The sequence below is a fragment of the Paraburkholderia gardini genome (assembly GCF_907164545.1).
Taxonomy (GTDB): domain Bacteria; phylum Pseudomonadota; class Gammaproteobacteria; order Burkholderiales; family Burkholderiaceae; genus Paraburkholderia; species Paraburkholderia gardini.
Genome location: NZ_CAJQZB010000002.1, coordinates 56,979 through 112,635, shown reverse-complemented (window position 1 = coordinate 112,635; position 55,657 = coordinate 56,979). Strand labels below are relative to the sequence as shown.

Sequence of the window (55,657 nt, the reverse complement as noted above, 5' to 3'; positions counted from 1 at the left end):
GGGCCACGCGCGTTCGCATCGAATTCGATCGAAATCATGCGGCCCATGTCGACCTGCGTATTCTTCGCCTCGCGCTCCGTTGCATCGCGCTGCACGAGGTTGTTGATGCCCGTAACCTGACAGATCGCGCGATACATCGGTACCAGCGCGAACCCGAAGCCGAACATCATCAGCGCGACGACGAACAGCTTGATCAGCATCGAACGGTTAAAAGAGCGGTCGGCCTCGGCCGGCGGGTGCTTCGACATCGAACTTCCTCAATCACGCTGCCTGGGCAGGGTCAGACAGCGCGGTCAGCTAAACCACACCTGCTTGATCACCGCGGCCGCAAAAAACGCAATCACCACGACGAGCAGAATCAAACCCAGCCGCTTGTTGCCCGCGCGAATCTGCTCGGGAGTACGTCTTTGCTGTGAATTCCGGATCATGCTCAATTTCTGGGTACTTTACTGAACGGGCGGCTACGCTGCCACCACCCGTCTCGCATCCCGGTTCAAACGGCTTCTGGCCGAACCGGGATGCATTGACCGAAGCATCTTATTCGACGGTCGGCGGGTTTTCGAACGTATGGAACGGAGCCGGGCTCGGCACGGTCCATTCGAGACCCGTTGCACCGTCCCACGGCTTGTCCGATGCTTTCTCGAGTTCGCCACCGCCGCGATAGGTCGGCAGTGCAACCGCGAACAGGAAATAGACCTGTGCCAGACCGAAGCCGAAGGCGCCGATCGAGATGACCTGGTTCCAGTCGGTGAACTGCGCCGGGTAGTCGGCGTAACGACGCGGCATGCCGGCGAGACCCACGAAGTGCATCGGCAGGAACGCGAGGTTGAAGAAGATCATCGACGCCCAGAAGTGGATCTTGCCGCGCGTCTCGTTGTACATCCAGCCGGTCCACTTCGGCGACCAGTAGTACCAGCCGGAGAAGAGACCGAACAGCGAACCTGCCACCAGCACATAGTGGAAGTGGGCGACCACGAAATACGTACCGTGATACTGGATGTCGAGCGGCGCCATCGCGAGCATCAGGCCTGTCAGGCCACCGAACGTGAACACGAACAGGAAGCCCACCGCGAACAGCATCGGCGTTTCGAAGGAGAGCGAACCGCGCCACATCGTGGCAACCCAGTTGAACACCTTCACGCCCGTCGGCACGGCGATCAGCATCGTCGCATACATGAAGAACAGCTGGCCCGTCACCGGCATGCCGGTTGCGAACATGTGGTGCGCCCAGACCATGAACGACAGGATCGCGATCGAAGCCGTCGCGTACACCATCGAGCTATAGCCGAACAGCGGCTTGCGCGAGAACGCCGGGATCACCTGCGAAACGATCCCGAACGCCGGCAGGATCATGATGTACACCTCGGGGTGACCGAAGAACCAGAAGATGTGCTGGTACATCACCGGGTCGCCGCCGCCAGCCGCGCTGAAGAACGACGTGCCGAAGTGACGGTCGAACAGCACCATCGTGATCGCGCCTGCCAGAACCGGCATCACGGCGATCAGCAGGTAGGCGGTGATGAGCCACGTCCACGCGAACATCGGCATTTTCATCAGCGTCATGCCCGGGGCGCGCATGTTCAGGATCGTCACGACAATGTTGATACCGCCCATGATCGACGAGGCGCCCATCAAATGGAGCGCGAAAATCGCGAAGTCCATGCCCGGGCCCATCTGGGTGGACAGCGGTGCATACAGCGTCCAGCCCGCGGCGGTCGCGCCGCCCGGTGCGAAGAACGAACTGACCAGCAGCACGGCAGCCACCGGCAGGAGCCAGAAGCTGAAGTTGTTCATCCGCGCGAAGGCCATATCGGATGCGCCGATCTGCAGCGGCACCATCCAGTTCGCGAAGCCGACGAATGCCGGCATGATCGCGCCGAACACCATGATCAGGCCGTGCATGGTGGTCAGCTGGTTGAAGAACTCGGGACGCATGATCTGCAGACCCGGCTCGAACAGTTCGGTACGGATCGCCAGCGCCATCACGCCCCCGGACAGGAACATGACGAACGAGAAGATCAGGTACAGCGTACCGATATCCTTGTGGTTGGTGGCGTGCAGCCAGCGACGCCAGCCGTGCGGCAACTCATGGGCGTGGCCGTCGTGCTCGTGACCAGCGGCTACATCGTGTCCGATGCTAGACATGACAATCTCCTAAAACGAATACTGCAATGCTGACCGTGACACGTCAGGCCGCTGCGCTGATCTCGACACGCCGGGCTTCTTTCGCGTCAGCACCGCCCGTGATCGTTTCCGGCTTCTTCAAAATGATGTGGTCTTCGGCGATGCCCGCGGCCTTCAGCGCGTCACGCACGGCTTCCGCGCGGGTCTTCGCGAGCTTCGCGTTGACGCTGGCCGAACCCGTCTTGTCGGTGAAACCCGACAGCGTGAACTTCGCGTCAGGATGCGCCTTCGCGTACGCAGCCGCCGCGTCCACCGCCGCTTTCGCGTCGGCCGGCAGCGCGCTCTTGCCCGTCTCGAAGTAGACGCTGGCAGGCAGGCCTGCCTGCGGAGCCGAAGCCGCGCTGTCCGAGCCCGCTGCGCCAGCCGATGCCGGTGCCTCGCCCGAAGCCGCCTCGGCGCCGCTCGCCGCGGCTGCGTCGCTCGCACCTGCTGCGGCACCTGCGCCTGCGTCAGCCAGATGGTTGCCGCCTTCCGGCAGCTTGCCGTTACGGGCGTCGGCGACCTGCTTCGGCTGCAGGATGTCGCCGGTGTGATTGCCCCACGAGTTACGTTCGTACGTGATAACCGAAGCGATCTCGACGTCGTTCAACGTCGGTGCCCACGAAGGCATTGCATTCTTGCCCTTCAGCACGAGGCTGACGTGTTGCGCGATCGGACCGTTGGCGATCTTGCTGCCGTCGAGTGCCGGGAATGCGCCCGCGCCCTTGCCGTTCGGCTGGTGGCAGACCGCGCAGTTCGCCGCGTAGACCTTGCTGCCGCGCTCCGTCAGTTCAGCGAGCGTGTACGTCTTGTTCGGATCGTCGGCGCCGGCGGCCATCTTCTTCTTTTCGCCGTCGACCCACGCCGCGTAATCCTCAGCCGACAGGACCTTCACGACGACCGGCATGAACGCGTGTTCCTTGCCGCAAAGTTCGGTGCAGAAACCACGGAAGGTGCCCGTTTTGTCGGCCTTGAACCATGTGTCGCGCACGAAGCCCGGAATCGCATCCTGCTTCACGCCGAAGGCCGGCACGTACCAGGAGTGAACGACGTCGTTCGCGGTGGTGATGATGCGGATCTTCTTGTCGACCGGCACGACCAGCGGATTGTCGACCTCCTGCAGATACGTATCGGAAATTGGCTGGCTGCCGTCCGTTTCAGCACGCGGCGTAGCCAGCGTGGAAAGGAAGCTGATGCCTTCGCCCGGGCCCTTCACGTAGTCGTAGCCCCACTTCCACTGATAGCCGGTGACCTTGACGGTGAGATCGGCGTTGGTCGTGTCCTTCATCGCTACGACGGTTTTGGTGGCGGGCAGCGCCATCAGAATGACGATGATGAACGGCACGATCGTCCAGATGATTTCGACGGTGGTGCTTTCGTGGAAATTGGAGGCTTTGTGGCCCTTCGATTTGCGGTGGGCAAAGATCGAATAGAACATCACGCCGAACACGGCGATGAAGATCACCGTGCAGAGAATCAGCATGAACGTGTGGAGGTTGTAGAGCTCCTCAGCGATTTTTGTAGCAGGCGGCTGGAGATTGATCTCGTTGACGGCTGGGCCGCCCGGACTGTTACCGACTGCCATGGCCGCACCGGCGAAGAACATCCCGCTAAACGCCAGCACGCCCATGAGGGCTCGCTTGATTGTTTTCATAGCTTCCTTACCCAAAATTTCCATTCAAACCCTCGACCCCGCTGGAAGGCTTTCCGCGCTTTTAACCGCGCATTTTCCGCTCTGTCCGGGAACGGCATACGGCTCGGTGCATCTAATCGCAACGTCCAAGCCACACTCGCAATTCGCCAGCGAACTGGGCACGCCGGTACTGCGCGAGATGCTGCCCGATCATCACCGCCTGACCACGCGACACCAGCGTGATCCGGTCACGCGGCGTTGCTCCGGTTTCGACCCGCACCCAGCGCGGATTGAATTCGAATTGCGTGATCTGCTCCGCACTCACCTGCTCAATCACCAGCCGGTTCGGATAAAGCCGGATGCGCTCGTAATCCACAGCGTGACGCGCATAGATGGCAAACGCGACACCTACCGTCAGCAGCTCGATACCCGTGAACGGCAACACCAGCCACGCGCCGCACAGCAAAAGCATGAAAGCGATCGCCGACGAGACCAGCGCAAGCGACACATAGAAGCCAACGAACTGCCGCGGTGAAACCGAACAGTTACGCTTCATGGTCCAGTCTTTCAGGACCGGTTCTGAATCCGCCAGCAGACCGGACGCTTGCATCGCTGCCTCCCTGCACCCTGTAACGTCCCTGACACCGCTACTTTCGACGCTTTCGGCCTGATTCCTGTCTATTCCCGCCTTGATCTGCCGCACCAAATGCGGGAACGCCGGGCGACAAACTGACGCATTATAGGCGCGTTCAATGGCATCCACAAGCAATGCACTATCGGCTTGCAAGCCAGTAGCGACAAGCTTCTGCGCCGTTTTGACGCACCTCGTTGACGTCTTTTGCAGTGGTAATTTCAGACATAACAGATGTCATCTTTACCGCATCACCGATTCTTCGATGAACCTCGTCCGATGTCCTCGATCCGCACGATGCCATGGCCCTCGGCCGTGGTCCGCGGCACTGCTTTCCACGCGTGTCCGTAGATGACTTCGAAGGTGAGCGCGATCGTGCCGTCGGGCCGCCGGCGGGCTTCGAGCGCCGACAGTAACGCCTTGTGCAGACGCCTTGACGTGCCCGGCGAAGCGGTTTCGCGCTCAAACGGGTAGGCGCCCCAGCGGCGCACATCCTCGAGCAGCGACTCCGGCGACTTGTAGGTGATGGTAAGCACTTCCTGATCCATGACCGGGATCTCGAATCCGCTCTCGACGAGCATGTCGCCGAGATCGTGCATGTCGACGAAGTCGATTACATGCGCGCGCGAACTCACGCCGTGCGACGCCTCGACTTCGGCCCACGCACCCCGCAATTCCTTGAGCGTGTCGGGACCGACCGTGCTGAACATCAGCAGACCGTTCACCTTCAGCACACGTTGCCACTCGGGAAAGACGAGGTCGGGACGCGAATGCCAGTGCAGGGCGAGGTTGGACCAGACGAATTCGAACGCGCCATGCGCGAACGGCAACGCCGAGAAATCGGCCTGCGCGAAACGCGGACCGCGCGCGCCGAGCGCCTTGCTGATCGATGCCGGCAGAAAGCGTCGCCAGGTGGTGTCGCCGGCGTCGTGATGCAACGCGCGGCGCAGCATCGCGTGCGACAGGTCGGTACCGAATACCGGCGCTTCGGGGAACCGCTCGCGCAGCAGGGGAAGGTCGTCGCCCGCGCCGCAGCCTGCATCGAGCACGCTCGCCGGACTCATCTTGATGAAATCGAGACGCTCGCGCATGCGTTGCGCGATTTCGCGCGGCAGGAACGCGACTTCGTCGAAAGTCGCGGCGCGGCGATCGAAAATCCGTCGCAAGCGCCGCGAATCGTAGGCCGGACGGCTGGTTTTGGCGGAAGTTGGGGGCATGGCGGTCGAACGGACGAAGAGTGCGAAGTATACTCGCTCGCTCCCTTTGCTTCAGTGCAGGAGGCCTTTGCGGGCACATTCAGCCATGCCGGTCACGTTCGTTTCCCCGTCGTCGCGAGACCGTTTCGCGATCGTCTCGCGTCAGGTCCGCTCCCTCTGCCAGCAGGTGGCTGCGTTCGCGTTGCCGACACTTTGCGGGCTATGCGGCAATTTGTCGCAGCGAACGTTATGCGATGGCTGCGACGCGGCGTACTGGAACGAAGCGCGTCTGCGCTGCACGGTCTGCGCGATTCCGCTCGCGGCGTCGGTGCGGCGGAGCAGCCAGAAGCGCGACCGGTATCGCTGCGGCGATTGCGTTACCGCGCCGCCCGCATTCGACGCGACCTTCGCGCTCGCCGATTATCGTGCGCCGCTCGATTCGCTGGTGCTTGGGCTGAAGTTTCGCGCGGGGCTCATGCTGGCTCGCGAGTTCGGCGAACGGCTCGCGCACCTCGCACAAGATTCGCTCGACGCCGGCTCGCGCCCCGAGGTGATCGCGCCCGTCCCGCTCGCACGCCGCCGGCTGGTCGCGCGTGGATACAACCAGGCGTGGGAAATCGCAAAGCCGCTCGCAGATGCACTGGAAATACGGCGCGATGCGACGCTGATCCGGCGCATCATCGATACCGCGCCGCAGTCGCGGCTCGATCTCGACGCGCGGCGCGGCAACGTCGGGCACGCGTTTGCCGTGGCAAAACCCGTGGAAGGATTGCATGTCGGAATTGTCGACGACGTGATGACCTCGGGCGCCACGCTGGAAGCCGTCGCGCGTACGCTCAGGCAGGCAGGCGCACGACGCGTCACGTGCTTCACCGCGCTGCGCACACCGAAAAACTAGTTTCCAACCTGTTCAAACCATGTTCAACGTCGTTCTCGTCGAGCCCGAAATTCCGCCGAATACCGGCAACGTGATCCGCCTGTGCGCGAACACCGGCGCGCGGCTGCATCTGATCGAACCGCTCGGTTTTCCGCTCGACGACGCGAAGATGCGCCGCGCCGGCCTCGACTATCACGAGTACGCGCAGATGCATGTGCACGCCAGTTGGGACGCGTTCATCACCGCCGAATCGCCCGATGCCGCGCGCATGTTCGCGTTCACGACGCGCGGCTCGGGGCGCTTTCACGATCATGCGTTTCTGCCGGGCGACTGGTTCGTGTTCGGCGCCGAGACACGCGGGCTGTCCGATCATGTGTTGTCGCAATTCGCCGGCGAACAGCGTGTGCGTTTGCCGATGCGTCCTGACAACCGCAGCCTGAACCTGTCGAATACCGTCGCTGTGGTCGTGTTCGAAGCGTGGCGTCAGGCAGGTTTCGAAGGCGGCGCCTGACGATCGTTGTCCAGTTCGGTTTCGTATAGCCGGAACATCGCATCGTCGAAGCAGGCGAACGTCACGTGTCGGATCGAGCCGGGCGTTTGCCGCAAGGATTCGATCACCGTGCTCACGGCAATCCGTACCGCCTGCTGCGCAGGGAAGCGATAAACACCACAACTGATGGCGGGAAACGCGATGCTCGCGCAATGCGTGTCTTGAGCGAGTTCCATCGAACATCGATAGCAGGAGGCAAGCAGTTCCGCCTCGCCGTGGCCGCCACCGCCCCATACCGGGCCCACTGCGTGAATCACCCGTTTCGCTGGAAGTCCGTAGCCAGCGGTGATCTTCGCATTGCCCGTGGCGCAGCCGCCGAGCGTCTCGCATTCGCGTAAAAGTTCGCGCCCCGCCGCACGATGGATCGCACCATCGACGCCGCCTCCGCCCAGCAATGACGTGTTCGCCGCGTTGACGATCGCATCGACGGCGAGCGTCGTGATATCGACGACCCGCGCTTCGAGCCTGCATTGACCGATCGAGAGCATGGCAACCTCCGTATCCGGACGCCTGTCTTCATGTGGACAACGCGGTAACGCAGCGGTTCGGAACCGCGCCTGGGAATGGAGAGAAAGAAGCGAATGTCCAGCGTCGGAAACGCGACGCCGGACGCCGAAACTATTCGGCCTTCGAATCGCGGCGTAAAAGCGCGCTGACCGCATCGCGTGGCGCGATACCGTCGAACAGCACGGCGCAAACCGCCTGCGTGATCGGCATGTCGATGGCATGCGCGCGGGCGATGGCCAGCACCGCCTGCGCGCATCGCACGCCTTCGGCCACATGACCGAGGCCACCGAGAATATCGTCGAGCGGGCGACCCGAGGCGAGTTGCACGCCCACTGTCCGATTGCGGGACAGATCGCCTGTTGCGGTAAGAATCAGGTCGCCCAGACCCGTGAGACCCGTGAACGTTTCCGCCCGGCCGCCAAGCGTCACGCCGAGCCGCGACATTTCCGCGAGCCCACGCGTGATCAGCGCCGCACGTGCGTTGAGACCGAGGCCGAGGCCATCCGAAATGCCCGTTGCGATGGCGAGCACGTTCTTGACCGCGCCGCCGACTTCGACACCGACGAGGTCGTCGCCGGTATAAATGCGCATCGCGCCGTGATGAAACGCCGCGACCGTGCGCTCGCGGCACGCGGCCGCGCCGCTCGCCACCGTCAACGCAACCGGCAGCCCCTGCCCGACTTCACGCGCGAAGCTCGGCCCGGACAACACACCGTTGCTCGTGTGTCCCGCCAGTTCCGCCGCGACCACCTGATGCGGCAACAACTGCGTATCCGCCTCGAAACCCTTGCACAGCCATACGACGTGCGCGGGCACGCTGCCCGCATCGCGCATCGCGCGAAACAGCCCGCGCAATCCGGCGACCGGTGTCGCGACAACGCACAACGCATCGTCTGCCGCGCAATGCGCGAGCGCTGCCTGAAGATCCGCTTCGTAGCGAAGCGCGGACGGTAACGAAACGCCCGCCAGATAGCGGGCGTTTCGTTGCGTCGAGGAAAGGTCGGCAATGAGCGCGCTGTCACGCGCCCAGAGCACCGTATCGTGCCGCGCGGCCAGATGGCCCGCGAGCGCGGTGCCCCATGCGCCCGCGCCGAGAACGGCGACCTTCATGCCCGGCACTGGACGCGTCCCTTAATGGGTCTGGGTCGCGTTGCCGTTGGGCACGCCGTCCTGGCCGCCGAGCTGCGCGAGGCGTTGCTCGTAGAGCGCCTGGAAGTTGATTTCGGCGAGGTGGATCGGCGGGAAGCCCGCGCGCGTGATCGCGTCGGCGATGTTCGAGCGCAGGTACGGGAACAGGATCGTCGGGCATGCGATGCCGACGAGCGGATCGATCTGTTCCGCCGGGATGTTGCGGATGTCGAAAATACCTGCCTGCTTGGCTTCGATCAGGAACGCGACCTTGTCCTTGACCTTGGCGGTGACCGTGCCGGTCACGAGGATTTCAAAGACCGTGTCGGCGAGGCGCTCAGCCTTCACGTCGACTTCGACTTCGACCGACGGCATGTCCTGTTCCAGGAAAATGGCCGGCGAGTTCGGCTGCTCGAGCGACATGTCCTTCAGGTAAATGCGCTGGATGTTGAAGAACGGCTGGTTGTTCTCGTCAGACATGATTGAATGGTTCCTGGATAAATTCATGACGGCGGGCCATCGCCGATGGTCCGCCGGATTTTTGGGTAAGCCGCGTCAAAGTGCCGTGACTCGCCGGTCAAAGCGATGCGAGCTGCTACGTTACGCGACCGCTTCGAGCAGCGGCGCCAGACCGCCCGCGCGATCGAGCGCGGAAAGATCGTCGTAACCGCCAACATGCGTCTCGCCGATGTACACCTGCGGCACTGTCCGCCGCCCGGTGCGCGTCATCATTTCCTGACGGCGGGCCGGGTCTTTGTCGATGAGCACTTTTTCAACGTGCTCGACGCCGCGCGACTTTAAAAGACGTTCGGCCATCTGGCAATACGGACACACCTGCGTGCTGTACATGATCACTTTGTTCACTTCGCAACTCCTTGTTTCACGACCGGCATGCCGGCCTGCTGCCAGGCGTTGAGCCCGCCCTGCAACACATGGACTTCGGCGTAACCCGCATCCTGAACGACGCGCACCGCCTTGTTCGACTGCTGGCCGGTCTGGCACACCAGCAGCACCGGGTTGCTCTTGTTCTTCACGAGCGGGCCGATTTTCGCCTGCAAGCCTGCGAACTCGATGTGACGCGCCGACGGAAGATGACCTTTATTGAAATCCTCGGTGGAACGAAGGTCGATGACCACGGCATTGCGCCGGTTGATCAGTTGCGTGGCTTCGGCAGCGGAAAGGCCGCCGCGGCCGCGCCGGATGATCGCCGGCCACAGGAGCAACGCCCCGGAGATGAGGGCAATCGCGATGAGTACAAGGTTTGTGTAATCGGTGAAAAACTTCACGGAAAATCCGCCGAAAAAGAGAGAAATCGGAAAGGGCAATCTTCCCATTATAAAATAACCGCCTGACGCGATGGCGGCGACCCGTCCGGCCCCCTGCGAATGACCCGCCAGCGTGCTTTACCGCTTCCTTACTACCGACCGGCACCATGTACAAACTCGTTCTCATCCGCCACGGCGAATCGACGTGGAACAAGGAAAACCGATTCACCGGCTGGGTCGACGTCGACCTGACCGAACAGGGTAACCGCGAAGCGCAGCAGGCGGGCGTGCTGCTGAAGGAATCAGGCTACACGTTCGACATCGCGTACACGTCGGTGCTCAAGCGCGCCGTGCGCACGCTGTGGCACGTACAGGACCAGATGGACCTGATGTACCTGCCGGTCGTCCATTCGTGGCGGCTGAACGAGCGTCACTACGGTGCGCTGTCGGGCCTCAACAAGGCCGAAACGGCGGCGAAATACGGCGACGAACAGGTGCTGGTCTGGCGCCGCAGCTATGACACGCCACCGCCCGCGCTCGATCCGTCCGACGACCGCACGGCCTACAACGACCCGCGCTACGCAAAGGTTCCGCGTGATCAGTTGCCGCTCACCGAGTGCCTGAAAGACACCGTCGCGCGCGTGCTGCCGGTGTGGAACGAGTCGATTGCACCCGCCATCAAGTCGGGCCGCAAGGTGCTGATCGCCGCGCACGGCAATTCGATCCGCGCGCTCGTGAAGTATCTCGACGGCATCTCGGATGCCGACATCGTCGGGCTGAACATTCCGAACGGCGTGCCGCTCGTGTATGAACTCGACGAGAACCTGAAGCCGGTCAGGCACTACTACCTCGGCGATGCCGACGCGATCGCGGCAGCACAGGCCGCTGTTGCGAAGCAGGGCAAGGCGGGCTGAACACCACCTGGCCGGCAATGCCGGGAGACAGACGGCGCGTGCCCCGGCAAGAACTACCGGGCACGCGCCGTTCAGCAATCGAGGTGGGCCAGCTGGCATCCGGGCAGGCCGCCTGGCCGGTTGACTGTTACCGCACATTACTTCGCGATCCGGGCATCGTTGTGACGAACCTGCTGCATCTGCCGCTGTCGAATTCCCGAAAGCCGATTATCTGCCCCATACACTTGCGCACTTGCTGCACGGGTGTGCAGTTATACTTGTCCGTCCCATCTCTTTGACGCTGCCACGCGCATCCGACCGCACCAGACTCTATGCGAAAGAACCTGAAAAATATCGGCCTGATCGCCGCGGGCCTTGCTACTGGCGTTTTTGCCACCCTGCAGCTTTCCGCTTCGGCCCAGCAAACCGCGACCACGCCACTGCCACTTGACCAGCTCCGGCTCTTCGCCGAAGTCTTCGGGCAGATCAAGCATGAGTATGTCGAGCCCGTCGACGACAAAAAGCTGCTCACCGCTGCCATCAAGGGCATGGTGTCGAGCCTCGACCCGCACTCGTCGTATCTCGACAAGACCGATTACGAGGAACTGCAGGAACAGACCAAGGGCCGCTTCGCCGGTCTTGGCATCGAGATTTCCTCGGAAGATGGTTTGATCAAGGTGATCTCGCCGATCGAGGACACGCCTGCGTTCCGCGCCGGCATCCGTCCAGGCGACCTGATCACACGCATCAACGACAAGCCGGTGCGCGGCATGACGCTCGATAAAGCCGTCAAGCAGATGCGCGGCGAGCCGGGCACGAAGGTCACCCTCACGATCTTCCGCAAGACCGACGACCGCACGTTCCCGCTCACCGTCACGCGCGCCGTGATCCGCGTGCAGAGCGTGAAGATGAAGATTCTCGCGCCGGGTTATGCATACATTCGCATTACGAGCTTCCAGGAACGCACCACGCCTGATCTCGCCGCGAAACTGCAGGACATCGCGCGCCAGCAGCCGAACCTGAAGGGCTTCGTCCTCGATCTGCGCAACAACGGCGGCGGTCTGCTGCAGAGCGCGGTCGGCGTTGCCGGCGCGTTCCTGCCGCCGGATTCGGTCGTGGTGTCGACCAACGGCCAGATTCCGGATTCGAAGCAGGTCTACCGGGATACCTACGATAACTACCGTCTGCCTTCGTTCGACGGCGATCCGCTGAAGAACCTGCCGCCAATCTTCAAGACGGTGCCGATGATCGTGCTGACGAACGCGTATTCGGCGTCGGCGTCGGAAATCGTCGCGGGTGCGCTGCAGGATCAGCATCGCGCGCTGATCGTCGGCAAGACGACGTTCGGCAAGGGTTCGGTGCAAACGGTGCGTCCGATGACCGCCGATACCGCGCTGCGCCTCACCACGGCGTACTACTACACGCCGAGCGGCCGTTCGATCCAGAACAAGGGCATCCGCCCGGACATCGCGGTCGATCAATACGCCGAAGGCGATCCGGACGACGCACTCGTGACGCGTGAAGTGGATTACTCGAACCACCTCGCGAACACGCAGGATCCGAACGAGAAGAAGGAACAGGAACAGCGCGAAAACGAGCGCATGGACCAGTTGCGTCAGCTCGAGGAACAGAACGACAAGAAGACGCCGGAACAGCGTCAGAAGGATCGCGATCGCAAGCCGGTCGAGTTCGGTTCCGCCGACGACTTCATGTTGCAACAAGGCCTGAACAAGCTGGAAGGCAAGCCGGTTCAGGAATCGAAGTCGGTGACCGAGCGCCGTCTCGCGCAGAACAAGCCGCCTGCATCGGCTTCGGCGCCCGTCGCCGTGAAGCCGGCTCAAGCCGTTACGCCGGGGGCGTCGAGCCCGGCACCGGCTTCCGCACCGGCGCCCGCTTCGCAAAGCAACTAACGTTTCATGTCTCATCGGCCTTCGCAGCTTCGGCTGCGAAGGCCGTCTCTCTCGTCAGTGCGCCCGCGCGATTAAAATAACCACAACTACGACGCGCCCCGCCATGAACGACGACCAGCTCCTCCGCTATTCCCGCCACATTCTTGTCGATGAACTCGGTATCGAGGCGCAGCAGCGCTTTCTCGACGCGCACGCGATCGTCATTGGCGCGGGCGGCCTTGGGTCGCCCGCGGCGATGTATCTGGCGGCGGCAGGTGTCGGCACGCTAACGCTCGTCGATGCCGATACGGTCGATCTCACGAACCTGCAGCGGCAGATCCTGCACGTCACGGCTTCGGTGGGTCGCCCGAAAGTCGAATCGGGCCGCGACGCCATCGCGCAACTGAATCCCGACGTGAAGGTGAACGCGGTCGCCGCACGCGCCGACGACGCCTGGCTCGACGGGCACGTGTCGCTCGCGACGGTCGTGCTCGACTGCACCGACAACTTCGCGACGCGCCATGCGATCAACCGGGCATGCGTGCGGCATCGCGTGCCGCTCGTGTCCGGCGCGGCGCTGCGCTTCGACGGTCAGATCAGCACGTTCGATTTTCGCGACGAAGCGTCGCCCTGCTACGCGTGCGTGTTCCCCGAAGACCAGCCGTTCGAGGAAGTCGCATGTTCGACGATGGGGGTTTTTTCGCCGACGGTCGGCATCATCGGCGCGATGCAGGCCGCCGAGGCGTTGCGCGTGATCGCCGGCATCGGCACGCCGCTCGTCGGGCGTCTGATGATGCTCGACTCAATGCGCATGGAGTGGAACACGATGCGCATCGCGCGTCAGCCGGATTGCCCCGTCTGCGGCGACACGCATCGCGAATAACATCGCGCGGCCCGCCTGGGCCGCTTATTAACCGCTCAGGCCGCGGCGACACGCCTGAGTGCTGCCTGAACTTCCTCCGGCTCGAACGAAGCGAGCACATCCGCAACGGGCTTTTCGAGCGTCTTGAGGTTCGAGCGCAATACTTCCTGTTTGACGACCAGCAGCTGGCTCGGATGCATCGAGAACTCGGTGAGCCCCATGCCGAGCAAAAGACGCGTCAGCGTCGGATCGCCCGCCATTTCACCGCAGACCGACACCGGCACACCCGCGCGTTTCGCCTCGCGCAGCGTGAGCGCGATCAGATGCAGCACGGCCGGATGCAGCGGGTCGTACAGGTGCGCCACCGCGTTGTCCGCCCGATCGATGGCAAGCGTGTACTGGATCAGATCGTTCGTGCCGATCGACAGGAAGTCGAGTCGCTTCAGGAACAGCGGCAACGCAATTGCCGCAGCCGGAATCTCGATCATCGCGCCGACACGGACGTTCGGATCGTAGACAAGGCCCGCGTCGTCAAGCTGACGTTTGGCTTCGCGGATCAGATCGAGCGTCTGGTCGATTTCCTGCGCGTGCGCGAGCATTGGAATCAGGATCTTCACCTGACCGAACGCCGACGCGCGCAGGATCGCGCGCAGCTGCGTGAGGAACATCTGCGGCTCGGAAAGGCTCCAGCGGATCGCACGCAGCCCCAGCGCCGGGTTCGCGGCCGTTTCGTAGCCGTCGCCACCGCCCATCGAATCGAGCGGCTTGTCGGCGCCTACGTCGATCGTGCGGATCGTCACCGGCAGGCCGTTCATGCCTTCCACCGCGCGACGATAAGCGTCGAACTGCTCTTCTTCCTGCGGCAGGTGCTGCTTGTGGTTCATGAACAGGAATTCGGTGCGGAACAGACCGACGCCTGTCGCGCCCGCCTCGAGCGCGGCGTGCGCGTCGTCAGGCAATTCGATATTCGCGCAAAGTTCGATTTTCGTGCCGCACAGCGTTTGCGTCGGCGAAAACTTCAGACGTTGCAGCTTGCGTTGTTCCAGCGCCTTTTCGCTCTGACGGTACGAATATTCTTCCAGCACGATCGGCGCCGGATCGACGATCACGATGCCATGGTCGCCATCGACAATGATCAGGTCGTCCTGCCGGATCAGCGCACTCGCCTGCTGCACGCCGACGGTCGCCGGAATGCCGAGACTGCGCGCGACGATCGCCGTGTGCGACGTACGGCCGCCCAGATCGGTGACGAAACCCTGGAACGTCTGCGTCTTGAACTGCAGCATGTCGGCGGGCGCGATGTCATGCGCGACGACGATCATTTCATTGCACGCTCCGTGCACGGCGTCGCCGAGCGTCGAGGTCGACGCGCCCGCGAGCGCCTTCAGCACGCGCTCCACCACCTGCTCGATGTCGGCTTTGCGCTCGCGCAGATATTCGTCTTCGATGTCGTCGAAATGGCGTGAAAGGCGTTCGAGCTGCTCAGTGAGCGCCCATTCGATGTTGTAGCGGCGCGTGCGGACGAGGTCGATGGTTTCCTGCACGAGCATTGCGTCGTTCAGGATCATCGAGTGGACGTTGATGAATGCACCCATTTCGCTGGGTGCGTCGGCGGCAAGGTCGGCACGCAATGCGTCGAGCTCGGTATGGACGAGTTGCTGGGCCGTGCGAAAGCGCTCGATCTCGCCCTCGATCTGGGCGTGCTCGATCAGATAGTGGTCGACGTCGAGTGCAGCCGGGGCGATCAGATAGGCCCGCCCGATGGCGATACCGCGTGACACGGGAATTCCATGCAGCGTGAACGACACGCGCACCTCCTCTAGTTGTGTGATGCCGCGGCAAACCGCTGCAATGCTCTCAGACCCCGAGGTTCATTATAAATTCCGCACCCTCAGATGACTGCGTGCAGTGCAGCAATACTGAATCTTCGTAAACGATCTGACGCGCGTCTTTCTGAAAACCGGCAGGGCAGGCTGATCGTGCCACACATCGGCGATATTCGTGATGTCACGAGGCGATGGCCGATTGTGGCGGGCCAAAAAAAAGCCGCGTCAAAACGCGGCGTTTTCCTGTAGCTGTCCGGTCAATGCCAGCAAATCGCGCGGATTATTGACCTTCGCCGAACTTGTCCGCGATCAGTTTCAGCAATGCATCCATTGCCTCGGTTTCGTCTGAACCTTCGGTTTCGATCGTCACCGTGCTGCCGATGCCCGCTGCGAGCATCATCACGCCCATGATGCTCTTCGCGTTGATCCGGCGACCGTTGCGGCTCATCCAGATCTCCGCCTGAAAATTACCCGCCAGTTGCGTCAGTTTCGCCGACGCGCGCGCGTGCAGGCCAAGCTTGTTCACGATTGTCGTTTCTTTTTGCAGCATCTGGTCTTCCGGAGCGCGGGTTGAAAGTGAGGGAATGAAGCGGGTGTGACGAGGTCAGACGGGATCTGCTCCGGGCACCTGCACGGGCAGACAAACCGGATCGACCTTCGCCGCGGCCGGTATCGGCGTACCCGGAACAATCGTATGAATACCTTTTGTCGCGCCGGCGATTGCCTTGTCGACCAGCGTGTCGAGAGGCGTCGCACGATAGCAGACGGCGCGCACCAGCATCGGCAGATTGACGCCCGCCAGCACGCGCACATCCGGCAGCGTGGCCAGACGCGCGGCGATGTTGGCCGGTGTCGCGCCGAATACGTCGGTCAACACAAGCGCACCGTTGTCTTCCCTTAGCCGCTCGATCTCGGCGTACGCGAACGCGATGACTTCGGGAGGATCGCAGTCGGGCATGACGTCGATCACGCCGATGCGGGCGGGCAAGCCGCCATATATGTGGGCAATACACTCCCGCAGCGCGGTGGCGAGCGGAGCATGCGCAACAATCAGAATGCCAGCCATGTCAGTGTTACAGCAAAAAACGGCTTGAGAACGGGAGAACGGGATTGTAACAGCACCATTTTCCCGCTTTCGGCGCCTCCGTGCAGGCGACGCGCCGGTCCTTCCGCCGCCCGCCTGCCGGGTCTGTCGCGCCCGTCCCGCGCGCCGTTCAGCCGGCGGCGCGCTCCAGCGCATCGATGAACATGCCGGCGACATCGAAGCCTGTCTGCTCCATGATCTCGCGAAAGCACGTCGGGCTCGTAACGTTCACTTCAGTCAGCCAGTCGCCGATCGCGTCGAGTCCGACCAGCAACAATCCGCGGGCGGCGAGTACCGGGCCGAGCGCACCGGCGATTTCGGAATCGCGCGCGGTCAACGGCTGCGCGACGCCCAGCCCGCCAGCCGCCAGATTGCCGCGCACCTCGTTGCCCTGAGGAATCCGCGCCAGCGAATACGGCACCGGCTGGCCGCCGATCAGCAGAATGCGTTTGTCGCCCGTCTTGATCTCGGGGATGAACTTCTGCGCCATCACCGAGCGTGCGCCATCGTGGCTCAACATTTCGATAATCGAGCCGAGGTTCATGCCGTCCGCCTTCACGCGGAACACGCCCATGCCGCCCATGCCGTCGAGCGGCTTCAGGATCACGTCGCCATGTGTGTCGTGAAATGCGCGCAGACGTGCCGGATCGCGCGTGACCAGGGTGGGCGCGACGAATTGTGGAAATTCGCCGATCGCGAGTTTTTCCGAGTGATCGCGGATCGACTGCGGCTTGTTGAAGATCCGCGCGCCGCCGCGTTCCGCCAGTTCCAGCAGCCACGTCGACGTGACGTATTCCATGTCGAACGGCGGGTCCTTGCGCATGATCACGGCGCCAAAACTCTTGAGCGAACGTGCCGCGGCCGGATCGGCGGCGTACCACGTGTCGCGCTTCAGATCCGCACCGTCGCCGACAATCGCAAAGCGCCGCGCATTCGCCTCGACATCGCCGCCCGTCCACGCCAGATGCTGCGGCTCGCACGCATGCAGCGTGTGCCCGCGCCGCGCGGCTTCGGCCATCATCGCGTAGGTCGAATCCTTGTAGATCCTGAAGCGGTCGAGCGGGTCGGCGATAAAGAGAATGTCCATGAAGGTCCTGGTGCGCCCGTGCGGGCGTTGCGTTGATCAGGTCGATCAAGTTGATCGTTCAAAGCGCGCGGACGACGCTTGCCGCGCCGCGCGCCTGCATGTGGAAAGCCTAGACCTGGATCGCTTCCGGATCCGTCTTTTCGAGTTCCACCGATGCGGCCAGCAGCCCGAGCCGCGCGACCACGCCGTACATATAGAAGCGGTTCGGCGGCGCCGCGCCCGGCTTGGCGTGCGCGTCGGGCAGCGCCGTGTGTTCGAAACCGAGCGGCACGAAGTGCATGCCGGGCGCGTTCAGGTTCTGGTCGCGCTCACGGCTACCGTGCACACGATAGAAACCGCCGACCACGTACCGGTCGATCATGTACACGACCGGCTCCGCGACTTCCTCGCCGATGCGCTCGAACGTGTACACCCCTTCCTGAACGATCACGTCGTGCACTTCGAGGCCGTCTTTCGTGGTCGCCATCTTCGCGCGCTCGCGCTTGGTGAGCGCCGCGACTTCCGATGCGTCGTGCACGGTCATCACGCCCATGCCATAGGTGCCGGCGTCCGATTTGATGACGACATACGGCCGTTCGGTGATGCCGTACTCGCGATACTTCTTCGCGATTTTCTTCAGCACGCCGTCGATCGCATCGGCCAGCGCTTCCTCACCGGTGCGCGCCTGAAAATCGACGCCTTCGACGTGCGCGAAGTACGGGTTGATCATCCATGGATCGATCTCGACCAGCTTCGCAAACTTCTTCGCCACGTCGTCATAACACGAGAAATGCGTCGATTTGCGACGTACGGCCCACGCGGCGTGCAGCGGCGGCAGCAGATACTGTTCGTGAAGATTTTCCAGCACAGGCGGGATGCCGCCTGACATGTCATTGTTCAGCAGAATCGAACAGGGATCGAAATTCTTCAGTCCGAGGCGACGCTGCGAGCGTTCGAGCGGTTCGATCACGAGCTTCTGTCCGTCGGACAACGCGATCGTCACCGGTCCGGCAACGTTTTCATCGAGCGTGCCGAAGCGCACGTTCAGGCCGGCCTGACGCATGATCGTCGCGAGCCGCGCCACATTCTCCAGATAAAACGCGTTGCGCGTATGACGCTCGGGAATCACGAGCAGGTTCTTCGCGTCCGGACAGATCTTTTCGATCGATGCCATCGCGGCCTGCACGGCGAGCGGCAGCGTTTCCTGCGGAAGATTGTTGAAGGCGCCGGGAAACAGGTTCGTATCGACCGGCGCGAGCTTGAAACCCGCGTTACGCAGATCGACCGAACAATAGAACGGCGGCGTATGTTCCTGCCATTCGAGGCGGAACCAGCGTTCGATGGCGGGCGTCGCGTCGAGGATCTTCCGCTCGAGGTCGAGCAGCGGGCCGTTTAACGCCGTAACTAGGTGCGGAACCATTGATCACTCGCAGACTGGAGAAAAAAGATTGTAGAGCAAATGCCCAGCCCATTTGGGGATGGTTTCTCCAATCGCAAGTTTCGCTGCGGATGCATTCCGGCTATCGCATCGATAGCCAGCAGTCTGTGCTGTTTTCGGGATGAAACGGAAATGGTCTGATAAAGAAAAAAGCCCGCCGTGAGGCGGGCCAAAAGTCGCTGTTGCCTGTTCCTTGCGGAATAACCTCTCGCGTTATTCCACGTGTTCGCCATGCAGTACCACGTCGAGGCCTTCGCGTTCTTCTTCTTCCGTCACGCGCAGACCGATGACCATATCGATGATCTTCAGCAGGATGTAGCTCATCACGCCACTGTAGATCAGCGTCGTCAGAACGCCCTTGGCTTGCAGAATAACGCTGCCGTCCGCGCCGCCGATGTCCTTGACCGCGAACACACCCGTCAGCAGCGCACCCACGATACCGCCGACGCAGTGCACGCCGAACGCGTCGAGCGAGTCGTCGTAGCCGAGCTTGTGCTTGAGCCATGTTGCCGACCAGAAACAGACCACGCCAGCCACCAGACCGATCACGAGCGAACCCGTCACGCCGACGAAGCCCGATGCCGGCGTAATGGCCACGAGACCCGCCACGGCACCCGACACGATACCGAGCACCGAAGGCTTGCCCTTCGCGATCCATTCAGCAAACATCCAGCTGAGCGCAGCCATGGCCGTTGCGACCTGCGTCGTCAGCATCGCGAAGCCGGCACGACCGTCAGCCGCCACTGCCGAACCTGCGTTGAAGCCGAACCAGCCCACCCACAGCATGGCGCCACCGATCAGCGTGAGCGTCAGGTTGTGCGGCGCCATGGCTTCCTTGCCGTAGCCCACGCGCTTGCCGAGCACCAGACAGCACACCAGACCCGCGATACCGGCGTTGATGTGAACCACCGTGCCGCCTGCGAAGTCAAGGATGCCGGCGCTAGCCAGCCAGCCCGTCGGTTCCCAGACCATGTGCGCGATCGGCGAATAGACGAGGATCGACCACAGCGTCATGAACACGAGCATCGCCGAGAACTTCATACGGTCTGCGAAGGCGCCCGTGATCAGTGCCGGCGTGATGATCGCGAACGTCATCTGATAGACGAAATAGACCGTTTCGGGGATCGTCGGCGCCAGATGGCTGACTGTCAGCGTCGTGGCCTTGTCGCCCTTGATGTAGTTCATGCCCGTGAGAAACACGCGCGAGAAACCACCCAGGAACGAGCCGCCCGGCGTGAACGCGAGGCTGTAGCCGACGACGGTCCAGACGATCGTCACGACGCAGGTGATCGCGAAGCTTTGCATCAGCGTCGCGAGCACGTTCTTCTTGCGGACCATGCCGCCGTAGAACAGCGCCAGGCCCGGGATCGTCATGAACAGCACGAGCGCGGTGGAGGTCAGCATCCAGGCGGTATCGCCCGAGTTGATCTTCGACGAATCGACCGAGAACGGTGCGCTCGGTGCTGCCGGAGCAGCGTCAGAAGCGGCGGCCGGCGCCGGTGCGGCGGAAGCATCGGCTGCGGGTGCGGCGGAAGCATCGGCTGCGGGTGCGGCGGATGCTTCTGCTGCGGGCGCGGCCGAAGCGTCCGGAGCCGGCGCGGCGGCCGTCGTATCCGAAGCGACAGCCGATGCTGCTGCGGGCGCGGACGCATCGTCCGCGAGGGCGGCCCCGATTCCACCCGCCATCAGCGAGCCGGCCACCAGCAAGGACATCAATAATTTGCGCATCTCTATTTCCTCTTGTCGCTGTTTTTTTGTTACAGGGCGTCCGCGCCGGTCTCCCCGGTACGAATCCGGATCACCTGTTCGATCGGCGTGACAAAAATCTTGCCGTCACCAATCTTGCCGGTGCGCGCGGCACGTTCGAGGGCCTCGATCGCCTGATCGACGATGTCGTCCGAGACGGCTGCCTCGATCTTCACCTTCGGCAGGAAATCGACGACGTACTCTGCGCCGCGATACAGTTCGGTATGACCCTTCTGACGCCCGAAGCCTTTCACTTCGGTCACCGTGATGCCTGAGACGCCGATGGCCGACAAGGCTTCGCGCGCCTCATCGAGCTTGAACGGCTTGATGATTGCGGTAATGAGTTTCATGAAATCCTCGCTGTGGTTGCTAAACCTTGTGTGCGTATGTCGTTGCGTCGACTAGCGGGCACTCCCGAAACCGCGTCGATGCGCCACCGGCAAATCTGCCCGGCAGAGCGCGCGGGGCAGTAAGAGCAACTCGCATGCCATGTTGAAATGCGGAGAACAGCGTGGCCGCGCGCAGAACGTTTGCGCGCCGCTTCCCTGGCCGGACAGCCAACGTTGTGGGGCCACGGTGGCGCGAGCGGTAGATCGTTGCTAGAGTGTCCGCAGGCTCTACGGACCGGACCGCACCAAAGGCGCACATCCAGTCAGGAGGCGAGACTGCACATGCACCACATTCGACCATCAGTCATCGCAGGGCACAGACGTAACGACTCATGCACATTTTTTGTGCAACCAAGGGGAACACATATGAAACAACCGAACGACGTCTTCAACGATTTCCAGGCGCGAATGAGCGACCTGCTGAAGAACTCGCCGGCGAAGGACGTTGAAAGGAACGTGAAGGCGATGCTGTCGCAAGGCTTTTCGAAGCTGGATCTCGTCACGCGCGAAGAATTCGACACGCAAACCCAGGTGCTGGTACGCACGCGCGCCCGCCTGGAAGAGCTGGAGCGCCGCGTGGCCGAGCTCGAACAGAAGCTGCCGGTCACACAGACACCGTGAACATGGCGTGAACTGAACTGGATTGAGCATCACCGGCAAGCGCGCCGCGTCGTCTCACCAGCATTAGCGTTTTAGCGTTTCAGATGGCGGATGCGCGCAAGGCGCGCCGCCTGACGGGGAGAAAACATGTCGCTTGCCGTGGTGCGCAGTCGCGCGCCGGCCTCTGGCCGCGCGCCCGAAGTAACAGTCGAGGTTCACCTCGCCAACGGATTACCCTCATTTTCCATCGTCGGCCTGCCCGACCTCGAAGTGCGCGAAAGCCGCGAACGCGTGCGCGCCGCGCTGCAGAACTGCAACTTCGACTTTCCCGTCCGGCGCATCACCGTCAATCTGGCGCCCGCCGATCTTCCCAAGGAGTCCGGCCGCTTCGACCTGCCGATTGCGCTCGGCATTCTCGCGGCGAGCGGACAGATTCCCGTCGATTCCCTGAACCAGCGCGAGTTCGCGGGCGAACTCTCGCTCACCGGGGCGTTACGGCCGATGCGAGGCGCATTCGCCATGGCGTGCGGCACGGCGCGCGCGGGCGCGCAGTCGGAACGCACGCCCGAGCTGTATTTGCCGGCGGGCAGCGCAAACGAGGCGGCGCTCGTGCCGGGCGTCGATGTCTATGGTGCGCACGACCTGCCCTCGCTCTGTGCCCATCTGGCCGGTGAGCCGGATCAGCGGCTGTCGCCGGTGCTTGTGCCTGAAGTGCTGCCCGGCGAGGCCGCCGCGTATCCGGACATGGCGGAAGTGATCGGCCAGCGCGGCGCGCGACGCGCACTCGAGGTCGCGGCGGCGGGTGGCCATCACGTCCTGATGGTGGGCCCTCCAGGCGCGGGCAAATCGATGCTGGCCGCGCGCCTGCCGAGCCTGTTGCCGCCCATGACCGATGACGAGGCACTCGCTTCCGCCGCGCTGCTTTCAGCAAGCGCTTCCGGATTTTCGCCGGCCCACTGGCGCAAGCGCCCGTTTCGCGCGCCGCATCACTCTTCGAGCGCGGCCGCACTTGTTGGCGGACGCAATCCGCCGCAACCCGGCGAAATCACGCTGTCGCATCTCGGCGTGCTGTTCCTCGATGAGATTCCCGAGTTCGATCGCCACGTATTGGAAACGCTGCGTGAACCGCTTGAAGCCGGGCGCATCACGATTTCGCGCGCCGCGTTGCAGGCGGATTTTCCGGCGGCCTGCCAGCTGATTGCCGCGATGAATCCGTGCCCGTGCGGCTGGCGCGGCGATCCGAACGGTCGCTGCCGCTGCACGCCCGAAATCGCCGGGCGCTATTTGCGCAAGCTGTCGGGGCCGCTACTCGACCGGATCGACATCCAGATCGAGATCCCCGCGCTGACACCTGCCGAGTTGTCCGCCCGCGCCGCGGAACCCGCCGAAACGAGTGCGATGATCGCGGAACGGGTGAGCGCGGCACGCGACCGGCAACTACGCCGGCAGGGCAAGACCAACCGTGAACTGAGTGGTCGCGAAGCCGATCAGGTCTGCCGGCCGGGCGCGGCGGGCGAGGCGTTATTGCGCGAGGCCGGCGAACGTTTTGGCTGGTCTGCGCGCGCCTATTACCGTGTCCTGAAAGTGGCGCGCACGATCGCCGACCTGGCTGACGCCGACATGCCGGATGCGGGCCAGATCGCGGAAGCGATCCAGTACCGGCGCGCGTTCGCGCTTTTATAAAGCAAAAAAACAGCTGTCAAGACTTGACTTATGCACACGCCTGCGTTCCGGACACCTTTTGATACATTTGAAAGGTGTCCGGAAGAGATTTTGTCAAACACCTTGATTCAATTGAGTTTTTTGATTTGCCGAGATCGCGGGCAAACTAACAGCAAGCCCACAGGACGGGCCTGTGCGCGACAACAAACAGAGTTTTCAACAATGTTATCCACAGGTCCTGTGGGTAACAAAAAAAGCCTCATGAAATCCGGCGATTAGCGCCGTCTTCTGCGAAGGAACTTTCACTGCACTGATGCGCGACAAATGCGAACAGGAGCAATTTCTTCCGCTTCAATAAAGTTTGAAGGACTGAAAAAACTGGTCGAGCTGCTCCACCGGCAGTTCGCGATCTGCGATGACGGCGGCCTGGTACACATGCCGCCCATGCACAACGAGTCGCGCATGCAGCGTCCGCGCTTCCTGTTGCGGGCCGGCCTTGCCGCTGAAGGCCATTTCAAGGCCGGGTACCTGCCCGCCCGCCGCCAGTGGAATCTGCGTCGCGTTGGATTCCGGCGTTGCCCCCAGATTGCGCGCGAGGCCGGTGCGCAGGAAGTCGAGCGCGGCCTGCTGCATTTGCGGGTCGTCGTCCGGCAGCATGACCGTGCCGATTGCGAACACAGCGTGGCCGGCCTCGGCGGTCTGCATGCTCATCTTCATCTGCGTACCGCCGATGTCGATCGTGCGCTCGTCGGTGTCGGGTTTGGCCGGAAGATCGACGGTGTAGCCGTTGTCGTTGTTCATGATCGTGCGCCAGTCATACGTCGGCGAACACGCGATCAGGACCGCGCCGGCAATCAGCGCGCCGACAGCGACGCGAACCACTCGCGACAGGTCGAGCACGGTATGTGCAATAGAGCGGGACGCAAAACGGGGAGCAAAGCGGCGGGAGAGCTGGGACAGGCTGAACGCTGATCGATGCATGTGACAGTTTATAAGTGCGGAAATCAGGGTAAACGGCGGAAACAAACCGTCATTATCCGCTGTCGGGCGGCGTCCTGCCGCCGGGCAAGTTTGACGCTACAATACAGAGATAACGAGGCTGCAGATTGCATGCGGCTTACGCCTTTCGCATTTCCGCGCGCCTGCGCGCTCCTGAGGTCCTGAGGTCCATTTATGAGCCCCACTCCAGATTCCCGCCGCGCCAGCCCGGTTCGCTACATCGCGATCGCGGTCGTCGCCGGTGCGATCGCGATTGCCGGTTACTTTGCGTTCGGCAGCCAGCAACATGTGCCGGATGCAACGTTCACGCTGCTGTCCGGCCAGAAAGTATCGACCGCCGATCTGAAAGGCAAGGTCTATCTGGTCAACTTCTGGGCGACGAGTTGCGACACCTGCATGAAGGAAATGCCGCAGATGGTCAACACGTACAACCGCTACAAGGGCAAGGGCCTCGAGTTCGTCGCAGTGGCGATGAATTACGACGCGCCGATGTACGTGGCGAACTACTCGCAAACGCGCCGGCTGCCGTTCAAGGTCGCAATGGACGACGGCTCGGCCGCGAAGCAGTTCGGCAATGTCCAGCTGACCCCGACGACGTTCCTCGTCGATCGTAATGGCAAGATCCTGAAGCGCTATGTCGGCGAGCCTGAGTTCGGCGAGCTCGACAAGCTGCTCGACAAGGCGCTGGCAACCTGATCGCCCGGTACGCGCGACGACATAAAGAACTTCACGTCGTCGTCGCGCTTTAACTTCCTTCGCCTCAACGTACTCCCGGCCTCATCCCGAAAGCCCCACGGTGCATTCCGGTACGGGTCTGCGTCCATTCGCGACGCATCGCGCATTCAGCCTCACCGCTCGTTTTCACCCCGCGCCGTCAGGCCATATCGCTTGATCTTTTCGTAGAGTGTCGCCTTGCCCAGTTGCAGGCGATCCGCGGCCATCGACACCACGCCGCCCGTCTGCTCCAGTGCCTCCGCTATCACCGTCCGCTCGAATTGCTCGACGCGCTCCTTGAGCGATTGCGTCGTGGCGTCGTCCGCCGAAGATCCGACAGTCTCGTCGGCGACGCCGAGCACGAAACGGTCCGCGGCATTACGCAGCTCGCGGACGTTGCCGGGCCACTCGCGCTGCATGAGGCTCGTACGCTGACGGTCGGTGAGAATGGGTGCCGGCCGCTGATAGCGCACCGCGGCGCCAAGCAGGAAATGCTCGAAGAGCGGCAGGATGTCTTCGCGACGCTCGGACAGCGGCGGCAGCGCGATCGTCACCACGTTCAGCCGGTACAGCAGATCGCGCCGGAAGGTGCCCGCCGCGACGTGGTCGGTCATCTCTCCCTTCGCCGCCGCGACCACGCGACAGTTCACACGCACCGGCTGGTTCGAGCCGAGCCGCTCCAGTACGCCGTCCTGCAGCACGCGCAGGAGCTTCACCTGCAGCGCGAGCGGCATGCTTTCCACTTCGTCGAGAAAGAGCGTGCCGCCTGAAGCGTGTTCGAGCTTGCCGATCCGGCGTCTGGCCGCGCCGGTAAATGCGCCGGGCTCGTAGCCGAACATCTCCGACTCGAACATCGGTTCCGGCAACGCGCCGCAATTCACCGCAATAAATGGCTTGTCGCGCCTCGGCGACAGATCGTGCAGGCTGCGCGCGATCAACTCCTTGCCGGCGCCCGTGTCGCCGTTGATCAGCACGGAGGCGTCCGTCGGCGCGACGTTCGCAATCAGCCGCCTGACCTGCTCGATCGCGGGACTGCGCCCGATGATGCCCGGCGTCAGCGTGTCCTGGCCCGCCAGTTCCCGCCGCAACGCCAGATTCTCCAGAACGAGCTTGCGCCGCTCGAGCGCGCGTCGCACGGTTTCGATCAGACGCTCCGAAGCGAACGGCTTTTCGATGAAATCGTACGCGCCATCGCGCATCGCCTGCACGGCCATCGAGATATCGCCGTGACCGGTGACGAGGATCACGGGCACGTCGGGCGCGCGCTCCTGGCATTGCGCGAGCAGGTCGAGCCCGCTCGCGCCCGGCAGACGGATATCGCTCACGATCACGCCAGGGAAATCCGCGCGAATCACCCGCGCGGCGGATTCGGCCGACGCGTGTCCCGTGACGTCGAAGCCGGCCAGTTGCAGACTCTGAACGCTCGCGCGTCGCACGAGTTCGTCGTCTTCGATGTAGATCACCTGCAAACCACTGTTACTCATAGCATTGCCACCTGAAGCCATCTGAATTCATGAACCGGACGCCACGGCCGGGACCGAATGCACCTGTGCGCGCCGCAGCGTCAGCACGAACGTCGCGCCGCCATCCGGCGCGTTACGTGCGACGAGCGAGCCGCCGCAGTCGCGCGCAATCGACGACGAAATCGCCAGACCCAGCCCCAGACCCTGGCCCATTTCCTTCGTCGTGAAAAACGGTTCGAAGAGGCGCGGCAGCACATCGTCCGGGATACCGGGGCCGTTGTCATGCACGACAATCAGCAGCGTCGCCTCACCCACCTCGATATCGATCTCGATGCGCGGCGACGGCAGGCCGGTCACCACGTCGAGCGCGTTCGCGAGCAGGTTGATCAGCACCTGTTCGAGCCGCAGATCGTCGCAGTTCGCGACGAGCGCCGGATGTTCGTCCGCGATCTCGAAGCGCTCCGTGCGACCGGTACTGGCATCGGTCAGCGACAGCCGCACCGTTACGTCCTGCAGGCGCTTCTGTAACAGCGCCAGCACGTTACGTAACGCGCGCGCGACCGGCGCACGCGCGCCGCGCGGCCGCGCCCGACCGACGAACAGCTTCAACTGGTTGGTGATCTTGCCCATGCGCTCGGTCAGCGATGCTATCGCTTCGAGATTTTCGCGCGCGGACACCTGGTCGCCGCGTTCGAGCAGCACACGCGTGTTGTCCGAAAAGCCACGCAGCGCGGCAAGCGGCTGGTTGAGTTCGTGCGTGATGCCGGCCGCCATCTGGCCAAGGGCGGCAAGCTTGCTCGTCTGGATCAGCTCTTCGTGCGCCGCGCGTAGTTCCAGCTCGGCGCGCGTCCGTTCGGCGACTTCCTTCTGAAGCTGCTCGTTGGCCTGCGACAGATCGGCTGTGCGTTCAGCGACGCGCTGGTTCAGTTCCGCATACGCCTTTTGCAGCAGCGCGCGGCTGCGCATCACTTCGCGAACGCGCGCGCGGCGCATGCGCCAGTAGAACGCGAGAAGACACAGCGACACGTAGCAGAGGCCCGTCACGATCGATGCGTTGCGTGCGTCGGCGTTGACCGGATCGATGGGTGCCATCGTGATCAGATGCCAGTCGGGCTCGCCGATCCCGCGCCGGGTCGCCAGAAACCGTTGCGCGCCGCGTCCGCCGCCGACGCGCACAATCTGCGCGCCGCCTTCCAGCGTGCGCTCGATCGTGACGGGCAGCGCCGCGATCGGCTGCTGCGCGTATTGCCGCGTCTGCCAGATCACATCGGCAATCGCTCCCGACAACGGCCGCACCGTGTGATATTTCCATGCCGGCACGGACGACAGAAAGATCACGCCGTGATCGTCGGTCACGACGAGCGGCTCGGATGCGTCGGCGCCCTGCAGCCATTCGAGACTCAGCTTGACGACCGCGACGCCGACAATGCGTCCGTCGCGCATCACCGGCTGCGAAATGTAGTATCCCGGATCGTGCGACGTCGTGCCGATGCCAAAAAAGCGCCCGACGCCGCCTTTCATCGCATCGATGAAATACGGCCGGAACCGATATTCCGCGCCGACGAAACTGTCGGCGCCGCCGTCCCAGTTGCTCGCCGCAACGCAGATGCCGTCCGCGCGGATGATGTACGTCGCGGTTGCCCGCGCGCGTTGATTGAGGTCTTCGAGATAACGGTTCGCGCGCTCGACCAGAACCGGGCTGGGCGCGTCGAGGACTTCCTGGACGAATGGATGACTTGCCAGCAGGTAAGGCAACGATTCGTAGCGATCGAGCGTGCTTTTCAGCGTGCCCGTGGTGCGATCGACGCGCACCGCGGCGTTGCGCCGCAGCGTGTCGATGCCGTGTCGCCAGGTAATCGTCCATGTGAGACCGCACGCCGCGATGAGCCCGGCGGCGAGCGCAACGAGGATCAGCAGACGGCGCGTCACGGTAGCGATTTCCAGTCCGGTGTGCGGAGGAGTGGGATCGACTATTGTGGCATACCGTGACGCGTCGCCCGCCGGTTGGGCGGACGGCAGCGCGGAGCGCGCCGCCGTCTTCATGACATCAGGCTTCGGCCGTTTCGCGATCGATGACAGGCGTCTCGCCGCGAATCACCGAATTCAGCTTCGCGCGGTCCAGTTCCTTCTCCCACGCTGCCACGACAACCGTTGCCACGCCGTTGCCGACGATGTTCGTCAGCGCGCGGCATTCGCTCATGAAGCGGTCAATGCCGAGAATCAGCACCATGCCCGACAGCGGGATCGTCGGCACGACAGCGAGCGTTGCGGCCAGCGTGATGAAGCCGGCACCCGTCACGCCGCTTGCGCCCTTCGACGTCAGCATCGTGACGGCGAGCAGCGTGAGCTGCTGGCCCCACGTCAGATCGATGTTGGTCGCCTGCGCGATGAACAGCACGGCCATCGTCATGTAGATGTTCGTGCCGTCCAGATTGAACGAGTAGCCCGTCGGCACGACGAGACCCACCACCGAGCGCGAGCAGCCGAGCTTTTCCAGCTTCTGCATCAGTTGCGGCAGCGCCGCTTCCGACGAGCTCGTGCCCAGCACGATCAGCATCTCTTCCTTGATGTACGCGACAAAACGGAAGATGTTGAAGCCCACGAGGCGCGCGATGGTGCCGAGCACGACGATCACGAACACCACCGACGTCAGATAGAACGTGCCGATCAGCTTGAGCATCGGAATCAGCGAACCGATGCCGTACTTGCCGATGGTGAACGCCATCGCGCCGAACGCGCCGATCGGCGCCAGCTTCGTGATGATGCGCACGATGCCGAACAGCACGTGCGACAGGCCGTCGATCAGGTTCGTCACGACCTTGCCCTTCTCGCCGGCGGTGGCGAGCACCGAGCCGAACAGCAGCGCGACGAGCAGGATCTGCAGGATTTCACCTTGCGCGAACGCCGACGAGATCGTGTTGGGGATGATGTGCATCAGGAATTCGACGGTGCTCTGGCCGTGCGCCTTGGCGGCGAACGACGCGACCGACGCGCTGTCGAGCGTCTTCGGATCGATGTTGAAGCCGGAGCCCGGCTTCAGTACGTGCGTGGCGATGAGGCCCAGCACCAGTGCGAACGTCGAGACGATCTCGAAGTACAGAAGCGCCTTGCCGCCTACGCGCCCGACCTTCTTCATGTCTTCCATACCGGCGATGCCGGTCACGACCGTGCAGAAGATGATCGGGCCGATCACCATCTTGATGAGCTTGATGAAGCCATCACCGAGCGGTTTCATGTCGACGCCGAGCGTCGGCCAGTAGTGGCCGAGCGCGATCCCGATCAGGATCGCGACGATCACCTGGACGTACAGCACTTTATGGATGGGTTTTTTCACGAAGCTGTCTCCTTGCTCTAGTTTGTCGGGCCGTGGTGGCCACGGCTTCTGTTTTGCAAGGTCAGTGCCAGCGTGGCATCGCTCGATGGCCGTTGATTTATATAGGATTTTTCGCAGAGCGAGGCAACGCGTGTCCGGATTTCCGGAAATCCGGAATCCGTCCGTCGGAGAATCCGGACGCACACCCACCCCGATGGAGACGAAATCCGGGTTGCAGCCTGTCGAGGGCGAGGGTTAAAGGACAGGCCATCCGGTCTATTGCGACGCCGGAATGTCAAACCTGATCGACGCAACCATCGCCAACACCGCGGCGCCACACCAGAAATTTGCCGTCGTGGGCGGCATTCTAGCTGTCGCCGTGACGGTCATCGGAATGAAGTTCTTCCCCAGGCAGCGTTTGCCCTATCCAGCCGTCGCAACGCAACGCGACACAAAAAAGCCCGCAACATTTTGCGGGCTTTTTATCAGCACAAACGGAAAACCTTCAGACTCAAACCACGCCGGCCTCATGCGCCTGCACGTCCGCGTGATAGCTGGAGCGCACCATCGCGCCCACGGCGGCATGCGTGAAGCCCATCTTGTATGCTTCTTCCTCGTACATCCTGAAGGTATCGGGATGCACGTACGAACGCACCGGCAAGTGGTGCTCCGACGGCTGCAGATACTGGCCGATCGTCAGCATGTCGACGTCGTGCGCGCGCAGATCGCGCATCACCTGAAGAATTTCTTCTTCGGTTTCGCCGAGACCCACCATCAGGCCAGACTTCGTCGCGACGTTCGGATGCAGCGCCTTGAAATCCTTCAGCAGCTTCAGCGAATGCGCATAGTCCGAACCCGGACGCGCTTCCTTGTACAGGCGCGGCACCGTTTCGAGATTGTGGTTCATCACGTCGGGCGGCGCGGCATTCAGAATGCCGATCGCGCGGTCCAGACGGCCGCGGAAATCCGGCGTCAGGATTTCGATGCGCGTTTCCGGCGAAAGCTCGCGCGTCTGACGAATACATTCGACGAAGTGCGCCGCGCCGCCGTCGCGCAGATCGTCGCGGTCGACGCTCGTGATCACCACGTATTTCAGCTTCAGCGCCGCGATCGTGCGAGCCAGATTAGCCGGCTCTTCAGTGTCGAGCGGATCAGGACGGCCGTGACCAACGTCGCAGAACGGGCAACGGCGCGTGCACTTGTCGCCCATGATCATGAAGGTCGCCGTGCCCTTGCCGAAGCACTCACCGATGTTCGGGCAGCTCGCTTCTTCGCAGACGGTGTGCAGGTTGTGCTCGCGCAGGATCTGCTTGATCTCGTGGAAACGCGAGTTGCCGGTGGCGGCCTTGACGCGAATCCAGTCCGGCTTCTTCAGCTTTTCGATCGGAATGATCTTGATCGGAATGCGCGCGGTCTTGGCCTGCGCCTTCTGCTTCGCGGTGGCGTCGTAGGCTGCGGGCGCCGGGACGGCGTCGGTGGCGGGAGTGCCGGCGAGGTTCGCGGTAACGTCAGTCATTCGTTCGATCCAGTCAGGCGGTGACGGCACCGGCCTGCGGTTGGGCGACGGCCGCGGGTGTGCCGTCGATGTTTGCGGTGAGGCGTGCTGCGAACGTCCGGGCCACGTCGTCCCAGCCGGCAGCGACGCCCAGCGTCGCCATGTCGACCGTTTCGAGTCCTGCGTAGCCGCATGGATTGATCGCCAGAAACGGCTGCAGATCCATGTTCACGTTCAGACTGACGCCGTGATAGCTGCATCCGTTGCGGATTTTCAGGCCGAGCGCGGCGATCTTGGCGCCGGCATGCAGACCGGCATCCGGACCAGGCGCCACGTAGATACCGGGCGCGCCCGCCTTGCGTTCTCCGGCGAGATTATACGCCGCGAGCGTTTCGATCACGGCCTGCTCGATCCGCGTGACCAGCTCGCGCACCATCAGCTTGCGCCGACGCAAGTCGAACAGCAGGTAGGCGACCACCTGTCCCGGGCCGTGATATGTGATCTGTCCGCCACGATCGACCTTGACGAGTGGAATCCCGCTGTCGGCGGCCAGCAGATGGGCCGGATCGCCGGCCTGGCCGAGCGTGAAGACGGGCGGATGTTCGACGAGCCAGATTTCGTCGACGGTGTCCGCGGAGCGCGCATCGGTAAAAGCGCGCATGGCGTCGAAACTGATTTCGTAAGATTCGACGCCGCGCCAGCGCACCGTGACCTGCCGCGCGGCGGCCACAGAACAATCGCTCCCGATGGTGGGAGCAGTCTGACTGGACGGGGTTGAACCGGGGGACAACGTAGACGGGGAAACAGGCGTGGCGCACATGATTTCGCCAGTTTACCGAAATACGGCGCGCCCCGCCGGAGCGCGCCCGGTTCCTGCAGGCACTCCGGTAGAGCAACGCTCGCTCAAACGGTCCGCCAGCCTTGCCTCAGCCAGCATCCGAGCCGGTCAGCCACGCGTGCGGACCAGTTCATCGCGCGCTCGTCGGGACGGGTCGGCACCGCGAACGCGAGCCGCGCCACCGGACCGCCTTCGACGCTCAGCCACAGCCGCTCGCCGCGCCGCAGCCGCAGCGTGTGGCCGGCCTCCAGCCAGTAATCCTCGATATCGTCGCTACGGGTTACCCACACGGCAGCGCAGCTCACCTTCAGGCGCGTGCTGCGCATCACCATCAACGGCACCGTTTCACCCGCCTGGATTTCAAAGGTTATGCTAGAGGAAATTTCTCGCATGATTCGCTCCGACAAAGTCATTCTGATGACTACAATCGTAGACGTATCAAGGGTTTGAGCAAAACGACCAATTTTCACGGATATGTGAGAAAAATTGCAATGGACCTCCGACAACTTCCCGCCCTGAACGCCGTCAAGGCGTTCGAAGCCGCCGCCCGGCACGAGAGCTTTTCGCGCGCCGCCGACGAACTCTTCGTCACACATGGCGCCGTGAGCCATCAGATCCGCGCGCTCGAAGCCGAACTCGGCGTGGCGCTGTTCGCCCGCGACGGCAAGCGCGTGCGGCTCACCGAAGTGGGCGGCCGCTATGCGACGCAGGTGCGCGCCGCGCTCACGGCGCTCGCCGATGCGACCCGCCAGATCCGCGCCGGAGACCGGGAGCGGCGACTGGTGGTGACGATGCTGTCGTCGTTCGCGGCGCGCTGGGTGACGCCGCGTATCGGCAGCTTCATCGAGGCCAATCCGCAGTGGGACCTCGAACTGCTGTCCACCAATGTGCTCGCGGATTTCGCGCGCGACGACGTCGATGCGGCGATCCGGTTCGGCTTCGGCAAGTATCCGGGCCTGCACTCAGAACTGCTGCTCGAGGAGATTTTCTTCCCGGCGTGCTCGCCGGACTTCAACGGCGGCAATCTGCCGAAAACGCCGGCTGATCTCGCGAATGCGCCGCTGCTGCGCTCGGACGACGAGCTATGGCGCCCGTGGTTCGACGCCGCCGGGCTTACCGATCTGCCGGAACCGAAGCGCGGCGTGCTGTATCAGGATTCGTCGAACCTGCTGCAGGCGACCATCGACCGTCAGGGTATCGCGCTCGTCCGGCGCTCGCTGGCGATGCACGAGATTGCAAGCGGGCGACTCGTGCGTCTGTTCGATGTCGACGGCCCGAGCCCGTGGCAGTACTACTTCATCTGCCCGCAGCCCATGCTTCAGGCGCCGCGGGTCGCGGCGTTCAGGGAGTGGCTTTTCGCGGAGGTGGCGCGCTTCAGGCAGCTTTTCGAGCGCGCGTGCGCTGAACGTTCGGGCGCGGGGAAAATGCCGGACGCGTTGCACGTCCAGCCGTAGCTGTCGCCGCGGCGACAGCGCATCAAAGCACCACTTTCACCATCGGATGACCGGTGAGCGCGCGATAAATATCGTCGAGATGCGCGCGGCTCTGCGCGCGTACGGTCACCGTCAGGCCAGTGTAGTTGCCGCTGCTCGACGGGCGCGTTTCGATACGCGTCACGTCGAATTCGCCGTCGAACTCGCGGATCACCGTCACGATCGTGTCGTGGAAATCCGGATGCGACTTGCCCATCACCTTGATCGGGAAATCACAGGGAAACTCGAACAGCGAGTCGTTTGCTGAATCCATCTTTTACTCCTTCCAGCGCCGCATTCCTCAATTCACCGATGCGCCGCCCGCGTCTGCCTTCGATGCGGCGCGCGGCCCGCGGCAACTACCGCCGGCACACGCCGCATCGACCTTCCCAAGCTTACTTCTTCTTGTTGAACATCAGCATCATCGAATCCCACACGCGCCCGACGATACCTGCCTGCGGCACCGCCTGCAGCGCGACGACCGGGATTTCCGAGAGCGTCTTGCCATCCGCCACGATCTTCGCAGTGCCGACCTGCTGGCCGTCCGCGATCGGGGCGATCAGCGGGTCCGTGAGCTCGACCTGCGGCTTCGCCTTGTCGCCCACGCCCTTCGGCACGGTGATGTACTGGTCGCTCTTCACACCAATCTTGACGGTATCGGCCGCACCCTTGTAGACGCGCGGCGTCCCGATCACCTGACCCGCCTTGTACAGGCGCACCGTGTCATACGCGGTGTAGCCGTAGTTCAGCATCTTCAGGCTGTCCTGCACGCGATCGTGTTCCTTCGGCTCGCCCATCATCACCGTGACGAGACGACGCGTCGCATCAGGCGCTCCCGGCACCGGACGCTTCGCTGTTGCGATCAGGCAATAGCCGGCAGCCTGCGTGTGACCCGTCTTCAGGCCGTCGACGGTCGGATCGAGCCACAGCAGACGGTTGCGGTTCGGCTGCTTGATCTTGTTGTACGTGAATTCGCGGACCGAGAAGATGTTGTAGTAGTCCGGGAAATCGCGGATCAGGCGCGTCGAGAGAATCGCGAGGTCGCCTGCCGTCGTGTAGTGCTGCGGGTCGGGCATGCCGTTCACGTCGGCGAAGTGCGTGCCCTTCATGCCGAGGCGCTGCGCCTCGGCATTCATCATCGACACGAACTGCGTTTCGCTGCCGCCGACCAGTTCGGCCAGCGCGATCGCCGCATCGTTGCCGGACTGCACGATCATGCCGTACACGAGATCGTGCACGGTGACCGGCTTGTTCGCTTCGATGAACATGCGCGATTCGTCCGTGCGCACGCGGCGCACGGCTTCGCTCGGCATGATCGTCTGATCCATCGTGATCTTCTTCTTTTGCAGCGCGTCGAACACCAGATACGCGGTCATCAGCTTCGTGAGCGATGCCGGTTCGACCCGCTCATCGGGATTGCCCGAGGCGAGCACCTGGTTGCTGGTGGCGTCGACGAGTACCCACGAGCGCGCGTTCACGCCCGGAGGCGCCACCTGCGCGAACGCCGTGCTCGCCACAAGCGTCGCGGGCAGCAGAACGCCGAGCGCAACCGTGCGACGGATCGAAGAAGGCGTGAAAGACGCGAGGGACATCGGGGACGAAGTGCCGGAGGAGGAAAAGCGCATAGGATCGATTCGGGCAGAAATATGCTTTGCGCGCGGGGGCACGCAGATGGGAAGAGCCGGTCGGCGGGCGCTCGCCGAGCTGCATGTGCAGTTCGGCGGTACGGCGCCCGTTGGACTTCCGGCCACGCGATCGGTTCGCGCGGCGTTGTCAATCATCCGGCGATGCAAGCGGGCATCCCGCCGGACGGAGCGACAACACCGCGCCCAAAAAAGAGCGCTCATTATACGCGCCGCAATCCGACAATCCGCCGACAGCGGGACCGATAAACTCACATTTCGTGCGTACCTGTACCCCGGAATCGTGTGCGGGGAGGTTGCAGCGGCACATTGACTTCACATGAGCGCCGCGTTAGCGCCAGGCGTCGACGATGATCCGCTTCAGGATATGCAACTTGCGATGCAGGAAATGCTCGGCGCCCGGAATCACGACGACCGGCAGTTCCTGCGGCGCGGCCCAGTCGTAGACCGACTGGATCGGCACCGTTTCATCGGTTTCGCCGTGAATCACGAGCGTGTTTTCCGGCACCGGCGCAACTTCCCAGTTGCTCGCGGCCGTGCCGACGAACACGATGCGTTCGATCGCATGGCCCTCCTCCTTTAACCGCGCGGCCACGTGCGAGAGCACGAACGTGCCGAACGAAAATCCCGCCAGCACGAGCGGCATCTCCGCCTGGCCTTCCTGCGCGCGCATGAAATCGAGCACCGCGCGCAGATCGTCCCGCTCGCCGATGCCCTTGTCGTGCTCGCCCTGCGTTTGCCCGACGCCGCGAAAATTCGCGCGGTACGTCACGTAGTTCAGCTGCACGAGCGTGCGTGCGAGCGTCTGCGCGACCTTGTTGTCCATCGTGCCGCCGAAGAGCGGATGCGGATGCGCCACGAGCGCGATACCGCGCGGTGCGGCGCCTGTGTCGCGGTTTTCGTCGGGCGTGTCGACGGCGACTTCGATCTTGCCGACCGGGCCGTCGATCAGGAATTTTTTCGTATGAACGTTCATGGGCGGATCAGATTTTCAGACGTTCGACGACCTTGCCGTTCACCAGATGCGAATCGACGATTTCATCGATATCGGTTTCGTCGATGTACGTGTACCAGGTTCCTTCGGGATACACCACGATCGTCGGGCCTTCCTCGCAGCGATCGAGGCAGCCTGCCTTGTTGATGCGCACCTGGCCGGGACCCGCGAGGCCGAGCTTCTTCACGCGTTTCTTCGCATATTCCTGCATCGCCTGCGCGTTGCAGTTCGCGCAGCAGGGTCGCTCCGCGCCGGGTTCACGCTGGTTGAGACAGAAAAATACGTGGTACTTGTAGAAGGAATCCATGGTGTCCGGCGAGTGGGCAGAAAGAGTTTGAGTGGCGCGGCGTGGACCGGGAGTACAGGTCCGCCATGTGGGCACTGGGTCCGGACGATTATAACGAGCGTGCCCGTCAGCCGCTGGCGCGACCCCGCGAGAACCACGCCCGTTCGGCCGAAAACGCCAGCCACACGAGCGCGGCGTACGGCCACATCCACGCGAGCCAGCGTGCAAGGCCGTTGAAATGCAGATAGCGGCCCTGACGCCAGTCGGCGAGCACGACGTCGAAATACGGATTCACCGGCAGCAGGTTGCCGAACGCCAGCATCAGCACGAGCGCGAGCGCCGCAAGCGCCGCACGCCACGCCGACGGCACGCTGAGCGCAAGCAGCCCGGCGAGCACGCCGCACAGCAGGCCGGTCAGCGCACCGGGCGTCGCCCAGTCGAACGCGAGGCCGGTCTGCGACTGCAGGAACGTGGCGCCGACTTTCACGAAAAGCGTCACCGCGACGAACGTCAGCAGCAGCCGGATGCGCGGCGCCCGGTCGCGCATCGGCAGCGACGCCAGCGCGCACGCGGCGAACAGGCTGAGCGCGGTGATCACGGCTTCCCACGCATCGTCGGGCAGCCAGGCGGCGACGTGCGCGGGCCACGACGGCACGTTCCAGCGCCCGGGCGTCCACGCGAGGAGCGCGTCCTGCATCGTCGAATCGAAGCGCAGCCATAATTCACGCGGCCAGTCGCCGATACCGAAGAGGCGCGGCGCCGGATACATCGTCGCGAACGGCCATAGCAGCGCGAGCCCGAGGAGTGCGGCCGCGTCGCGATGGAACCACAGGAAACGCATGCGCCTGAGGACGCCGCGATCGAGCAGCGGGCCGGTCGCCGGCGCCATCAGCACCGCGCCGAGGAGCGCGCCCAGCGCGTTGGCGGCGAGGTCGAGATTCGACGCGACGCGCGTCGGCAGATACGTCTGAATGGCTTCCATCGTGCCCGAGAGCCACGCACCCAGCACGAACGCGATGCCGACGGCCAGCGCACCGCGACAGCGCGGATATACCGCGAGCACGACGAGCGCGCCGAACGGCATATAGCCGAGCACATTGGTGACGACGTCGAACGCAGTGAGGTACTGCGGAAGCGGATCCAGCAGGAAATCAAGCGGCCCGAGCCCCAGCGAGCGCCAGCCGGCAAACGGATACAGCGAGCCGTACACGATCAGGGCCGTGTAAAGCGCGAGCGCCTGTCTTGCGAACGCCGACGGGCGGCGCTGCCAGGACTTCACCGACATGCAGCGCTCCGGAACATGCGCCGCGCAGTGGTCATTGCGCGGCGACGAGCGGCTGCACGCCGAGCCACGCGCTGATCTGCGAGACGAGTTCATCGCTGGCGGCGGCAAGCGCGCGCGCGCCGCCCGCCGCATCCGGCGAACTTGCCGGCGCGCGCGAGACGAACGTGCGCTGGCCGACGACCTTGCCGTCCTGGAACAGCGTGGCGCGGGCCGTCACGGCGCCGTGGCTTTCCGCCTGGCCGTCGAACACCTGCTCGAACTCCTGCAGATCCACCTTCAGCACCGGCGCGCGCACGCTGTCGGCACCCGTCAGCACGGCGCCGCGCGAACTGAGCGCCGCACGCAGACGCTGCGTCAGCAGTTGCGCGGGCGGCATCGTCCAGTGGCTGTTCGCGTACGCGGAGAGCTGCTGCGCGTCGCTGTAGCTCAACCGGTAGCTGAGCTTGTCGGAGCCGAGCGTTTCGGGCGCCTCGACGTCGAGCACCTTGATGGCCGGCATCGGACCCACCGACGCAGCCGGCGACGGTGGCCCGAAGTCGTAGCGGATATCGGAGATGGCCGCCGGATTGCCGGCGCATCCCGACAGCACGCCGAGCGCGAGCACGAGCGCGAACGCCGCGCCGGACGGGAAAAACCGGCGTGTGTGCCGGAAAGGGCTGAACGAGCGTGGCATTTCAATGTTCCTTGTCAGTCATTTCGTGGCGTGGGCCGCGGGCCAGGTAAAGCCTGGCTCGCCGGGGCCCGGCGCGGCCGGCGCAGCGCCGAACAGCACGCTGCGCGGGTTGTTGCTGAACGTGTCGGCGGCACGGTCGACCGAGCGCGCGGCGCTGCGCACGTCGTCGGCAAGCGTGTTCACGTGCGGCAGCGTGTCGTAGTCGACGCGCGCCGACAGCTCCTGCACCGTCTCGTCGATCGACGTCAGCGCGACCCCCGCCTGCTGCGCCGCCGTGCCGACCTTGTTCAGATTGACTTCGAACAGGCCATCGGGCCGGTTCAGGCTGGTGATCAACTGGTTCGTCGAGGCCAGCGTGCGATCCAGCTGGTTCAACGTCGACGGCAGTTTGCCCGCTACGGGCGCCATCTGCTGCGTCAGGGTCGCGACGCCGTCCGCTGCGTGCTGCAGGCTCGCCGCACTCGACATCAATTGCGCGCGCATTTCGGGCGACAGCAGATCATCGACGTCGTCCGCTACCTCTTCCAGTTTGCGCAGCAGGATGTCGCCGCGCTTCTGCAACTGGTCGAGCAGCCCCGGATGCATCGGAATCTGCGCGATCTGCTTCGGGGTCGACGGCATCGGCGACGGGTCCTTGCCCGTGTCGTCGAGCTGGATGAACGCGATGCCGGTCACCCCCTGGAAGCCGAGGCTGCCGAACGTCGAATGCGTGATCGGCGCGTTCCGGTCGACCAGAATGCGGATCAGGATCTGCCCCGGATGGTCGTGATCGAACTTGATCGACTGCACCTTGCCGACGTCGAGCCCGCGATAGCGCACGGCGGCGTCGGTAAAGAGGCCCGTCACGTTCGTGCGCGCGATCAGGTCGTACGGTTCGCGCACGGAGCGGTCGACGTTGAACAGGAACGCCGCGATGCCGACCGCGACCACCAGCACAACGGTGAAGAGCCCGGCCCAGAAGGCGTGTGATTTGTTTTCCATGGTCAGGTTCCCGGATTCACAACTGGACTTCGGCCGAGGCCGGCTCGAGGGCGGCGGCGGGCAGCTTCGCGCGTCGTTCCGGCGGCAGCGCCTGCAGCGCGCGCCGGCCGCGCAGGCCAAGAAAATACTCGCGGATAAACGGATGATCGACGCCCGCGGCCTCTTCGACAGGCGCGGCGACCAGCACCTTGCGGTCGGCCAGCACCGCAACGCGGGTCGAAAGCGCGACCATCGTGTCGAGATCGTGCGTGACCATCACGACAGTGAGCCCAAGCGCACGATGCAACGTGCTGATCAGATCGACGAATTCTTCCGACGCCTGCGGATCGAGGCCGGCCGTCGGTTCGTCGAGAAACAGCAGTTCCGGTTCGAGCGCGATCGCCCGCGCGATGCCGACGCGCTTGATCATGCCGCCCGAGAGCGCCGCCGGCATTTTCGACGCGTGCTTGCACGGCAGACCGACCATTTCGAGCTTCAACATCACGATGTCGCGCAGCAGGTCTTCGGGAATGTCGCCGAGTTCGCGCAGCGGCTGCGCGATATTGTCGAACACCGACAGCGACGAAAACAGCGCGCCCTGCTGGAACAGCATGCCGTAGCGGCTGCGCATGAGGCGCGCCTCTTCCGGCTCGATCTTCGAGGTGTCTTCGCCGAAGACCTTGATCGTCCCCGACGACTGCCGTTCGAGGCCGAGAATCTGCCGCACGAGCGTCGTCTTGCCCGATCCCGAACCGCCGACGATCGACACGATCTCACCGCGCCGCACCTCGAAGTCGAGATGCTGATGCACGATGTTGCGCCCGTAGCGTTTGGTGAGATTGTGGACCTCGATGACCGGTTCGGCGATCTCCGGCAGCGGCTGGTCACGAACAGCGGTCGCGAGCGGTGCGGTCATCCGAGCCCCACGTTCTGAAAGAGGATCGCGAACACGGCGTCCGCGAGAATCACGATCGTGATCGACGTCACCACCGACGTGGTCGTGCCTTCACCAAGACTCTGCGAATTCGCCTTGATGCGAAACCCGAAGTGGCAGCCGACGATCGCGATCAGCATGCCGAACGCGACGCCCTTGCCGAGGCCGATCCACAGGTTCGCGACCGGCACCACGCCCGGCAGCGCCCGTGCGAAGTAGCTCATGTCGATGCCGAGCACGATTTTCGCGGCGAGCGCACCGCCCGTCAGCGCGACGATGTTCGTCCACATCACGAGCAGCGGCATCGCGATGCCGAGCGCGAGCACACGCGGCAGGATCAGCCGCAAGCCGTGCGGAATGCCCATCACCCGCATCGCGTCGAGTTCCTCGGTGACGCGCATCACGCCGATCTGCGCGGTGATCGCCGAACCGGAGCGCCCCGCGACCAGAATCGCCGAGAGCACCGGCCCGAGTTCGCGGATCACCGCAAGCCCGAGAATATTGACGATGAACTGATTGGCGCCGAAGAGCCGCAATTGCTGCGCGGAGAGGTAGCTGAGCACGATGCCGATCAGGAACGCGACGAGCGCCGTGATCGCCAGCGCCTTTGCGCCGGCGTTATAGACGTTCGCTGAAATCTCGGTCCATGGAATCAGCTTCGGGTTACGCGCGATGGTGAGCAGATCGAGCACGACCCGCCCGAACATCGCGATGCCGCCATACAGGTGCTCGAAGAACGAGAAGATCGCGAGGCCCAGCCGTGTGAACGGATCGAAGCGCTGGACCTTGTCGGGGTTTTCACGGGCCAGGTCGAGCAGCGCGATGCGGTGGAAGATTTCGCGCTGCGTGTCGTTCAGCTCGACGAGATCGGCGGGCATCCGGTGGCCCCACACGCGCCACAGCGCCTGGCCGCCGACGTGATCCATCCGGTCGACCCGCGACAGGTCCCACTGGCCGATCTTCTCGGTCGCAAGGGCGTGCAGCCTGATCACGACGCCACTGCGATGGCGGTCGCGCGCGAGCGCAAGCGCCGTCCACTGGCCGGATAGCCGGACGATCTTTCCCTGGCTGCCAGCCGCGACTTCAAGGCCGGGCGGAGTGTCGTAGTTCAAGGATCGCGGGTTCGCTTGGATGGAGTCAGCGGCCATTGTAACGAAGGCGCTGCGTTTGAGCGGTCCGGGAGCACTCCGTTATGTCCGCTTGCGCCCTCGCGCCCACTTGCGGCGATGGACAACTACAATACGCCTCATGAATCCCCGCACACCTTCCCCCGATGCCGCGCCAGCCGGCGACTGGCGCATCGACCGGGCGCGCGCCGTGACGCTGTTCGGACCGGCCGCGCACGACTGGCCCATCGACATCGTCGAAGAAACCGGCTCGACCAACGCCGACCTGATGACCCATCTTAAGTCGCTGCCGCGCGAGCGCGATGCGTTGCCGCGGCCGGTGGTCCGCGTCGCCTATCTGCAGACGGCCGGACGCGGCCGGCGTGGCCGTCCGTGGTACGCCGAGCCTGGCAACGCGCTGCTGTTCTCGGTGGCGTGCGTGCTGCCGCGCCCGCTGGAAGGGCTGGCCGGGCTGAGCCTCGCGGTCGGCGTCGCGCTCGTCGACGGATTGCGCTCGCTGCCGCTCGCGGCGCCGGGTCAGATCTCGCTGAAATGGCCGAACGACGTGCTCTTCGAAGGCGACAAGCTCGCCGGCATCCTGATCGAGACGGCGTGGAGCACAGCGGACGCGAGCGCGGTCGTCATAGGTATCGGCACCAACGTGAAAGGCGCTGAGGAACTGGCGGCGAAAGTCGGCGCGCTCAATGCTGGCGCCCCCGCGCAGACGCGCGGCACGACGCCGACCGCGTTGTCCCGCGCACTGCCGAACGCGAATCTCACCGATACGCTCGCGGCCGAGCTGAACGCGCTCGAACCGGCGTTGCAGCGCTTCGCCGCCGAAGGCTTCGCGCCGTTCCGCGCGCGCTGGAACGCGTGCCACGGTTACGCCGGGCGCGAAGTCGTGCTGATCGAGCAGGGCGTCGAGGTGATGCGCGGCGTCGCGGCAGGCGTCGATGACAACGGGCTTCTGCTGCTCGATACCGCGACGGGCCGCGAGACCATCTCGACCGGCGACGTGTCGCTGCGTCTCGCCGACGGGGTCGCATGAGTGACCAGCCTTTTTTGCTGATCGACGCGGGAAACAGCCGCATCAAATGGGCGCTGGTACGACGCGACGGCACGTTGCTGCAAAGCGGCGCGTTTGCACACGGCGCGCCCCAGACCGACGCGTCCGCCGACGATCCGGACTGGTCCGCGTTACCGGCATCACCGCTAGCGGCGCCTGAAAGTGCGTGGATTTCGAACGTCGCGGGCGAAGTTGTCGCGCGGCGCATCGAGCGACTGATCGACGCGCACTGGCCGGCACTGCCGCGCACGACGATTCGCGCCGTCGCGCAGCAGTGCGGCGTGACCAACGGCTATACGACGCCGGCGTCGCTCGGCAGCGACCGGTGGGCCGGGCTGATCGGCGCTCACGCGGCGTTTCCCGGCGAACCGCTCCTGATCGCCACGTTCGGCACCGCGACGACGCTCGAAGCGCTGAGCGCCGACGGCACGTTTGTCGGCGGCGCGATCGCGCCTGGCTGGTCGTTGATGATGCGCTCGCTCGGCGAACACACGGCGCAGTTGCCGACGCTCGATGCCGCCTCCGCCCGCGATCTGCTGGATCAAGGTGAAGGCCCGGGCAAGCGCCGCGGGCCGTCGTTTGCGACCGATACGCCGCGCTCGCTGTCGGCGGGCTGCGCGCTCGCGCAGGCGGGCCTGATCGAACGCATGTGGAACGACCTGAGCGACGCGTGGAAGGTGCCCGTTCGGCTCGTGACCGGCGGCGGCGCCGCGGACGAGGTGACAGCGGCGCTCAAGGTGCCGCATACTCGCCACGATTCGCTGGTGCTGTCCGGTCTCGCGCTGATTGCTGCCGAAGTCAGCGGCGCCGGACACCGCTGATCTGATCCAAACTACTTGCCGACGGAGAACCCGACGATGCTGCGCTGGCTGATCGCCATCCTGTTTCTTGCCAACATGCTGGCGTTTGCCGCCGTGCGCGGCGTGTTCGGACCGTTGCCGTCCGCCGGGCTGCGCGAGCCGAATCATGTGAGCCGCCAGATTCACGCCGAATCGCTACAGATTCGACCGATGACAGCAGCCGAAGCCGCCGATCAGGCGGTAGTCGGCGAACCGGCGCCCGCTGCGCCCATCGCGGCGTCGGCGTTGACGCAGTAAGCACCCGGGAGCGCGATCCACACCGATGGCGCCGCCCGCGACATCAGCCCTGCGTACGCACCTTCTTGAGCAGCGCAGTGGTCGAGCGGTCATGCTCGAACGGAATCGCGAGCGCACGGCCGCCCCAGCCGCGCACCAGCGCGGATTCGGGCAGCACATCCATGTCGTAGTCGCCGCCCTTCACCAGCACGTCCGGACGCAGCGCTTCGATCAGCGCAACCGGCGTCTGCTCCTCGAAGCACACCACCCAGTCGACACTTTCGAGCGCGGCGAGCAACGCCATGCGGTCGGATTCGGTGTTGATCGGGCGGTCGTCGCCCTTGCCGAGCATGCGCACCGACGCATCGCTGTTCACACCGACAATCAGCGATGCACCGAGCGCCTTCGCGTCGGCAAGATACGTGACGTGCCCGCGATGCAGGATGTCGAACACGCCGTTCGTGAACACCACCGGCCCCGTCAGCGACGCACGCAGTTGTGCGAGCGCGTCGCGGGTCATGATCTTGCGTTCGAAAATGGCGGACATGGCGAGGAAATCAGAAAGAAGAACCCGACAGGATCGCGCTTGCCATTGCAACGCGCGATAACGCAGGTTCGTTGAAAAGTGAGAATACGCGACCCGGTTCCGGACTGAACGAGAAATCTGGACGGCAGCTAAAACAACGGCCCGGAAAGCTTGCGCTTGCCGGGCCGTTTCGATTCCTGGCTGCACCCGGTGCGATCGTCATGCAACGACCGCAGCAGCAGGGCAGCGCGACGCGTCAGGCCGGTTGCTGCTGGGGCGCGCCGGCACCCTGCTCCGCCTGCAGGCGCGTCACCACTTCCTTGCGATAGCGGTTCAGTTCCTGCGCTGTCGTGAACGTGCGCTCGAACAGGATCGACAGGTTGTGCAGAATGCGCTCGACGACCTTCTTTTCCCAGCCGTCATCGAAGCGGATCTGTTCGTCGAGCCAGCGCTCGAGCCATTCCGGATCCGGCAGACGCGACTGGATCGTGTCGCGCGGGAACAGCGCCTGGTTCACGTGCAGGTTCGTAGGATGCAGCGGCTTTTCCGTGCGACGCGCCGAGGCCATCAGCACGCCGATCTTCGCGAATGCAGCACGCGCGATATCGCCCGTTTGCGCCATCGCCTTCTTCATGTAACGCAGATACGCACCGCCATGACGCGCTTCGTCGCGCGAAATGGTTTCGTAGATGTGCTTGATAACCGGCTCGGTATGCCATTCAGCCGCGCGGCGATACCAGTGGTTCAGGCGGATTTCGCCGCAGAAGTGCAGCATCAGCGTTTCGAGCGGCGGCGCCGGATCGAATTCGAAACGCACGGCGTGCAGTTCCTCTTCCGTCGGACACAGTTCCGGCTTGAAGCGGCGCAGGTATTCCATCAGCACCAGCGAATGCTTCTGCTCCTCGAAAAACCAGACGCTCATGAATGCCGAAAAATCGCTGTCGTGATGGTTGTCGCGCAGGAACATTTCCGTGGCGGGCAACGCCGACCACTCGGTGATCGCGTTCATTTTGATCGTTGCCGCCTGCTCATCGGTGAGCAGCGACGCATCGAACGTGGACCATGGAATGTCTTTCTCCATGTCCCATCGAACGGATTCGAGCGATTTATAAAGTTCCGGATAAAGCATGGTGTTCATAGTCCCACCCCTGTTCTGCGCAATGCGACGTCTGTTTGTATCTGTTTGCTGCGAGCAAGCCGGAGCCCGCTTTCGCGACCTGAGAATCATTCAATTTTACGCGGTAATCGGGCGTTCAGATGCACCGTCTGGCAAAGAAGCCGACGGCAAAATGTGCACTTGCGAAAACCGGAGTTCCTGAATCGGTCGACCGTGGGTGAGGAAAAACCGTGCCTGGGTCGGACCGGCCCGCGCCGGACTGCACCGCCGAACCTCCTGCCGGCCTTGCCGGTGGCGGTTCGGGCTACTCGAATCATTGTTTTCAGTGCGCGCAAACGGGCCCAAAAAGCTTACAGGATGATAGCACGGGCCACATGACAGTTCAGAGGAAGGGACGGTCGGCGCCGGTTTCAATTGTGGCGTCGACGCCGCTATTTGCGCCCGCGCATTGCGCGAGCGCAAAACCGCACGGGGATGCGTGTTCAGGCCCCTGAAGCGGGCGCCTTCTTCGCGCCGCGCCCTTCACCTGCGCTTTTCGACGACGACGCACGCTTCGTCGCCGGACGCTTCGCCGCGCCAGACGGTTTCTGCATGGTTTCGCGGGTGGCCTCGGCACCGCTGGCGACGCCAGGCCCGTCCGTGCCGTGCGCGGCTTCTGCCATGTCTTCCGCGGTGGCCGTCGCACCCGGCGCCGCGGCCGGCTGCGCTATCGCGAACTGGGCCAGCTGGTTGAATTGGGATTGCAGCAGGTTCCACCACGCCGAGGTGTCGAAAGACGGCGCCTGGCCGGCGTCAGCGGCTTCGCTCGCTGCATCGGACTCGTTCGGTTTCGTTCCGGCGGCCCCGGATTGCCCTGCTGTAGCCGTACCCGGATGCGACATCCACGACGGCATCGAAGACGAAGGCGGGGACGCCGGATCCGATGTGGCAGCCGCCTGCTTCATCGACGACTGCGCGAACGCGCCGAACGCCCGCAATGTGGCAAGCGTCGCGCGCTGCACCTCGAGCGCCTGAATGGCCGACTGCAGCATGTTCAGATTCAGCTTCAGCCATTGCTCGACGGCGCGCATGTCGGTAATGCGCTTGTCGAGTTCCTCGACGTTGGTGAGCGGCGCCATCATGTCCGACATCATCGAAAGCGACGGCCCCAAACCCTGCACCGCGCCGGCCTGCGCGCCAGGAAAGGCCGAGCCGAAGGGCGTGAGCCGCATCATGTCCCACATCCGGTCGAGCATTTCAGCGGGCGGAAAACCCGGAAAGCCGGGAAAGGGCGGCGTGGAGCCGGTTGTATCGGTCATGGTTTTCTCCTCGCACCTTGAAGTGGCGGGACGCGGCGGCCATGCCGCGCCCGGTTCGTCCGATCATACCGCGCGTATCAGCGCGCCAGAAGACCAGCGCCGCATGGACGTCACGCGGTGCGGCCACCGGCATCAGAACGGATCGCCGCGTTTGAAGTCAGGAGCGCGACGCTCGCGCAGCGAGCTCACACCCTCGCGCACGTCGGGCCCGGCAAAGCCCATGAACTCAAGCGCAAGCGACGTATCGAAGGTCGGTCCGGCCGAGCGCAGCCAGTTGTTCAGCGCGTACTTGGTCCAGCGGATCGCCGTCTGCGAACCGTCCGCGAGTTTCCGCGCGACTTCGAAGGCTTTCGGAAACAGATCGTTTTCATCGACCGCGAGCGACACGAGCCCGATTCGCTCGGCCTCCTCGCCGCTCACCGGTTCGCACAGCATCAGGTAATACTTCGCCTTCGCCATGCCGCACAGGAGCGGCCACACGATCGCCGCGTGATCGCCGGCCGCGACGCCAAGTCGCGTGTGACCGTCGATGATCCGCGCGCTCTTCGCCGCGATCGAAATATCCGCGAGCAGCCCGGCGACGAGGCCCGCGCCCACCGCCGGCCCGTGCATCGCGGAAACCACGGGCTTGCTGCAGTTGATCACGTTGTAGACGAGGTCACGCGCCTCGCGCCACACGCGTGTGCGCACGTCGAAATCGGTGGCCATCTGCTCGACGAGCGCGAGATCGCCGCCGGCCGAAAAACCCTTTCCTTCGCCGCGGATCACCGCGACGCGCACTTCCGGATCGCGGTCGATATCACGCCAGATATCCGCCAGCTCGCGATGCATGTGAGCATCGGCGGTCGCGAGGCCGCTTTTGTTCGCACCTTCGCCGCTCATCACGATTTCGAGAATGCCGTGCGGATGGCGCCGCAATCGCAGCGCGTGATACCCGGCGTAGAAATCCGGATTCGGTGTGCCTTGATCTGGCGAATCGTGAGACATGACGGTCGATCCAGTAGAACGGTTCGTATCGGAAAGCGGCGACGAGAAACACCAGGGTGAACGTTCGCGCATCAGCGCGCCTGATACACCCACTTGCCGTCGCGAATCTCCACCATGACGCGGGCGCGCTGGTCGAGGCCAAGGTGATCAGTCGTGCTCATGTTGACAATACCATTGGAGTCCGCGAGATCGCGCGTCGCCTCGAGTGCATCGCGCAGCGCCTGGCGAAATTCAGGCGTGCCAGGCGCCGCCGTCTTCAGCGCGATCGGTATGGCGTTACCCAGCAGCAGCCCTGCATCCCATGTGTACGAACCGAACGCCGATACGCTGCCCGCGCCGTGCTGCGCCTCGAAACGCGCGATGTAGTCGAGCGCGAGTCGCTTTGCCGGATGGTCGACGGGTAGTTGCGCGGCAACCAGCACCGGGCTCGCGGGCAGGAACGTGCCGTTGCAATCCGCGCCGCACACGCGCAGGAAGTCGTTATTGCCCACGCCGTGGTTGTGATAGATCAAGCCTTTGTAGCCGCGCGCTTTCAGTGTCTTCGGCGGGAGCGCGGCGGGCGTGCCGGCGGCGCCTACGACCACGGCATCGGGATGCGTCGCCATGATCTTGAGAATCTGGCCGGTGACGCCCGGATCGGTGCGATTGAAGCGCTCGTTAGCGACGACCGTGATCTTGTGGAGTTGCGCGAACTTCGCGACTTCGGCGTAAAAGGTTTCGCCGAGCGCATCCGCCTGGCCGATATAGGCGATCGTCTTCACGCCGTGTTCGCTGGCGTGTTCCGCGATCGCCGACGCCATCATCGCGTCGGTCTGCGGCGTCTTGAACATCCAGCGACGCTTCGCGTCCACCGGCTCGATGATCTTCGCGGACGAGGCGAGCGAGATCGTCGGTGTCTGCCCTTCGGCGATCACGTCGATCATCGCGAGCGAATTCGGCGTGATCGACGAGCCGATGATGGCGTCGACGTGTTCTTCGGAGATCAGCTTCTTCGTGTTCTGGACGGCCTGGGTGGTATCCGACGCGTCGTCGAACACGAGATATTCGACTTTCTGGCCAGCCAGTTCTTTCGGAAACAGCGCCACGGTGTCGCGCGCAGGAATACCCAGCGAGGCCGCCGGCCCCGTCAGCGACAGCACCAGCCCGATCTTCACCTGAGCCGCGGCTGTGACAGGAAGCGCGACGCTCATCGAGACGGCGAGCCCAAGCACGAGCCGTCGAAGAACGCGAGCCGGGACAGAGCGGCCGCCGGATTGAACCTGCGTCCGGGGACGACCGGATCTGGGAATGAACGACCGGATTCGCATGCAAGTCTCCTCACCGTGGCAATGTGTTTTTTGTCCTGGCGTTACTCCGGTCCCATGCAAGATGGTTGCCGCCTCGATGGGGATTCCCGGGCATCGCGCGAGGCACGGCACAAAGGCCGTGCAAACGAACGCGTATGCCAGTGTAGCGACGCCTGCATGCGGCGTAATCGGGCGAAACCCTCCTGAAAGGTTGCCCGGGCGTGAACCATGCCTAAACCAGGGATTTCCTCAGGCAGATCAATGCGCCCCTTCGACGGGCGCCACCGACTGGTCGATCGAGCCGAAAATCGATTTGCCGGCTTCGTCGAACATCTCGATCTTCACCGTGTCGCCGTATTTCATGAATTCCGTCTGCGGCGCGCCGTGTTCGATCGTCTCAAGACAACGCTTCTCGGCGATACAGCAATAGCCGCGCTTCGCGTCCTTGTTCGACACAGTCCCCGAGCCGACGATCGCGCCCGCCCGCAGATTGCGCGTTTTTGCCGCGTGCGCGACCAGCTGGCCAAAATGAAACACCATGTCGGTGCCCGCATCCGGCTGTCCGACTTTCTTGCCGTTCCAGTGCACGATCATCGGACGATGCACGCGCCCCTCGCGCCAGTGTTCGCCGAGTTCGTCGGGCGTGACGGCAACGGGTGCGAACGAAGTCGCCGGCTTGCTCTGGAAGAAGCCAAAGCCCTTGGCAAGTTCGGCGGGAATCAGGTTGCGCAGCGAAACGTCGTTCGCGAGCGTCACGAGGCGCACGGCCTTGAGGGCCTGCTCGGGCGTTGCGCCCATGCGCACGTCGCCGGTAATGACGGCCACTTCGGCCTCGAAGTCGATGCCGTATTCTTCCGACTCGCACACGATATCTTCTTTCGGGCCGATGAAATCGTCGCTGCCGCCCTGATACATCAGCGGATCGGTCCAGAATTCCGGCGGCATTTCGGCGCCGCGCGCGCGGCGCACCAGCTCGACGTGATTCACGTACGACGAGCCGTCGGCCCACTGGAACGCGCGCGGCAGCGGCGCCATGCACGCCTTCGGATCGAACGGGAACGTGTTGCGGGCGCGCCCCTGGTTCAGCGCCTCGTACAGATCGATCAGTTGCGGCGCGTAGAAGGCCCAGTCATCGAGGACGCGCTGGAGCGTCGGCGCGATCGCGTCCGCGATCGCCGCGGTATGCAGGTCGCGGGACACGACGATCAGTTGACCGTCGCGCGTGCCGTCCTTCAGCGTGGCAAGTTTCATAAGCGATTTCAGCAGTGTGGATGACGATGGAAGGAATCTATTCTACGATGGTGAATCGTCGCAGCCCAAACGTGTGTGTTTCATGAGCCTTCACGCGTCGGGCTGCGGTTGCGTGCATCGGGTGGAAGTCTGCTACCGTCCGTTGCCTGTTTTCACGCGTTACCGCCTGCGTGCCGCGCGCCCTGTCCGTATCTTCACATGACCGGCCAGCCGCCACTTCATCCGACATCACTGCCAGAGCAATGCATTCCACCCCCATCGACTCCACCGACGACGACGCAACCGATACGCACGAAGCCGGCGAAGAAAAACTGCGTTCGGGCATCCAGTCGATCGAGGTCGGGTTTCGCCTGCTGGAGGTGCTGACCGAAGAGCCGCGCGCGATGATGCTGCGCGACCTCGCCCAGCGCGCCGGCATGAGTCCGGCGAAGGCGCATCGCTACCTGGTGAGTTTTCTGCGACTCGGCGTCGTCGCGCAGGATCCGCTGTCGGGACGCTATGAGCTTGGCGGCTTCGCGTTGCAGCTGGGTCTCGCGAGACTGGCGCGCGTCGACGGCGTGAAGCTCGCGCGCATCGCGCTTGCCGAAATGCGCGACCGGCTCGATTTCACGGTCGGCATCGCCGTGTGGGGCAACCAGGGGCCGACCGTCGTACACTGGATGGAGTCGAGTCATCCGGCGAAAGCGTCGCTGAAGCTGGGCGACGTGATGCCGCTGCTCGGTTCCGCAACCGGTCTGCTGTTCGCCGCTTATCTTCCGCGCAGCAAGACGGGCGCGATGATCGAGCGTGAGCTTGCCGATTCGCGGCGCTCGACCTGGGCACACACACCGCGCACGCACGATGACGTCGAGGCCGCACTGGCCGATGTGCGTGAACATGGCGCGGCGCGCGTCGAAGGCATGCTGCTGCCCACCATTCACGCGTTCTGCATGCCGGTATTCGACTCGACCGGCGATCTCGCGCTGGGTCTGATCGCGCTTGGACACGAAGGCGCGTTCGATATCCGCTGGAACGGAACGGTCGATACGGCCATGCGCGAATGCGCGGGGAAACTGTCGTATGAGCTGGGCTACAGCGCGCATGCGCGCTGACCGGCGAACCGACGCTCACCGGCCCGCACGCATCGATGTTGTCGCACTCTCCCACCTCCGGTCCTGAACGTACGCCGCGCGCCATGCCGCCCGCTCCAGCCGCGAACCGGCGCAGGCGCGCGTTGCGCTGGGTCGCGGTGCTGCTTGTCGTGGTGCTGTTGCACTGGATCGCCGCGCAATGGATCGAGCGTCATCGCAGTGCCTCGCAACCACTCGAACCAGACCATGCCCCTGTGCAGGTCGCACTGCTCAAGCCCGAACGCGTCGAGCAGGCGCCCGCGAACGCTGCGCCGCAGCCCGCCGCGCCCGCTCACCCCGCGCCTGCACGCACGCCCGGTGAGCATGTGCTGACCATCACACGTCCCGAAGCCAGGCATGCCGTAACAGCCGCGCCAGCTGATAGCGCGCCGGCTTCCGCTACATCTGAAACGACATCGGCTGGATCGCCGGCTTCATCAACCGGAGTCGCGAGCGCCACGACCGCTGCATCGGGCACCGGGAACGCCGGGGCATCGCATGGCGTGAAGTTCTCCGTGCCGCCTTCGGGCGACCTGCAGTACGACACGTTCTATAACGGTGTGCGCAACCAGCCCGGCACGATCCACTGGACAAGCGACGGGCACACCTACGAGATGATCGTCTCCGTACCGCTGCCGTTTGTCGGCACCTTCACGTACGCGAGTCATGGCCATGTCGACGCGTTTGGCATTGCACCCGATCAGTACATCGAAAAGCGCGGCCATCGCGCCGAAGACGTGACGATTTTCAATCACGCCGACAGACAGATCGCCTTCACGCGCACGCCGACCACCCTGGCGCTGCCAGATGGCGCGCAGGATCGCTTCAGCATGGTCATGCAACTGGCGAGTCTCGTACGCGGTGACCCTGCCGCGTACAAACCTGGCGTCACGCGCGAGTTCTATGTCGCCGACAACGACAGCGGCGAAATCTGGCCCATCGAGACGATCGGTGACGAAAGCGTGCGCATACCGGGCGGCTACGTCGAGGCGCGTCACTTCATGCGCCTGCCGCGACGCGAAGGCGACCGGCGACGCATCGATGTATGGCTCGCGCCGTCGCTCGGCTGGCTGCCTGCGCGGCTCGTGCAGACCGAACCGAACGGCACGCAGATCGAACTGCGCTGGCGCGGTACGTCCGCCACGCCAGACCCGGACAGCGACAACACGGCCAACCCGTCCGCACCTTCGGACGGCCCCGGCGGCGCCATCGAAAAACCCTGAGTGACGCAGGCTGGCGCAAATGCCATTCCTGGGTTTCGTTTCGGGTACAGAAGCCCCGCCCGTCTTGCGTCGTTGCGCAATCGCACCGTTTTGCTGCGTTACTTGAAACGTTTCTCACCACCCGGGTCTAAACTGTAGATCCGGACCTTTCACGCGCGTTACTCCGGGTCCACCCCTTGAATTCCACACCATATGCTCCATTTACAGCGCAGGAACGGCCTGGAGCCAACGGAAATATAAGGAGTGTCGCCATGCAGATGATCTATAACAGCCCCAACTATTGTGTTGTCGAGTTCCCGCCGGAAGACGGCCATCTCGCCATGCGTTCCGGTGGCTACGAGATTGTTGACAAGACCATGCAGCGCGAAATCTACATTGATGGTGCAATGGCGGCACGCTTTCGTGAACACGTACAGAAACTGATTGAAGAAGAACCGTCGCTCGACGAAGTAGACGAATTCCTCGGCCAGTTCGACAGCCTGATGCATCAACCGGTGATCCTTCACTGAAACGTCGCCTGGGCGACAACTCCTCTCCTCGAAACCCCGTCCGGCATGCCGGACGGGGTTTTTCTTTTACTGCGGAACAAACGCGCACCAGACGACATCGCGCCCATTGAAGGGCAAAGCCATGCCGCTCCAGCTACAATGATGCGTTTACCGTATCTTTCAGGCGCAAGCCTTGCGAGCCATGACCCAGCCTGCCCAAACCGTTGCTCCTGAACGCTCCGCCGCGACCTATACGCGCGGCGGAGCCCTGCCAGAACACATGAATTCGCGCATCCTGATCCTGGACGGCGCGATGGGCACGATGATCCAGCGCTACAAGCTCGATGAAGCGGGCTATCGCGGCGAGCGCTTCAAGGACTACGGTCGCGACATCAAAGGCAATAACGAGTTGCTGTCGATCACGCAGCCGCGGGTTATCAGCGAGATTCACGAGCAGTACCTCGCGGCAGGCGCAGACATTCTCGAAACCAACACTTTCGGCGCGACCCGTGTTGCGCAGGCCGACTACGGCATGGAAAGTCTCGCCATCGAGATGAATCTCGAATCGGCAAAGCTCGCGCGCGCGGCCTGCGACAAATATTCGAGCGCGGACAAGCCGCGCTTCGTTGCGGGGGCCATCGGACCGACGCCGAAGACCGCGAGTATTTCTCCAGACGTAAACGATCCAGGCGCACGCAACATCACCTTCGACGAGCTGCGCACGGCGTATTACGAACAGGCAAAAGCACTGCTGGATGGCGGCGTCGATCTGTTCCTCGTCGAAACGATCTTCGACACGCTGAACGCAAAGGCCGCGCTGTTCGCGCTCGACGAACTGTTCGAGAACACCGGCGAGCGTCTGCCGGTCATGATCTCCGGCACCGTGACCGATGCATCCGGGCGCATTCTGTCCGGCCAGACGGTCGAGGCGTTCTGGAACTCGCTGCGTCACGCGAAGCCGCTCACGTTCGGCCTGAACTGCGCGCTCGGCGCGGCGTTGATGCGTCCGTACATCGCCGAGCTCGCAAAGCTCTGCGATACGTATGTGTCGTGCTATCCGAATGCCGGCCTGCCGAATCCGATGAGCGATACAGGCTTCGACGAACTGCCGGCCGACACGTCGGGGCTGCTGAAGGAATTCGCACAGGCGGGGCTCGTGAACATCGCGGGCGGCTGCTGCGGCACGACGCCGGAGCACATCGCCGCGATCGCGAAGGCGCTGGCCGACGTCAAGCCGCGCAAGTGGCCGACGCAATACCGCGACGCGGCCTGAACGGCCACACTGACTGCTCATTTTCAATCAGGCAACAAGCAGGCAACCGCGGCAACTCCCCGCAGCACGCAACCGAATCAGGCACAAGACATGACCGATCACACCATGCGCCTCGCCGGCCTCGAGCCGTTCAACGTCACTTCCGGCTCGCTTTTCATCAACGTTGGGGAACGGACCAACGTGACGGGCTCGAAAGCGTTTGCCCGCATGATTCTCAACGGCCAGTTCGACGACGCGCTCGCGGTGGCACGTCACCAGGTCGAGAACGGCGCGCAGGTCATCGACGTCAACATGGATGAAGCGATGCTCGATTCGAAAGCGGCGATGGTCCGCTTCATGAATCTGATCGCCTCCGAGCCGGATATCGCGCGCGTGCCGATCATGATCGACTCGTCGAAGTGGGAAGTGATCGAGGCGGGCCTGAAATGCGTGCAGGGCAAGGCCATCGTGAACTCGATCTCGCTGAAGGAAGGCGAAGAAGCATTCCGCCATCATGCGAACCTGATTCGCCGCTATGGCGCGGCAGCGGTGGTGATGGCGTTCGACGAACAGGGTCAGGCCGATACGTATGAGCGCAAGACGCAGATCTGCAAGCGCTCGTACGACTTCCTCGTGAACGAAGTCGGCTTCCCGCCGGAAGACATCATCTTCGATCCGAACATTTTCGCGATCGCGACCGGCATCGAAGAGCACAACAACTACGCCGTCGACTTCATCAACGCGACGCGCTGGATCAAGGAAAACCTGCCGTATGCGAAGGTGAGCGGCGGCGTGTCGAACGTGTCGTTCTCGTTCCGCGGCAACGATCCGGTGCGCGAGGCGATTCACACCGTGTTCCTGTACTACGCGATCCAGGCGGGCATGGACATGGGCATCGTCAACGCCGGCCAGCTCGGCGTATATGCCGACCTCGACCCGGAACTGCGCGATTGTGTCGAAGACGTGGTGCTGAACCGGCGCGACGACGGCACCGACCGTCTGCTCGAAATCGCCGACAAATTCAAAACCGGCGCCGCGAAGAAAGAAGAGAACCTCGAATGGCGCAACCAGCCGGTCGAGAAGCGTCTCGCCCACGCGCTCGTGCTCGGCATCACGAACTTCATCGTCGAGGACACCGAGGAAGCGCGCGCGAAGATCGCGGCCGCGGGCGGCCGCCCGATCAACGTGATCGAGGGCCCGCTGATGGACGGCATGAACGTCGTCGGCGACCTGTTCAGCCAGGGCAAGATGTTCCTGCCGCAGGTGGTGAAGTCGGCGCGCGTGATGAAGCTGGCGGTCGCGCACCTGATCCCGTTCATCGAAGAAGAAAAGAAACTGCTCGAACTGGCCGGCGGCGATGTGCGCGCGAAAGGCAAGATCGTGATCGCGACCGTCAAG

Annotated in this window: 57 protein-coding genes (2 of these 57 only partly in view); 17 read left to right on the top strand and 40 right to left on the bottom strand. The window is 63.7% G+C overall.

Features of this window, described 5'->3' with window-relative positions:
• From LPA37_RS02410 to LPA37_RS02385, 6 genes are all read right to left on the bottom strand, one after another.
• Positions 1-248 carry the beginning of a cytochrome c oxidase assembly protein gene (locus LPA37_RS02410; protein WP_229011301.1) on the bottom strand. 367 nt of this gene lie to the left of the window's left edge, so 248 of the gene's 615 nt are visible here — the first part of the coding sequence; its start codon is at positions 246-248; its stop codon lies beyond the left edge, outside the window.
• Between the two features lie 45 nt (positions 249-293).
• Positions 294-428, bottom strand: a complete 135-nt coding sequence (locus LPA37_RS02405) for a cytochrome oxidase small assembly protein (RefSeq protein ID WP_228977370.1) — start codon at positions 426-428, stop codon at positions 294-296.
• A 109-nt stretch (positions 429-537) separates the two neighbouring features.
• A complete protein-coding gene (gene ctaD / locus LPA37_RS02400) occupies positions 538-2,145 on the bottom strand; it encodes a cytochrome c oxidase subunit I (RefSeq protein ID WP_228977368.1) in 1,608 nt (535 codons plus the stop codon).
• 43 nt (positions 2,146-2,188) lie between these two features.
• On the bottom strand, positions 2,189-3,841 hold the full coding sequence (coxB, locus tag LPA37_RS02395; protein ID WP_228977366.1) for a cytochrome c oxidase subunit II: 1,653 nt from the start codon (positions 3,839-3,841) through the stop codon (positions 2,189-2,191).
• 88 nt (positions 3,842-3,929) lie between these two features.
• Positions 3,930-4,406 (bottom strand): DUF2244 domain-containing protein, encoded by a 477-nt coding sequence (locus tag LPA37_RS02390; RefSeq protein WP_228977364.1) that lies wholly within the window; start codon positions 4,404-4,406, stop codon positions 3,930-3,932.
• Positions 4,407-4,678: 272 nt separating this feature from the next.
• Positions 4,679-5,644, bottom strand: a complete 966-nt coding sequence (locus LPA37_RS02385) for a methyltransferase domain-containing protein (RefSeq protein ID WP_228977363.1) — start codon at positions 5,642-5,644, stop codon at positions 4,679-4,681.
• 85 nt (positions 5,645-5,729) lie between these two features.
• Here LPA37_RS02385 and LPA37_RS02380 point away from each other — a divergent pair, with 85 nt between their 5' ends.
• On the top strand, positions 5,730-6,521 hold the full coding sequence (locus tag LPA37_RS02380; RefSeq protein WP_229011417.1) for a ComF family protein: 792 nt from the start codon (positions 5,730-5,732) through the stop codon (positions 6,519-6,521).
• A gap of 19 nt (positions 6,522-6,540) precedes the next feature.
• Positions 6,541-7,011 carry a tRNA (uridine(34)/cytosine(34)/5-carboxymethylaminomethyluridine(34)-2'-O)-methyltransferase TrmL gene (gene trmL / locus LPA37_RS02375; RefSeq protein WP_228977362.1) on the top strand — a complete coding sequence of 157 codons (471 nt, stop codon included), beginning with the start codon at positions 6,541-6,543 and terminating at the stop codon, positions 7,009-7,011.
• On the opposite strand, the gene LPA37_RS02370 is transcribed toward trmL, so the two are convergent.
• The 5 genes from LPA37_RS02370 to LPA37_RS02350 form a co-directional block, all read right to left on the bottom strand.
• The gene (locus LPA37_RS02370; protein ID WP_229011299.1) at positions 6,984-7,538 is read right to left on the bottom strand and encodes an O-acetyl-ADP-ribose deacetylase; all 555 of its coding nucleotides are present in this window, start codon (positions 7,536-7,538) and stop codon (positions 6,984-6,986) included. The genes trmL and LPA37_RS02370 overlap by 28 nt on opposite strands.
• 130 nt (positions 7,539-7,668) lie before the next feature.
• Positions 7,669-8,667, bottom strand: coding sequence for an NAD(P)H-dependent glycerol-3-phosphate dehydrogenase (locus LPA37_RS02365; protein WP_229011297.1), 999 nt, complete (start codon positions 8,665-8,667; stop codon positions 7,669-7,671).
• Positions 8,668-8,688: 21 nt separating this feature from the next.
• Positions 8,689-9,165 carry a protein-export chaperone SecB gene (gene secB, locus LPA37_RS02360; RefSeq protein WP_228977356.1) on the bottom strand — a complete coding sequence of 159 codons (477 nt, stop codon included), beginning with the start codon at positions 9,163-9,165 and terminating at the stop codon, positions 8,689-8,691.
• Between the two features lie 120 nt (positions 9,166-9,285).
• A complete protein-coding gene (gene grxC / locus LPA37_RS02355) occupies positions 9,286-9,549 on the bottom strand; it encodes a glutaredoxin 3 (protein WP_228977354.1) in 264 nt (87 codons plus the stop codon).
• Entirely contained in the window at positions 9,546-9,971 is a 426-nt protein-coding gene (locus tag LPA37_RS02350) for a rhodanese-like domain-containing protein (RefSeq protein WP_228977352.1), read from the bottom strand. The genes grxC and LPA37_RS02350 overlap by 4 nt, the downstream gene beginning before the upstream one ends.
• 146 nt (positions 9,972-10,117) lie before the next feature.
• On the opposite strand from LPA37_RS02350, the gene gpmA reads away from it, so the two are divergent.
• From gpmA to LPA37_RS02335, 3 genes are all read left to right on the top strand, one after another.
• Positions 10,118-10,864 (top strand): 2,3-diphosphoglycerate-dependent phosphoglycerate mutase, encoded by a 747-nt coding sequence (gpmA, locus tag LPA37_RS02345; RefSeq protein ID WP_228977346.1) that lies wholly within the window; start codon positions 10,118-10,120, stop codon positions 10,862-10,864.
• Between the two features lie 311 nt (positions 10,865-11,175).
• Positions 11,176-12,753: a S41 family peptidase gene (locus tag LPA37_RS02340; RefSeq protein WP_229011295.1), complete on the top strand. Its 1,578-nt coding sequence runs from the start codon at positions 11,176-11,178 to the stop codon at positions 12,751-12,753.
• A gap of 103 nt (positions 12,754-12,856) precedes the next feature.
• A complete protein-coding gene (locus tag LPA37_RS02335) occupies positions 12,857-13,615 on the top strand; it encodes a HesA/MoeB/ThiF family protein (protein WP_229011293.1) in 759 nt (252 codons plus the stop codon).
• Positions 13,616-13,650: 35 nt separating this feature from the next.
• Here the strand turns inward: LPA37_RS02335 and ptsP are convergent, their stop codons facing one another.
• The 7 genes from ptsP to LPA37_RS02300 form a co-directional block, all read right to left on the bottom strand.
• The gene (gene ptsP / locus LPA37_RS02330) at positions 13,651-15,402 is read right to left on the bottom strand and encodes a phosphoenolpyruvate--protein phosphotransferase (protein ID WP_228977341.1); all 1,752 of its coding nucleotides are present in this window, start codon (positions 15,400-15,402) and stop codon (positions 13,651-13,653) included.
• Positions 15,403-15,700: 298 nt separating this feature from the next.
• A complete protein-coding gene (locus LPA37_RS02325; RefSeq protein WP_228977339.1) occupies positions 15,701-15,970 on the bottom strand; it encodes an HPr family phosphocarrier protein in 270 nt (89 codons plus the stop codon).
• A gap of 54 nt (positions 15,971-16,024) precedes the next feature.
• Positions 16,025-16,486 (bottom strand): PTS sugar transporter subunit IIA, encoded by a 462-nt coding sequence (locus tag LPA37_RS02320; protein WP_228977337.1) that lies wholly within the window; start codon positions 16,484-16,486, stop codon positions 16,025-16,027.
• Between the two features lie 148 nt (positions 16,487-16,634).
• The gene (gshB, locus tag LPA37_RS02315) at positions 16,635-17,591 is read right to left on the bottom strand and encodes a glutathione synthase (protein ID WP_228977335.1); all 957 of its coding nucleotides are present in this window, start codon (positions 17,589-17,591) and stop codon (positions 16,635-16,637) included.
• A gap of 109 nt (positions 17,592-17,700) precedes the next feature.
• Positions 17,701-18,990 (bottom strand): glutamate--cysteine ligase, encoded by a 1,290-nt coding sequence (gene gshA, locus LPA37_RS02310; RefSeq protein WP_228977334.1) that lies wholly within the window; start codon positions 18,988-18,990, stop codon positions 17,701-17,703.
• 231 nt (positions 18,991-19,221) lie between these two features.
• The gene (locus tag LPA37_RS02305; protein WP_229011291.1) at positions 19,222-20,736 is read right to left on the bottom strand and encodes an ammonium transporter; all 1,515 of its coding nucleotides are present in this window, start codon (positions 20,734-20,736) and stop codon (positions 19,222-19,224) included.
• Between the two features lie 29 nt (positions 20,737-20,765).
• Entirely contained in the window at positions 20,766-21,104 is a 339-nt protein-coding gene (locus LPA37_RS02300) for a P-II family nitrogen regulator (RefSeq protein WP_006048089.1), read from the bottom strand.
• Positions 21,105-21,509: 405 nt separating this feature from the next.
• Here LPA37_RS02300 and LPA37_RS02295 point away from each other — a divergent pair, with 405 nt between their 5' ends.
• Complete coding sequence (locus tag LPA37_RS02295; protein ID WP_064267170.1) at positions 21,510-21,764, top strand: accessory factor UbiK family protein; 255 nt, start codon at positions 21,510-21,512, stop codon at positions 21,762-21,764.
• Between the two features lie 126 nt (positions 21,765-21,890).
• A complete protein-coding gene (locus tag LPA37_RS02290) occupies positions 21,891-23,426 on the top strand; it encodes a YifB family Mg chelatase-like AAA ATPase (RefSeq protein WP_228977329.1) in 1,536 nt (511 codons plus the stop codon).
• Between the two features lie 330 nt (positions 23,427-23,756).
• Here LPA37_RS02290 and LPA37_RS02285 read toward each other — a convergent pair whose 3' ends face one another.
• Positions 23,757-24,287: a hypothetical protein gene (locus LPA37_RS02285; protein ID WP_407672472.1), complete on the bottom strand. Its 531-nt coding sequence runs from the start codon at positions 24,285-24,287 to the stop codon at positions 23,757-23,759.
• Between the two features lie 291 nt (positions 24,288-24,578).
• Between LPA37_RS02285 and LPA37_RS02280 the strand changes: the two genes are divergently transcribed.
• The gene (locus tag LPA37_RS02280) at positions 24,579-25,100 is read left to right on the top strand and encodes a TlpA disulfide reductase family protein (protein WP_229011289.1); all 522 of its coding nucleotides are present in this window, start codon (positions 24,579-24,581) and stop codon (positions 25,098-25,100) included.
• A 152-nt stretch (positions 25,101-25,252) separates the two neighbouring features.
• On the opposite strand, the gene LPA37_RS02275 is transcribed toward LPA37_RS02280, so the two are convergent.
• The 6 genes from LPA37_RS02275 to LPA37_RS02250 form a co-directional block, all read right to left on the bottom strand.
• Positions 25,253-26,602, bottom strand: coding sequence for a sigma-54-dependent transcriptional regulator (locus tag LPA37_RS02275; RefSeq protein ID WP_228977323.1), 1,350 nt, complete (start codon positions 26,600-26,602; stop codon positions 25,253-25,255).
• A gap of 27 nt (positions 26,603-26,629) precedes the next feature.
• Positions 26,630-28,624, bottom strand: a complete 1,995-nt coding sequence (locus tag LPA37_RS02270; RefSeq protein WP_229011287.1) for a sensor histidine kinase — start codon at positions 28,622-28,624, stop codon at positions 26,630-26,632.
• A 4-nt stretch (positions 28,625-28,628) separates the two neighbouring features.
• The gene (locus tag LPA37_RS02265) at positions 28,629-29,915 is read right to left on the bottom strand and encodes a dicarboxylate/amino acid:cation symporter (protein WP_228977319.1); all 1,287 of its coding nucleotides are present in this window, start codon (positions 29,913-29,915) and stop codon (positions 28,629-28,631) included.
• A 490-nt stretch (positions 29,916-30,405) separates the two neighbouring features.
• Positions 30,406-31,410 carry a lipoyl synthase gene (gene lipA / locus LPA37_RS02260; protein ID WP_228977317.1) on the bottom strand — a complete coding sequence of 335 codons (1,005 nt, stop codon included), beginning with the start codon at positions 31,408-31,410 and terminating at the stop codon, positions 30,406-30,408.
• Positions 31,411-31,423: 13 nt separating this feature from the next.
• Positions 31,424-32,209: a lipoyl(octanoyl) transferase LipB gene (gene lipB / locus LPA37_RS02255; RefSeq protein WP_228977315.1), complete on the bottom strand. Its 786-nt coding sequence runs from the start codon at positions 32,207-32,209 to the stop codon at positions 31,424-31,426.
• Between the two features lie 83 nt (positions 32,210-32,292).
• A complete protein-coding gene (locus LPA37_RS02250) occupies positions 32,293-32,619 on the bottom strand; it encodes a DUF2917 domain-containing protein (protein WP_228977312.1) in 327 nt (108 codons plus the stop codon).
• Positions 32,620-32,718: 99 nt separating this feature from the next.
• Between LPA37_RS02250 and LPA37_RS02245 the strand changes: the two genes are divergently transcribed.
• Positions 32,719-33,681, top strand: coding sequence for a transcriptional regulator GcvA (locus LPA37_RS02245; protein WP_228977310.1), 963 nt, complete (start codon positions 32,719-32,721; stop codon positions 33,679-33,681).
• A gap of 22 nt (positions 33,682-33,703) precedes the next feature.
• Here LPA37_RS02245 and LPA37_RS02240 read toward each other — a convergent pair whose 3' ends face one another.
• The 9 genes from LPA37_RS02240 to LPA37_RS02200 form a co-directional block, all read right to left on the bottom strand.
• On the bottom strand, positions 33,704-33,973 hold the full coding sequence (locus LPA37_RS02240) for a DUF493 family protein (RefSeq protein WP_228977307.1): 270 nt from the start codon (positions 33,971-33,973) through the stop codon (positions 33,704-33,706).
• A 121-nt stretch (positions 33,974-34,094) separates the two neighbouring features.
• Positions 34,095-35,324, bottom strand: a complete 1,230-nt coding sequence (locus LPA37_RS02235; RefSeq protein ID WP_229011284.1) for a D-alanyl-D-alanine carboxypeptidase family protein — start codon at positions 35,322-35,324, stop codon at positions 34,095-34,097.
• Between the two features lie 349 nt (positions 35,325-35,673).
• Positions 35,674-36,318 carry an alpha/beta hydrolase gene (locus LPA37_RS02230; protein WP_228977304.1) on the bottom strand — a complete coding sequence of 215 codons (645 nt, stop codon included), beginning with the start codon at positions 36,316-36,318 and terminating at the stop codon, positions 35,674-35,676.
• Between the two features lie 7 nt (positions 36,319-36,325).
• Positions 36,326-36,643 carry a (2Fe-2S) ferredoxin domain-containing protein gene (locus LPA37_RS02225; protein WP_228977302.1) on the bottom strand — a complete coding sequence of 106 codons (318 nt, stop codon included), beginning with the start codon at positions 36,641-36,643 and terminating at the stop codon, positions 36,326-36,328.
• 106 nt (positions 36,644-36,749) lie between these two features.
• Positions 36,750-37,907 carry a VanZ family protein gene (locus LPA37_RS02220; RefSeq protein ID WP_229011282.1) on the bottom strand — a complete coding sequence of 386 codons (1,158 nt, stop codon included), beginning with the start codon at positions 37,905-37,907 and terminating at the stop codon, positions 36,750-36,752.
• Positions 37,908-37,938: 31 nt separating this feature from the next.
• Positions 37,939-38,580, bottom strand: coding sequence for an ABC-type transport auxiliary lipoprotein family protein (locus LPA37_RS02215; protein WP_228977299.1), 642 nt, complete (start codon positions 38,578-38,580; stop codon positions 37,939-37,941).
• Positions 38,581-38,598: 18 nt separating this feature from the next.
• Entirely contained in the window at positions 38,599-39,561 is a 963-nt protein-coding gene (locus LPA37_RS02210; RefSeq protein WP_229011280.1) for an MlaD family protein, read from the bottom strand.
• A gap of 16 nt (positions 39,562-39,577) precedes the next feature.
• Positions 39,578-40,456: an ABC transporter ATP-binding protein gene (locus tag LPA37_RS02205; protein WP_228977295.1), complete on the bottom strand. Its 879-nt coding sequence runs from the start codon at positions 40,454-40,456 to the stop codon at positions 39,578-39,580.
• On the bottom strand, positions 40,453-41,586 hold the full coding sequence (locus LPA37_RS02200) for an MlaE family ABC transporter permease (protein ID WP_228977293.1): 1,134 nt from the start codon (positions 41,584-41,586) through the stop codon (positions 40,453-40,455). Before LPA37_RS02200 ends, LPA37_RS02205 begins: the two co-directional genes overlap by 4 nt.
• 136 nt (positions 41,587-41,722) lie before the next feature.
• Here LPA37_RS02200 and LPA37_RS02195 point away from each other — a divergent pair, with 136 nt between their 5' ends.
• Genes LPA37_RS02195 through LPA37_RS02185 form a run of 3 tightly spaced genes read left to right on the top strand, consistent with a single transcriptional unit; the run spans position 41,723 to position 43,743 of the window.
• On the top strand, positions 41,723-42,628 hold the full coding sequence (locus LPA37_RS02195) for a biotin--[acetyl-CoA-carboxylase] ligase (RefSeq protein WP_229011279.1): 906 nt from the start codon (positions 41,723-41,725) through the stop codon (positions 42,626-42,628).
• Entirely contained in the window at positions 42,625-43,467 is an 843-nt protein-coding gene (locus LPA37_RS02190; protein WP_229011277.1) for a type III pantothenate kinase, read from the top strand. The genes LPA37_RS02195 and LPA37_RS02190 overlap by 4 nt, the downstream gene beginning before the upstream one ends.
• 36 nt (positions 43,468-43,503) lie before the next feature.
• Complete coding sequence (locus LPA37_RS02185) at positions 43,504-43,743, top strand: hypothetical protein (protein ID WP_228977289.1); 240 nt, start codon at positions 43,504-43,506, stop codon at positions 43,741-43,743.
• 43 nt (positions 43,744-43,786) lie between these two features.
• On the opposite strand, the gene rfaE2 is transcribed toward LPA37_RS02185, so the two are convergent.
• From rfaE2 to LPA37_RS02155, 6 genes are all read right to left on the bottom strand, one after another.
• Positions 43,787-44,269 carry a D-glycero-beta-D-manno-heptose 1-phosphate adenylyltransferase gene (rfaE2, locus tag LPA37_RS02180; protein ID WP_228977287.1) on the bottom strand — a complete coding sequence of 161 codons (483 nt, stop codon included), beginning with the start codon at positions 44,267-44,269 and terminating at the stop codon, positions 43,787-43,789.
• Between the two features lie 235 nt (positions 44,270-44,504).
• Positions 44,505-45,386, bottom strand: coding sequence for a ferritin family protein (locus LPA37_RS02175; protein ID WP_228977286.1), 882 nt, complete (start codon positions 45,384-45,386; stop codon positions 44,505-44,507).
• A 461-nt stretch (positions 45,387-45,847) separates the two neighbouring features.
• Positions 45,848-46,663, bottom strand: a complete 816-nt coding sequence (locus LPA37_RS02170) for a PhaM family polyhydroxyalkanoate granule multifunctional regulatory protein (protein WP_229011276.1) — start codon at positions 46,661-46,663, stop codon at positions 45,848-45,850.
• A gap of 132 nt (positions 46,664-46,795) precedes the next feature.
• On the bottom strand, positions 46,796-47,650 hold the full coding sequence (locus LPA37_RS02165; RefSeq protein WP_228977283.1) for an enoyl-CoA hydratase/isomerase family protein: 855 nt from the start codon (positions 47,648-47,650) through the stop codon (positions 46,796-46,798).
• 71 nt (positions 47,651-47,721) lie between these two features.
• On the bottom strand, positions 47,722-48,840 hold the full coding sequence (locus LPA37_RS02160) for an ABC transporter substrate-binding protein (RefSeq protein WP_228977530.1): 1,119 nt from the start codon (positions 48,838-48,840) through the stop codon (positions 47,722-47,724).
• A 354-nt stretch (positions 48,841-49,194) separates the two neighbouring features.
• Positions 49,195-50,187, bottom strand: coding sequence for a fumarylacetoacetate hydrolase family protein (locus LPA37_RS02155; RefSeq protein WP_229011274.1), 993 nt, complete (start codon positions 50,185-50,187; stop codon positions 49,195-49,197).
• Positions 50,188-50,429: 242 nt separating this feature from the next.
• On the opposite strand from LPA37_RS02155, the gene LPA37_RS02150 reads away from it, so the two are divergent.
• The 5 genes from LPA37_RS02150 to metH form a co-directional block, all read left to right on the top strand.
• Positions 50,430-51,278, top strand: coding sequence for an IclR family transcriptional regulator (locus LPA37_RS02150; RefSeq protein ID WP_229011271.1), 849 nt, complete (start codon positions 50,430-50,432; stop codon positions 51,276-51,278).
• An 83-nt stretch (positions 51,279-51,361) separates the two neighbouring features.
• Positions 51,362-52,519: a DUF3108 domain-containing protein gene (locus LPA37_RS02145; RefSeq protein WP_229011269.1), complete on the top strand. Its 1,158-nt coding sequence runs from the start codon at positions 51,362-51,364 to the stop codon at positions 52,517-52,519.
• Positions 52,520-52,770: 251 nt separating this feature from the next.
• The gene (locus tag LPA37_RS02140) at positions 52,771-53,028 is read left to right on the top strand and encodes a BTH_I0359 family protein (protein ID WP_228875410.1); all 258 of its coding nucleotides are present in this window, start codon (positions 52,771-52,773) and stop codon (positions 53,026-53,028) included.
• A gap of 181 nt (positions 53,029-53,209) precedes the next feature.
• The gene (locus LPA37_RS02135; RefSeq protein ID WP_228977271.1) at positions 53,210-54,280 is read left to right on the top strand and encodes a homocysteine S-methyltransferase family protein; all 1,071 of its coding nucleotides are present in this window, start codon (positions 53,210-53,212) and stop codon (positions 54,278-54,280) included.
• A gap of 9 nt (positions 54,281-54,289) precedes the next feature.
• Positions 54,290-55,657: the start of a methionine synthase gene (metH, locus tag LPA37_RS02130; protein WP_267478078.1), read on the top strand. Its footprint extends 1,431 nt past the window's final position; 1,368 of the gene's 2,799 nt are visible here — the first part of the coding sequence; it begins with the start codon at positions 54,290-54,292; its stop codon lies off the right edge, out of view.

Excerpts from the sequence above, each read along its gene's own strand:
- LPA37_RS02405 (WP_228977370.1), bottom strand. The coding sequence starts at position 428 with ATGATCCGGAATTCACAGCAAAGACGTACTCCCGAGCAGATTCGCGCG.
- secB (WP_228977356.1), bottom strand. The coding sequence starts at position 9,165 with ATGTCTGACGAGAACAACCAGCCGTTCTTCAACATCCAGCGCATTTAC.
- gshB (WP_228977335.1), bottom strand. The coding sequence starts at position 17,591 with ATGGACATTCTCTTTATCGCCGACCCGCTCGACCGCTTCAGGATCTAC.
- LPA37_RS02185 (WP_228977289.1), top strand. The coding sequence starts at position 43,504 with ATGCTGCGCTGGCTGATCGCCATCCTGTTTCTTGCCAACATGCTGGCG.
- LPA37_RS02325 (WP_228977339.1), bottom strand. The coding sequence starts at position 15,970 with ATGCTGCAAAAAGAAACGACAATCGTGAACAAGCTTGGCCTGCACGCG.
- LPA37_RS02155 (WP_229011274.1), bottom strand. The coding sequence starts at position 50,187 with ATGAAACTTGCCACGCTGAAGGACGGCACGCGCGACGGTCAACTGATC.
- LPA37_RS02290 (WP_228977329.1), top strand. The coding sequence starts at position 21,891 with ATGTCGCTTGCCGTGGTGCGCAGTCGCGCGCCGGCCTCTGGCCGCGCG.
- LPA37_RS02320 (WP_228977337.1), bottom strand. The coding sequence starts at position 16,486 with ATGGCTGGCATTCTGATTGTTGCGCATGCTCCGCTCGCCACCGCGCTG.
- LPA37_RS02305 (WP_229011291.1), bottom strand. The coding sequence starts at position 20,736 with ATGCGCAAATTATTGATGTCCTTGCTGGTGGCCGGCTCGCTGATGGCG.
- LPA37_RS02250 (WP_228977312.1), bottom strand. The coding sequence starts at position 32,619 with ATGCGAGAAATTTCCTCTAGCATAACCTTTGAAATCCAGGCGGGTGAA.
- rfaE2 (WP_228977287.1), bottom strand. The coding sequence starts at position 44,269 with ATGTCCGCCATTTTCGAACGCAAGATCATGACCCGCGACGCGCTCGCA.
- LPA37_RS02140 (WP_228875410.1), top strand. The coding sequence starts at position 52,771 with ATGCAGATGATCTATAACAGCCCCAACTATTGTGTTGTCGAGTTCCCG.
- LPA37_RS02390 (WP_228977364.1), bottom strand. The coding sequence starts at position 4,406 with ATGCAAGCGTCCGGTCTGCTGGCGGATTCAGAACCGGTCCTGAAAGAC.
- LPA37_RS02230 (WP_228977304.1), bottom strand. The coding sequence starts at position 36,318 with ATGAACGTTCATACGAAAAAATTCCTGATCGACGGCCCGGTCGGCAAG.
- lipA (WP_228977317.1), bottom strand. The coding sequence starts at position 31,410 with ATGACTGACGTTACCGCGAACCTCGCCGGCACTCCCGCCACCGACGCC.
- LPA37_RS02245 (WP_228977310.1), top strand. The coding sequence starts at position 32,719 with ATGGACCTCCGACAACTTCCCGCCCTGAACGCCGTCAAGGCGTTCGAA.
- LPA37_RS02220 (WP_229011282.1), bottom strand. The coding sequence starts at position 37,907 with ATGTCGGTGAAGTCCTGGCAGCGCCGCCCGTCGGCGTTCGCAAGACAG.
- LPA37_RS02145 (WP_229011269.1), top strand. The coding sequence starts at position 51,362 with ATGCCGCCCGCTCCAGCCGCGAACCGGCGCAGGCGCGCGTTGCGCTGG.
- gpmA (WP_228977346.1), top strand. The coding sequence starts at position 10,118 with ATGTACAAACTCGTTCTCATCCGCCACGGCGAATCGACGTGGAACAAG.
- LPA37_RS02195 (WP_229011279.1), top strand. The coding sequence starts at position 41,723 with ATGAATCCCCGCACACCTTCCCCCGATGCCGCGCCAGCCGGCGACTGG.
- LPA37_RS02295 (WP_064267170.1), top strand. The coding sequence starts at position 21,510 with ATGAAACAACCGAACGACGTCTTCAACGATTTCCAGGCGCGAATGAGC.
- LPA37_RS02280 (WP_229011289.1), top strand. The coding sequence starts at position 24,579 with ATGAGCCCCACTCCAGATTCCCGCCGCGCCAGCCCGGTTCGCTACATC.
- trmL (WP_228977362.1), top strand. The coding sequence starts at position 6,541 with ATGTTCAACGTCGTTCTCGTCGAGCCCGAAATTCCGCCGAATACCGGC.
- LPA37_RS02340 (WP_229011295.1), top strand. The coding sequence starts at position 11,176 with ATGCGAAAGAACCTGAAAAATATCGGCCTGATCGCCGCGGGCCTTGCT.
- LPA37_RS02215 (WP_228977299.1), bottom strand. The coding sequence starts at position 38,580 with ATGCCACGCTCGTTCAGCCCTTTCCGGCACACACGCCGGTTTTTCCCG.
- LPA37_RS02300 (WP_006048089.1), bottom strand. The coding sequence starts at position 21,104 with ATGAAACTCATTACCGCAATCATCAAGCCGTTCAAGCTCGATGAGGCG.
- LPA37_RS02275 (WP_228977323.1), bottom strand. The coding sequence starts at position 26,602 with ATGAGTAACAGTGGTTTGCAGGTGATCTACATCGAAGACGACGAACTC.
- LPA37_RS02370 (WP_229011299.1), bottom strand. The coding sequence starts at position 7,538 with ATGCTCTCGATCGGTCAATGCAGGCTCGAAGCGCGGGTCGTCGATATC.
- LPA37_RS02205 (WP_228977295.1), bottom strand. The coding sequence starts at position 40,456 with ATGACCGCACCGCTCGCGACCGCTGTTCGTGACCAGCCGCTGCCGGAG.
- ctaD (WP_228977368.1), bottom strand. The coding sequence starts at position 2,145 with ATGTCTAGCATCGGACACGATGTAGCCGCTGGTCACGAGCACGACGGC.
- LPA37_RS02150 (WP_229011271.1), top strand. The coding sequence starts at position 50,430 with ATGCATTCCACCCCCATCGACTCCACCGACGACGACGCAACCGATACG.
- lipB (WP_228977315.1), bottom strand. The coding sequence starts at position 32,209 with ATGTGCGCCACGCCTGTTTCCCCGTCTACGTTGTCCCCCGGTTCAACC.
- LPA37_RS02190 (WP_229011277.1), top strand. The coding sequence starts at position 42,625 with ATGAGTGACCAGCCTTTTTTGCTGATCGACGCGGGAAACAGCCGCATC.
- gshA (WP_228977334.1), bottom strand. The coding sequence starts at position 18,990 with ATGGTTCCGCACCTAGTTACGGCGTTAAACGGCCCGCTGCTCGACCTC.
- LPA37_RS02235 (WP_229011284.1), bottom strand. The coding sequence starts at position 35,324 with ATGCGCTTTTCCTCCTCCGGCACTTCGTCCCCGATGTCCCTCGCGTCT.
- LPA37_RS02175 (WP_228977286.1), bottom strand. The coding sequence starts at position 45,386 with ATGAACACCATGCTTTATCCGGAACTTTATAAATCGCTCGAATCCGTT.
- LPA37_RS02385 (WP_228977363.1), bottom strand. The coding sequence starts at position 5,644 with ATGCCCCCAACTTCCGCCAAAACCAGCCGTCCGGCCTACGATTCGCGG.
- LPA37_RS02135 (WP_228977271.1), top strand. The coding sequence starts at position 53,210 with ATGACCCAGCCTGCCCAAACCGTTGCTCCTGAACGCTCCGCCGCGACC.
- coxB (WP_228977366.1), bottom strand. The coding sequence starts at position 3,841 with ATGGAAATTTTGGGTAAGGAAGCTATGAAAACAATCAAGCGAGCCCTC.
- LPA37_RS02160 (WP_228977530.1), bottom strand. The coding sequence starts at position 48,840 with ATGAGCGTCGCGCTTCCTGTCACAGCCGCGGCTCAGGTGAAGATCGGG.
- LPA37_RS02335 (WP_229011293.1), top strand. The coding sequence starts at position 12,857 with ATGAACGACGACCAGCTCCTCCGCTATTCCCGCCACATTCTTGTCGAT.
- LPA37_RS02240 (WP_228977307.1), bottom strand. The coding sequence starts at position 33,973 with ATGGATTCAGCAAACGACTCGCTGTTCGAGTTTCCCTGTGATTTCCCG.
- LPA37_RS02225 (WP_228977302.1), bottom strand. The coding sequence starts at position 36,643 with ATGGATTCCTTCTACAAGTACCACGTATTTTTCTGTCTCAACCAGCGT.
- LPA37_RS02365 (WP_229011297.1), bottom strand. The coding sequence starts at position 8,667 with ATGAAGGTCGCCGTTCTCGGCGCGGGCGCATGGGGCACCGCGCTCGCG.
- LPA37_RS02270 (WP_229011287.1), bottom strand. The coding sequence starts at position 28,624 with ATGAAGACGGCGGCGCGCTCCGCGCTGCCGTCCGCCCAACCGGCGGGC.
- LPA37_RS02170 (WP_229011276.1), bottom strand. The coding sequence starts at position 46,663 with ATGACCGATACAACCGGCTCCACGCCGCCCTTTCCCGGCTTTCCGGGT.
- LPA37_RS02210 (WP_229011280.1), bottom strand. The coding sequence starts at position 39,561 with ATGGAAAACAAATCACACGCCTTCTGGGCCGGGCTCTTCACCGTTGTG.
- LPA37_RS02165 (WP_228977283.1), bottom strand. The coding sequence starts at position 47,650 with ATGTCTCACGATTCGCCAGATCAAGGCACACCGAATCCGGATTTCTAC.
- LPA37_RS02380 (WP_229011417.1), top strand. The coding sequence starts at position 5,730 with ATGCCGGTCACGTTCGTTTCCCCGTCGTCGCGAGACCGTTTCGCGATC.